The following is a 54,863-nucleotide window of genomic DNA, read 5'->3' as shown; positions in this document are numbered from 1 at the left end:
ACGCTGTAGTTCTCGAAGTCGGTGAGCAGCGAGAGCGCGACCTGGGTGCGCACATCCGCGATCTGGAGAGCTCCGGCTGGTCGAAGGTGCCGGATGGCTGACCGGCGGTATGACCGAGATCGCTCCGGAGGCGTACGTTGCCCCACGGCGCGGGCTCTGTCGTGTGTGCCGGTTTATGCCTCGGTGGCCCATGCGGCGTCGGGTACCGGGTCGGTCTCTTGGTCCTTGTTCGTGGTGTCGTCATTGCTGCCGCGCGAGTTGTGCACGGGCCTGAACGCCCGGATGGCGAGTACGGCCAGGCCGGCGTAGAGGATGGCGCTGACGATGCCCACCACGTGCATGCCGGAGGTGAACGCGTCGCGGGCCGCGGCCAGCAGGTCGCCGCTCTGCGCGGCGGGCAGCTGACCGGCCGCGGCGACCGCGCGGTCGATACTTTCCCGGGCGGCGTCCGCCGCGTCGGGTGGTATCGCGCCGAGCGCGCCCTCCACGTTGCTCCGGTACACCGCAGTGCCGAGTGTGGCGAGCGTGGCGATGCCGAGCCCGAGCCCGAATTCGGCGGTCGTCTGGACGATCGACGCCCCGGAGCCGGCCTTGTCCGGCGACACCTCCCCCATGGCGAGGTGGTTGCACAGCGCGGCCAACGGCGCGGTGCCGAGCATGACGACACACATCGCGATGAAGATCACCATAGGGCCGGACGTCGAGCCGGCCAGCGTGAAGATCAAGTAGCCGGCACCCGCGACCAGCAGTCCGCCCGCGATCAGGTACGCCGGACGGATGCGGTTGGCCAGCGGTGGGGTGCTCAGATTGCCGATGATCATCAGCACGTTGGGGACCGTCAAGAGCAGGCCGGCCGCCAGCGGGGTGAGGCCGGTGACGTTCTGCAGGTACAGCGTGACGAGCAGGAGGGTGCCGGTGCCTACCACGGCGGTCACGAACATCAGGGTCAGCGCGGAGCGGAACGTGCGGTTGGCGACCATCCGCAGGTCGAGCAGCGGGTGCTCCAGGTGCCGCTGCCGGTGGACGAACACCACCCCTACCGCGATACCGGAGACCAGCGCCACGGCGGGTAGCCACTCCCAGCCGTTGCGAACCAGCTCCTTGAGCCCGTAGACGAACGGCAAGATCGCCGCGAGGGACAGCACGACGCTGACCGGGTCGAGCCTGCCGGCCCGCGGTGCACGCTGGTCAGGGAGCAGAAAGGGGCCAAACACCAGCAACAGCACGATCCCCGGCACGGCCACCAGGAACACCGAACCCCACCAGAAATACTCCAGCAGCACCCCACCGACGAGCGGGCCGAGCGTCGCCCCGCCCATGAAACAGGTCAGATAGATGGCCAGGGCGCGGCTGCGCTGCTTCTGGTCGGTGAACATACCGGTGACCAGGGCCAGCACCGACGGCATCACCGCCGCACCCGCCACACCGAGCAGTGCACGGCTGGCGATGAGCATCTGCGGGCTGGTGGAAAACGCCGCGGCCACCGAGGCGATGCCGAACACGGCGCCGCCGATGAGCAAGAGATTCTTCCGGCCGATCCGGTCACCGATGGTGCCCATGGTCACCAGAAAGCCCGCGATCAGCAAGCCGTAGATGTCCACGATCCACAGCTGCTGGATGCCGCTCGGCGCGAGATCGGCGCTCAGATGCGGAACGCCCAGGTACAGCACGGAGAAATCCATCGAGACGAGAAACGTGGGCAAGCCGAGCACAGCCAGCCCCACCCATTCCCGCCGCCCGGCCCCGGGCCTCGTGTTCGCAGTGGTCACAACCTGATCCTTCGGTAGGGCGACCGGCGCGTCGCCGGCCTCTCACCCTGGCTACGAACGGGCTCGACGCCACTCGACACCGCCACAGAAAATCTTGAAGACGTCCTCCCTGAGCCTGCCGACCAGGCCGAGCGGTGCGAAAGCCGGTCACGAAACCGGAGTGCACTGATGTCATCAGGAGAAGCGGGCGGGTCGGCCAGGAAGCACCCCAGGTAGCGAACGGTCACGAGCTGAAGGGCGAAGCCGCAACGGATGTGCCGGCCGCGATGTCGAGAAAGAAGATCTTCTCCATCTCGGCCCGGGTGGGCGGACCGTCGTAACGGCCGTACTTCGCCGCTTCTGAGTCGCTCAGGAAGTCGACGGGCATGCACGCAACGTATGACCCATCAGACACAGCGTTATCAGAGCAATACAACCGTTACCAAGAGCTACCTATCGTGACAGTAGGTAGATCAAGGTCGCACTGTGAAACCGAACGGAATCCGGCGCGGGCCACGTTCGGAGGCGGGGAAAGGCTCGGCTCGCTGACCAGCGGGAACCCCGTTAACGCCGGATTCCGTTCCAAATCTCTCTGACCCCCGACTCCCATGACCGCCACTCCCGCCAGCCCGGACCCGACCATGGAAGCCATCGGCCAAGCCGTCACCGAAGGCCGAGCCGGTGACGTCACTTCCGCCCGTCGGAAGCTCCTGGGCCTGCTTCTACCCGTCCCTGCGCCTCAACCTTGCTGACGACTACCGCCGCCTGGGGTCCTTCGAAGCCGCGGCCGAGGCCCAGCACGGCGGACGGAGTCAGCCGTGGCGGGTCTGTGCGCTGGTGGCGTCGGTCCGCGGGGCGGTCCGTGACGCGTCGGGGAGGTCCGGCTGTCCGCTCGACGAGCGTGGCCGGGAGGGCCACCAGTTCGCGCGGCCGAGCAGTTGCATCGTGGCGGGCACGACGATCGAGCGGACCAGGGTGGCGTCGATCACCACGGAGAGCGTGAGCCCGACCCCGATGGTTATCAGGAACAGCGAGGTCGCGGTGAAGCCCATCGTGGCCAGGACGATGACCATCAGCAGCCCGGCCCGGGTGATGAGGGAACCGGTGCTGCGCATGCCCACGATGATCGCGCGCCGGTTGTCGCCGGCGGCCATGTACTCCTCGTTGACGCGACTCACCAGGAACATCTCGTAGTCGGTCACCAGGCCGAAGGCGATCGTGATGATGAGCCCCAGGGCCCATACGTCGGTGGTGCCCACCACATAGAAGTCCATCAGGCCGGCCAGGCCGCCCTCCTGGAATCCCCAGACGATGATGCCGCAGGAGGCCGCCAGGGAGAGGAAGGCGACGGCGACGGCCTTGATCGGTACGAGCACGGACCGGAACGCGAGGAAGAGCAGGACCAGGGTCGACAGGCCGATGAAGGTCAGCGCCCACGGCAACGCCCCCATCGTCGCGTCGCTGTTGTCGAGGCTGACCGCCGGTGTGCCGGGACCGCCGACGAGGACCTCGGTGGCACCGGCCGGGGGTTCGAGTGCCCTGATGTCCCGGACCAGTTTCAGGTTCTCCGCGTCGTCGACCTCGCCATGGAAGGCGACGGTCGCCCAGGTCAGCTCGGCGTCGGCGAGATGGATGTCGGCCGTCCCCGCGCCTTGGATGCCTTCGATGGACCGCAGGTAGTCGTCGAGGGCGGCCCGCTCCACGGGGCCGGCGATGGCGATGTCCATCCGCGTGCGGCCCGGGCCGTCCTGTGGGAAGTCCTCCGCCATCATCCTGGGGACCACCTGGCCCTCGTTGTCGGCCGGCAGGTACCGGTGGTTGGTGAGGCCCTGCTCCAGCGAGAGCAGCGGGGCGGCGGCGACCAGCAGCGCCAGCAGGCCACTGGCCAGCCATGGCAGCGGCCGGCGGGTGACGGACGTGGCCAGCCACTTCCACGCCTGGTTCTCCCGGGCCGGGCCGGCGGCGTGGCCAGGGGAGGCGCAGCGCGTTGATCCGGGGGCCGAGCGCCGCCAGTACGGCGGGCAGCACGACGAGCGCGGCGAGGAGGTCGAAGAGGACGACCGCGATGCCGCCGAAGCCGAACGAATGGGAGATCGGCTGCGGGAAGAACATCAGCCCGCAGAGTCCGATGACGACGGTCAGCCCAAAGAAGGCGACCGTGTGCCCGGCCGTGTTCATCGTCGCCACCAGCGACTGCCTCACGTCGCCGTCTCTGCGCGCGAGTTCCTCGCGGAACCGGCTGACCATGAAGAGCCCGTAGTCGATGGCGAGGCCCAGACCGAGCAGCGTGGCGATCTCCATGGCGAAGATCGAGATGTCCGTGACGTATGTCAGGCCGCGCAGCACCACCAGCGAGCCGAGGATGGCCACGATCCCCAGGGCGAGGGGGATGGCGGCGGCCGCCACGCCCCGGAAGATGAACAGCAGCAGGATCAGCAGGATCGGCAGCGAGATCATGTTGGCGGTGGCCAGGTTCTCGGTGGCGAGCCGCTGGAGGTGGAACACACTGGTGGAGCCGCCGGCGATGTGGGTCTCCAGGCCCTCAGCGCGTACCTGCTGCTCGATCTCGCCGTACGACTCGAGGCGCTCTTGGGTGTCCGCGCCGCCCAGGATGATCGTCGCCAAGGTCGCATGGCCGTCCTTCGAGACGTACCCTGAGCGCTGTTCCTCGGTGAGCCCCGGGCTCCAGTAGCTGGTCCAGGAGACGACCTCGGACTCCGGCAGGCTGCTGAGCGCCGCCGCCACCGCCTCCTTGAAGGCCGGGTCGTCCACCGACAGCCTGCCGGTGGGGTCACTGTAGATCGCCACCGCGTCCGCCTGCGCCGGCCGGTGCCCGAAGTGGCCCTCCAGGAGTTCGTTGGCCCGCTTCGATTCCGCATGGGGAGGCTCTAACCCACCGGTGTCCAAGGCACCGAAGACCCCGCTGCCCCAGACGCCGGCGAGCACCACGAACAGGGCGGCCGCGATCAACAATGCGCGCCTGCGCGCATAGGCGAAATGCCCCAACCACGAGAACATGGCGATGCCTCCCGAGTAGTCACATGTGAACGAAGCGGATCCGAGGCGGTTCTGATCAACGGCTCGACGGACAACGTCGCTCCGGCCCCAGGGCCAGCTAAGGTTGACGGCGTCAACCTAAGCGCCGGAGGTGGACAATGTCAACCTCCGCCGTTCCGCGCGGTATAGTCGGAACGTGCCTCCGCATACACGCGAACTGCTCATTGCCGCGGCGGCCGACCTCCTCGACGCGGGTGGGCCGGAGTCCGTCACTCTGCGAGAGGTCAGCCACCGCGCCGGCGTATCCCACAACGCCCCGTACAAGCACTTCGCCAACAAGGAGGCCCTGCTCGCCGGCGTCGCCGCGGAGGAGCTGACGAAGCTGAGCGATGCGGTGGCCGCCCTGCGGAAAGGCGACCTGCCCGATCAGGAGGTGCTCCGCGCGGCCCTGCTGGCGTACGTCGCCTGGGCGCTGGCCTATCCGGCCCGCTTCCAGTTGGTCTTCGGCGTCTGGTCCGTCCCCTTCGAGGACCTGGTCGCCGCCGCGGAGTCCAGCCGGAGCACGCTGCTGGCCATCGTCGGGGCCGCGCAGCGGGCCGGGGAGCTCCCGCGGGGCGACACCGAACGGATGACGTCGCTGCTGCAGGCCGTGATCCACGGCGCCATCAACCTGACGGTGACCGGGCACCTCGCGATCGGCGGCAAGGGAAACGCCGACGCTGACTGCCTCGTCGACGACCTCCTGCGCTACCTGCACGCCTCGGCGGCGATCGTCCCCTCCGACTGACCCCCCTCTGCCCCGCCCGGCTAGCGATCTTTGGTGATGAGCTCGTCGGTGACCCACCGTGCGACGTTGGCGGGGCAGGGCGCCGGCAGTCCGAAGACGATGTGCCGGAAGCCGGCCAGGGGATGGCTGGGGCGTGAGCCGACGCCGATGCCGAACTCGAGCCGTCCGCCGGAGACGATGTCGACGGTCGTGGCGATCTTGGCCAGCATCGCGGGCGGTCGGAACCGGTTACTGCTCACCAGCACGCCGAGCCGCAGTCGCCGGGTCTGGGCGGCGAGGGCGGAGAGCAGCGTCCACCCTTCGTACGCGGGTCCGCCCGGATCGCCGCCGATCGGCATGAGGTGATCGAACAGCCATGCGTGCTCGGCCCGCGTCCGGAGGCATCCCGGGGGGCCGCTTGTCTGTGTCGCGCACCGGCCCCGCCCGCGCCCTGCGCTGCGGGAACCGGTGTCTGCGGCGGGACTGGCCTACTTGCTCTGCAGCTTCCCCAGCGGCTGGGGGTCTTCCTCCAGTGCGGAGCGCGCCGCCCGCCAGCTGGTGTCCTCGGGGTAGAGGGCGCTGCGCAGGTAGGCCCAGGTCAGCTGCTGGACCAGAGCGACGCGTTCGGGGCTCTCGTCCGTCGTTTCCGCGACCTCGTATCCGGGGACGCCGCCCAGCGCGTGCTCTGCCCCGAACAGCGTGAGCAGGCTCTTGCTCCCCGGACTGAGGAAGTAGGGGTCGGTGAACCAGTCCGGCCCCCGAGTGGACAGCGCGGACCGGTCATGGTCCCCGGCGACGATGAGAGCCGGCGTGGCCATGTCGTCGAAGGACGGGTTCATGAAGGGCAGGCTCTCGGCCGCGAGTGGTGTCAGGTCGTCGCCCCGGCCGGGCAGGGCGAGCAGCACACCCGCCTTGACACGGGGGTCGGACATGTCCTCCCCGGGAACGCCGCCGGAGTCGAGGACTCGCGCGCCCAGCAGCGTGCTCGCCGTCTGGGCTCCCCAGGAGTGGCCGGCCACAGCGACGCGGCCGCGGTCGAGGCGTCCCCTGAGTCCAGGCACGGAAGCTTCCAGGACGTCGAGCTCGTCGAGGACGCGCTTGAGGTCCTCGACGCGGAAGCGCCAGATCCGCGGTGTACGGGGGTCGTCGGCGGGGAGGCCGAGTGTCCTCGAGTCGAGGTGGGTGGGCTGCAGGACGACGAAGCCGTGGGCGGCCCAGAAGTCCGCCAGCGGGGCGTAGCCGTTCATCGACCAGCCGAAGCCGTGCGAGAAGACGATGATGGGCAGGTCGCCGCCGGTGGCGGGCGCGGACACGCGGACTTGGAGGTCCTCGCCGCGATCCGGGGCGGACAGGACGACCGGCTTCGCGGACACGACCGTGGTGGGCGCAGTCACGAACCTCTGCGTGTTCGCGACGTTCGAGTTGGGCATAGAAGTGCCTTCGTTCAGTTCATCGTGTGGTGGCCCGGCGGGTCAGCCGGGCCGTGGCTTGGTTGGCGGACCCCTGCTCTGGCATCATGAGGAAACGGGACACCGTCCCGTTTGACGATACGGAACCTTGTCCCGTTTAGCAAGCCCGGTACCGGAGGGAACGGCGTGATGAACGACAGCGACCGGGGCGCAGGGCAGGCAGCCCGGCCCAAGAGGGCCGACGCCCGGCGCAACGAGAAGACCCTGCTCGACGCGGCCGCCGCGATCTTCGTCACGTCAGGCGTGGAAGCGCCGATACGCGACATCGCGGCCAAGGCCGGCGTCGGGACGGCCACGATCTACCGCCACTTCCCGACGCGAGCGGATCTCATCATCGCCGTCTACCGGCACCAGGTCGAGGCCTGCGCCGAGGCGGGTCCGGCCCTGCTGGCGACCAGCGAGACTCCCCACGCCGCACTAAGGCGATGGATCAACCTCTTCGTCGACTTCCTGGTCACCAAGCACGGTCTCGCCGCCGCGCTGCAGTCCGACGACGCCGGCTTCGACGCGCTGCACGCCTACTTCCTCGACCGGCTCGTGCCCGTGTGCGCACAGTTGCTCGACGCCGCAGCCCGTTCCGGCGAGATCCGCTCCGACGTGGAGGCGCTCGAGCTCATGCACGGCGTCGGGAACCTCTGCATAGGCGCGGAGAACAATCCCCACTACGACGCACGCCGGCTCGTCGAACTCCTCATCGCAGGACTGCGCCTACCGCACCAGGAATGAGCAGAGGTCGGATGGCTCAGGAAGCGGGGTCGCCGGCGCGGTGACCCCACGCTCGCGGTTGGTCGCCGGGGGTCTTCACAGCAGGTCGTAAGAAATCACTACTCCCCGCGATGTAGGAGGACCGATCGTACTTCCCAGGTGCCAGGCGCAGGAGTCTCCCTGGGCCTGATGACCGCTGACCGGCCCGGATACCACGATGTCGGGCATGCACACGATCCGAGTCAAGGGCGGGTTCCGCAACGTGAGCCCGGAGATGGTCACTCTCGCCGCGGTGGCCGTCGTGCAGTTCATGGTGTCGCTTGACCTGTCGGTCGTGAACGTCGGACTCCCGCAGATCGCTGCCGGCCTCGGCTTCAGCGCGGTGGGCCTGACCTGGGTGATCCACGCCTACGCCCTCACCTTCGGCGGGCTGCTCCTGCTGGGTGGCAAGGCCGCCGACCGGTACGGTCGCAAGCGGGTCCTGCTGCTCGGGCTCGGCCTGTTCGGCCTCGCCTCACTCCTCGGCGGCTTCGCCCAGGAACCCGGCCATCTGGTAGCCGCCCGTGCCGCACAGGGCATCGGGGCGGCCGCGCTGGCGCTGCTGGCCGTGACGTTCCCCACGGGCAGGGCCCGCGTCCGGGCCTCGGAGTATGGAGCGCGATGAACGCCGCCGGGGGCGCCCTCGGTGTCCTGATCGGCGGCCTGCTCACCGAGTACGCGAGCTGGCGCTGGGTGATGTTCGTGAACGTGCCGATGGCCGCCTGCGCGCTGGCCCTGACCTGGCGGATTGCCGCCGGCCCGCCCCCGGTTCGCGGTGGCCGCCCGGACGTCCTCGGCGCCGTCCTGGCCACGGCGGGCATGACGCTGCTGGTGTTCGGCATCGTCCGCACCGACCAGTATGCGTGGACCTCGCCGATCACCGTGACGACCCTGGCGGTCGCCGCCGTGCTGCTGACCGCGTTCATCCACGTCGAGCGGACCACCGCCCGCGAACCGCTGATCCGGCTCGGCCTGTTCGCCAACCGTTCGGTCGCCGGCGCGAACGCCTACACCCTCCTGGTCGGGGCAGCCATCGCCACGGCCTTCTACTTCGTGTCCCTCTACCTGCAACAGGTGCTCGGGATCGGGCCGGCCCTGACCGGGATCATGTTCCTGCCGCTCGCCCTCGGCGTGGTCGCCGGCTCCGTCCTCATCGCCCTCACCGTCCTGCGCCGGGCCAGCCCGCCATCACGGGCTGAGCAGCGCCATGACCGGCAATCCACCACCAGTTGAAAGATCACCACAGGAAGGTCGTGCCGGCATGACCGCTACCCCGATCGATCTCTTCGCGTCCTTTCTCCACCTCCACCAAGGCGGCGAGATCCACGCAGGGAAGAGACCGATGGACTCCGACCAGGACGGCTGGCAGCTGACGGCCTTCCATGCGAAGACCGGCGCCGACGTCCACGCCGACCACTGGGAAGTCCACCCCGAGGCAGAGGAGATCGTGTCCTGCCTCATCGGGAAGATACGCCTCTACCTCCGTCCGGAGCGGCCGGGACAACAGGAGGAAGAGATCAGGCTGATCGCCGGAACCGCCGCCATCGTCCCGCGCGGGCGATGGCACCGCATCGAGCTGGACATCCCCAGCAACATCATGGCCGTCACCCTGCCGCGTGGCAGCCGGCTGGAGAAGCGAACAGAAGCCTAGGCCCTGTGCCTGCCCACGACGAGATCGACGAAGACGGGAGAGCGATGACGACGACCGACCTCGCGCAGGCGGGGGAGCAGTCCACCCCACCACCGGATGCCGATCCCGCGGCGGGACAGAGCATGGCAGAGCTGCTGCGCCCGCACGGATGGAGTTTCGCCGCCGTTGTCATCCTGCAGCTGATCGGCGCCGTCGCGGGTCTGGCGCCGCTGCTGGCGGTCGTCGAACTGGGCCGCGTTCTGTTGTCGCCCGGCCCCATTGATCAGGGTCATGTCTGGTTCGTGGTGATCGCGGGTGCGGCCGGCTTGTTCGTACGACTGCTGTTCACGGCCGCGTCGTCCGGACTCGGGCACATTCTCGACGGTCAGGTGCAACTGTCGTTCCGCCGGCAACTGGCCGCACGGCTGGGGCGCGTACCGATTGGCTGGTTCTCCCGGCGCCGGACCGGCGAGCTGGCGAAGGTGGTGGGGGAGGACGTGAGCGCCGTCCACCCGTTCATCGCCCACACCCCCGGCGAGCTCGTCTCCGCATTCGTGGTGCCGCTGGTGTCGCTGGTCTACCTGTTCACCATCGACTGGCGGCTCACGCTGATCACGCTGATCCCGGTGGTGCTGGCAGTGGCGCTGGTCCCCCTGATGATGGCCCCGACCCGGCTGCTCGAGCAGGAGGAGTTCGATGCGGCCATGGGACGGATCGCGAGTTCCGTCGTCGAGTTCGTCCAGGGCATCTCGGTGGTCAAGGCGTTCGGCGGGTCCGAGCGCGCCCACCGCAGGTTCCGCACGGCCGCGGACGATTTCGTCGGCATCTTCTCCCGGTGGGTACGTGGCATGTCCCCGATCGCCGCCGGGATGCAGCTGGCGCTGTCGCCGCCGTTCGTGCTGCTGGTCGTGCTGATCGGCGGTGCGGCTCTGATCACGACCGGTGGCATGGCGCCGGCCGGCCTGCTGCCCTTCCTGCTGCTCGGCCTGGGCCTGACCGCACCGGTGGCGGCCCTCGGCCACGGCTTCGACGATATCCAGGCCGCCGGTCGCGCGGTCGGACGGATCAGGGACGTGCTCGGGGTGCGGTCGCTACCGGAGCCCGCGCACCCGGTCACACCGCAGGGTCATCGGGTGGAGCTGCGTGACGTCCGATTCGGTTACGAAGCCGATCACGAAGTGCTGCGCGGGATCGACCTGGTGCTCGAGCCGGGGACGATCACCGCGATCGTCGGGCCGTCGGGCAGCGGCAAGTCCACGCTGGTTCAGCTGTTGCCGCGGTTCTTCGACCCGACCCACGGTTCGGTCGTCCTGGGCGGTGTCGATCTGCGCGAGATCGACAGCCGGGAGCTCTACCGGATGGTCTCCTTCGTCTTCCAGGACGTTCGCCTGCTGCGCGCGTCGGTCGCGGACAACATCGCGCTGGCGGTACCGCACGCCGATCCCGATGACGTGGTTCGCGCCGCCCGGCTGGCGAATGTTCACGATCGAATCCTGGAGCTGCCGCGCGGATACGAAACGGTGATCGGTGAAGACGCCGGACTGTCGGGTGGCGAGGCACAGCGGATCTCGCTCGCCCGCGCACTGCTCGCCAACACACCCATCCTGGTGCTCGACGAGGCGACCTCCTTCGCCGACCCGCAGACCGAACAGGCGGTCCGGCGGGCCCTGGCGACGCTGGAGGGCGATCGGACGATCCTGGTCATCGCCCATCGCCTGGAGACGGTCGCCGACGCCGACACCGTCGCGGTGCTGGAGAACGGGTCGATCGTCGAACGTGGCAGGCCCGCCGAGCTGCTGGAACAGAACGGAAAGTTCGCCGAGTTCTGGCAGTCCCACCGATCGGCGATCGATGGCGTACCGCAAGGAGAGGAGCTCCGATGATTCGAATGCTGCTGCGCGTGCTCGGACACGAGTACGCCGTGCCGATGCGTCGCACCATGGTCCTGATGACGATAACGGCGATAGCCGAGGGTTCGTCCTACGCGCTGCTGGTTCCGGTGCTGCGGGCACTGTTCGGGAGCGCGCCCGGAGATGCCGTGCCCTGGCTGATCGCGTTCGGGGCCGCGGTCGCGGTCTACGCGGTGCTGCGCTACACCAGCGACCTGTCCGGTATGCGCGTGGGCACGACGATGTTGCGTGGCATGTATCACCGGCTCGGCGATCATCTGGCCCGGCTGCCCATCGGCTGGTACAGCTCAGGCCGGGTCGGGGAGGTGTCCGTCATGGCCAGCCGCGGCCTCCTGCAGGCGATGGGCGTGGTGGCGCATCTGCTGGCACCGTTCATCTCCGCCTGTGTGACTCCCCTGACGATCATTGCCGTGATGCTCGCCTTCAATGGGCGCATGGGGTTGGCCGCGTTGGCCGCCGTCCCGATCGTCGCCGCCATCCAGATCTGGACGGGACGTTCGACGGCCGCCGGCGACGCGGAGAGCGCCGAACGCGGCCATGAGGCCACCGGGCGGGTCGTCGAGTATCTCCAGGCCCAGCCGGTGCTGCGCGCCGGCGGCCGGACCGCCGAACGCTTCCGGTTGCTCGACGACTCCTTGCGGGAGGTCCAGCACGCGTCCCGCCGTTCCACGCTGTCGGCGCTGCCCGGCGTAGTGGGCCTGACGCTCACGGTGCAGGCGATGTTCACCGTTCTGCTGGTCCTGGGCGCCTATCTCGCGCTCGGCGGGGATATCGGTGCGGCGGAGGTTCTGACGATCCTGGTGCTGGCCGCCCGCTGCGCGGATCCGCTGCTGTCGCTGGCGGAAATCGGTGGCGGACTCCGCGGCGCACGTTCCGAGCTGGCGAGGCTCGACACGGTGTTGCGCACCGAGCCGCTGCGGGAACCTCGCGAACCGATCCGGCCGGAACGCCATGACCTGGAGTTCGAGTCCGTAGCCTTCCAGTATGGCGACCGCACGGTGATCGACGACGTGTCGTTGTCCGTGCCGGAGGGTCAGCGGCTTGCCGTTGTCGGGCCGTCGGGTGCGGGAAAGAGCACCTTGCTGCAGTTGCTCGCGCGGTTCTACGACGTGGACGCGGGTGTGGTGCGCGTGGGAGGTGTGGACGTACGCGCGATCAGCACTGAGGTGTTGATGGCGCGGATCGCCATCGTCTTCCAGGATGTCTATCTCTTCGACGGCACGATCGAGGAGAACGTGCGTCTCGGCCGTCCCGACGCCGGCGAAGCAGAGGTGCGGGCGGCGGCGACCGCGGCGCGGTTGGACGAGGTGATCGAGCGACTGCCCGGCGGATGGGCGGCGAATGTCGGCGAGGGCGGCGCGCTGCTGTCGGGTGGCGAGCGCCAGCGGGTCTCGATCGCGCGAGCGCTGCTGAAGAACGCGCCCATCGTGCTGCTGGACGAGGTGACCTCCGCACTGGACCCGGTGAACGAGGCGGCCGTCCACGACGGCATCGAGCGCCTGATGGCGGGCCGGACGGTGGTGATGGTGGCGCATCGGCTGCGGACCGTCCGGCGCGCCGATCGCATCGTCTTCCTGGACGGCGGCCGGATCGTGGAGGAAGGCAGCCACGACGAGCTGCTGCGCCGCGGCGGCCGCTACGCCGATTTCTGGAACGTATGGTCGCCCTCGGGTGAGAAAGATATGCAGAAAGAGGGACGCGCGGCCGGTACGGCCCCCGGGATCCTTCCGGCATGAACATCGTTGCCTCGTTCGTCATCGGCGCTGTCACCGCCGTCGCCCCGGTCACGACGACCACCTCGCTGTCGTGGCAGGACTGCGGAGACGGTCTGCGATGCGCGCAACTCCGGGTGCCGGCCGACTGGAGCCGCGGATCAGGACCGAAGGCGGCGATCGGGCTCGCCATGCTGCCCGCCCAGGATCAGGCCCGCAAGAAGGGCGTGTTGCTGGTCAACACCGGTGGGCCGGGCGAGCAGATCACGCTGCTCCGGCAGGCGAAGCAATCCTTCGCCGACCTGACCGAATGGTTCGACGTGGTGATTTTCGACCCGCGGGGATTCGGCAGGTCCACCGCGATCAACTGCCCCATCCCCGCGCCCTTCGCCACCGAGTGGGTGTTTCCGAATAAGTCGGCCTACGACGCGTACGCCGCGAAGAATCGCACGTTCGGAAAGGCATGCGCCAGGGAGGCAGGCACGCTGTCGGGAAACCTCAACTCCTGGCAGATCGCGCACGACATGGAGGCGATCAGAAAGACCCTCGGCCAGGACAGGCTCACCTACTTGGGCAACTCGCACGGCACCGTGCTCGGGCAGGCCTACGCCGAGCTGTTCCCCCGCAAGGTCGGCCGCATGTATCTCGACAGCGTCTTCGACCACACCACTCCCGACCTGCGCACATGGCTCCAGCCACGCGCCAGGGCCCTGGAGGGCAACTTCAACCGCTTCGCCGCCTGGTGCCAGAGCACCGCGACCTGCGCACTGCACGGCCAGGATCCGGCGGCCGTGTGGGACGAGGTGATGGCCAAGGCCCGCCGCGAGCCCATTCCCGCCCCCGAGGCCGGTCCCCAGGTGCGCATCAGCGACACCCAGATCGCCTCCCGTGCCGGCTTCACCTTCGAGGCCACCTGGGAGCGCCTGGCCGACGGGCTCGCACGGGCGCAGGCCGGTGACGCCTCGTTCTTCGCCAAGGTGGAGGGGGCCCCTGATCCCGACCTGTCGCGCGTCATCCTCTGCGCGGACCTGCCCTACCCCGGCTACGACAAGCTCAAGAAACTGGAGACCGCCCTGCGCCGTGACACGCCCCACATCGGATGGCGCGCGGTGTGGCCGATGGCCAACCACTGCGCGGGCCTCCCGCCGACCCGGACCTACCCGCCCCACCCCATCGCGGCGCCGGGCCTGCCACCCGTGCTCATCGCAGGCGGCGAACACGACGACAACACCCCGCCGGCCGACGGCCGCCGGCTGGCAGGCCAGCTTCCCGGCGCCCGCTACTTGAAGGCCGTCGGAGGACACGCCCTCTACCTGTCCGGCCACCCGTGCGTACGCGAGCACGTACACCGGTATCTGACCAGCGGCCGGCTGCCACCTGCCGGAGCGACCTGCGGGGAGGCCTCCTCGCGGTGAATCCGGCACGCCTGGTAGACATCGCGTGGAAGCGCATATGCAAGTCTGGACTGACCAGAATGGGAGGGAGAATGGCGGGACGCGGGCGGCGGACCGCGGCCGGGGCACGCCGCAGGAAATGGGTGCTGCTGCTGGCCGGATTCGCCGTGCTGGTCGTCGCGGCGGTGGCCGGTGTCGTGACGGCCTTCCCCTCCGTGGCGGCCACCACCTGCCCCGGCTGTTACGGCTTGGAGCGGCTCCGGCCCGGTGTGTACGCCGAACCAGGCCTGTCGGAGGACCAGCGGCGGCACGTCGTCGAAGTCGTCGAGCAGGCGCATCAGCGCGTCCGAGACTTCTACGGCGGCCAGAAGAGCTCACCAAGCGTTCTGGTGTGCCTGACAGACACCTGTTACCGGCGGATCGGCGGCGGCAGGGAGCGGGGGATCGCGGTTCTGAACCGCGCGGTGATGCTGTCGCCGCACGGGGCCGACCCTGTGATCGCTTCGCACGAGCTGTCTCATGTGGAGCTGCATGCCCGGCTCGCGGGTGGCGCGGAGCAGGTGCCGCAATGGTTCGACGAAGGGCTGGCCGTGCTGGTCTCCGATGACCGTCGGTATCTCGCACGCGAGACGGCGGGGGATCGGTGCCTGGTCGACTCGCGTGAGGCGCTTCCTGTGACCCTGGAGGACTGGCTTCGCATGGCCGGCACCGACCATCAGACGTACGCCAAGGCCGCCTGCCAGGTGAACCGCTGGGTCCAGGCGAACGGCGGACGTGACGCGGTGCTGGAACTGATCGAGCAGCTCTCGGCCGGGGGCGACTTCGGGCAGATCATGGCATCGGCAAGGTCAGGAGGCGACGCTGCGGGCGCTTCGTGACAGGGCACGCTCCGGGGGGCGGGCGCTGACCGGCAACATGCGGAAAGACGGCCTGGTTGTGGTCATCGTCCCTGTGGCCCTGGTCGCGGTCACCCTGTTGGAGAAGCGGTATCCGCCTCCGGGGCTGGCGGTCGTGGCGGGATTGAGCCTGGCCGTCTGCCTGCCGGTTCTGTTCTGGCGCAGGCTGCCCCTCAGCGCCGCCGTCATGTCGGCCGGGGTGGCCGTGATCGGCATGACCGTATCCGGCTGGCCCGGACGGCTGGTCGCGACCTGCCTGTTCTGCGCGGCCGCCATCCATCCATCGCGGCGGCCGTGGCTGGTCCTGGCCGCCTCCGTGACGTGGGTGGTCTGCTACGGGATGCTTCTCCCTCAGTCGATCGGGATCGCCACGTTCACCGACCTGATCGTCCTGGGGGTCGCCCCAGTGGCGATCGGTACTGCCTTGCGGCTGCACGGCGAGCGGGCCGCGCAGGCGGCGCGGCTCGACCACGCCGAGGCCAGACGCGCGATGGCCGAGGAACGCGCCGGGCTCGCCCGGGACGTGCACGACAGCGTCGGTCACCACCTCACCGCGATCCGCATGCAGGCCACGGCTACCCGCCGGGCCCTGCGCGGTCAGACGCCGGCCGCCGACAAGGCGCTGGGCACGATCGCCGACCTGTCGTCCTCCGCGCTGAACGAGGTACGCGCCCTCCTCGACACCCTGTGCGAGACACCCCCGGAACCGGACCAGGAAGACATCCAGCACCTGGCCAGGCGGCTCTCCACTCCGCGCCTGCGGATCTCGGTCCACCGCGCGGGCCCCGGCACCCCACTGCCGCCCGGTGTAGGCCGTACGGTCTACCGCATCGTGCAGGAGGCGCTCACCAACGCCGCCCGCCACTCGGGAGCCACCGAGGTGGAGGTCCGAGTACGACGCGGCCGGGCCGCGGTGGCGATCTCGATCACCGACAACGGCCACGCCCGCGCCGGGGCGGAGGGACGGGGCATCAGAGGCATGCGCGAACGTGCGCACCGGCATGGCGGCACGCTCACCGCGGGCCCCGGCCCGCGACAGGGCTGGCTGGTCGAGGCCGTCGTGCCGATCGCGGAGGGCTCGGTATCACCAGAGGTGGGGCACGCGCGACCGGAGATCTGACGTGCGAGGGATGAGTCCGAGACGGACGGTCTGGGATCACGGCATGCGGGCCAGGCCGGCCCGGGAGGAGAGGGTGGCGTGACCATTCGCGTGTTGATCGCCGATGACCAGCAGGCCGTACGCGAGGCATTGCGCCTGACGCTGGACGGTGAGCCCGACGTCGAGGTGATCGGTGAGGCGGCCGATGGAGCCGAGGCCGTGCACCAGGCGCTGTGGCGGCGCCCCGACGTGGTGGTGATGGACCTGCGCATGCCCTACGTCGACGGAATCGCCGCGATCCGGCAGCTCGCCGACGTGGAGGCGCCGCCGAGGGTGCTCGCGCTGACGACGTTCGACACCGACGAGTACCTCTTCGGCGCGTTCCAGTCGGGGGCCTCGGGGTTCCTGCTCAAGGACAGCGACCCCGAGCTGCTCCTGGAGGCGGTGCGGGCGCTGCACCGCGGACACGGGCTGGTGGACCCGAAGGTCACCACCCGGCTGATCCACCGCTTCGCGAGGCTGTCGCCCGCGTCTCCCACCGATGCGCGACAGCGGCTCACCGCTCGTGAGCTCGAGGTGCTCCGGCAACTGGCCCGAGGACTGAGCAACGCGGAGATAGCGGAAGCTCTGACCATCGAGGAAGGGACGGTCAAGACCCACGTCGCCAGCGTCCTGCGCAAGCTCGGGCTGCCCACTCGGGTGCGTGCCGTCATCTACGCCTACGAGCACGGCCTGGCCCCACGCGACTGAGACACCTGCCGGTGGCGACTGTCAGCGCTTGAAGGCGGAGAAGAGCCGGGTGATCGGCTTCTGGCGGCGGGCCAGCCAGTCGGCGATGTCGGCGACCCCGGCGGCGTCGACGTGCTGGGGCGCCTCGTAGTCCGCGGGCGTGGACGGGCCCGAGCCGGGGAAGAACAGGTGGTCGTCGGCGTCGTAGACGCGAATGGTGACGTCCGGCCGGTGAGCGAGGCCCGTCCGCCGGCCCGCGAGGTCGTCGGCGACGGTCACCTGATAGTCGCGGCCACCCTGCAGGATGAGCATCGGCCGGCCGCGGTCGCCACCGGGTCGTAGCCGCGCAGATCCAGCCAGTACGCTCCCGAATAGCCGAACGGCAGTTCCGCGGCGGGAGTGGCGGCCGGCAGCCGAGGACTGTCGACGAGTGCGGCCTGCCGAGTGATCGCCTCGGCGGCAGCCTGGGCCGCCGGGCCGGGATCGGACCTCGACGACCGTCTCGACCGGGACGACGGCCGGGCCGTCAGGTGTGGGCACTTGGCCGACACCGCCACGCGGCCCGAGCGGGAGAAAGATCATGGGGTGCGGGGAGGGCCGGACCGCTGCCGACGGGCTCCGGGGGATCTCCGGGGTAAGGTGCGTCGGTGGAGGAGCTTAGTCATCTGTTCCGGTTGGCCGCTGATCACGCGGCCGGTTACCGGCGGTCGTTGCCTGACCGGCTGGTGGGAGTGTCGATCGACCAGGATGCGCTGGCCGACGCGTTCGCCGGCCCGTTGCCTTCCGCCCCCTCACCACCGGAGCAGGTGCTGGCGGACCTTCTCGCCGCCGCCGAGCCCGGCCTGGTTGCCAGCGCGGGACCGCGATACTTCGGGTTCGTGGTCGGCGGCGCTTTGCCGGCGGCGACCGCGGCCGACATCCTCGCCGCCGGTTGGGACCAGGTCGCGACCAACGCGGTTGTGATGCCGGCTCATCGGTGGATGCGTCGCGATCGCCCTCAGCGCGTGAGGCCGGAGCACCTCGCCGTCAGGCGGGGTCGGGCGCGCTGTCGGGCAGCACGACGAACATCAGGCGGGCCGGGTGCTGGACGACGCGGGTGATGTGGCCCCCTTTGACGTCCCCGGCGAAGGCGACGCCTCCGGGACCGAGCCGCCGCTTTTCCCCGGCCGTTTCCTCGGCCTCGACGATTCCGCGGAGTACGACGACGAACTGGCGTGCCGGAGCCGGGTGCGCGGGGAGCGTGATGTCGCTGAGAAGGTCGATGAACTGTATCGACACCACCTCGGACGGGGTCGTGGACAACATGGGAGGCACGCCGGGTCCCAGGTCCGTCTCATGTTGTTCGAGCACCACGGTGCTCATCCTGCTGCCACCGTCGCCGTCGTTCTCCATCGCGGGAACGTGCAAGGTCATTTCTTGTGTTCCTGTTCTCTCATGGTGTCCTTCGAGGCGGCGGGCACCGACCGGGAGAAGCGCATGGCGCCGTCCTCCAGGGGGCCGTGGCGCATCAGCAGTACGTCCCGCAGGTAGTTCTGATGAAGCCGCCACGGTGCCGACGGCCCCTGCTTGGGCAACACCTCGATACTGCGCATGACATATCCGGACTTGAGGTCGATGAGCGGTCCAGCCGGCGGCACGGACCCGGCCGGCGCGCAGAACCGATAGCCCCTCTTGTCCATGTGATTGAGCAGTCGGCAGACGTATCCGGAAACGAGATCCGCCTTCAGCGTCCAGGACGCGTTCGTGTAGCCGATGGTGAGCGCGAAGTTCGGCACGCCGGAGAGCATCATGCCCTTGTAGGCCGTGGTTTCGCCGATCTCGACGGTCGTTCCGTCGACGCTCAGCGTCATCCCGCCGACGGGCATCACGTTCAGGCCGGTGGCGGTGACGATGGCGTCGGCCGCCAGTTCCCTTCCTGACGCGAGCCGGATCCCGTTCTCGGTGAACGTGTCGATGCCGTCGGTCACGATCGACGCTTTTCCATCGCGTACGGCATGGAAGAGATCACCGTCGGGCACGATGCACAGCCGCTGGTCCCAGGGGTCGTAGCGCGGCCTGAAGTGGACGTCGACGTCGTAGTCCGGCGGCAGTGCGCCGCGCACGCCGTTGCGCAGGAATCGCTTCACCCATCGGGGCCGTCGCCGGCTCAACTGGTAGAACAGCAGGCCCATCAGGACGTTCTTCCACCGTACGACCGGATAGGCGGCCTTCCTTGGCAGCACGCGAAGCAGCACGCCGGCGACGGGGTCGGTGGACGGCAGCGACAGGACGTAACTCGGCGAGCGCTGCACCATCGTGACGTGCTCGGCCGTCCGCGCCATCGCGGGAACGAGCGTCACGGCCGTGGCGCCGCTGCCGATGACCACGACACGCTTGCCGGCGTAGTCGAGATCCCGCGGCCAGTGCTGGGGGTGCACGATCGGGCCGGTGAAGCGGTCGGCGCCGGGGAACTCGGGCGCGAAGCCCTGGTCGTAGCGGTAGTAGCCGGTGTTGACGAAGAGGAAGCCGCAGGTGAGCAGCACGGTCTCGCCGGTGTCGAGGCGCTCAGCCCGGACGGTCCAGCGTGCGTCGGCCGTCGACCATTCCGCCCCGGTGACGCGGTGGTGGAACCGGATCTCGCCGGCGATGCCGTGCTCGCGCGCGGTGCGCCGCACGTACTCGCGGATCGACCTGCCGTCGGCGATCGCCTTCGCCCGCGGCCAGGGGCTGAACCTGTAGCCCAGGGTGAACATGTCGGAGTCGGAGCGGACGCCGGGGTAGCGGAACAGGTCCCACGTGCCGCCGATCGCTCCACGGGCTTCGAGGATGGCGTACGACTTGCCCGCGCATTCCCGGCGCAGATGGCAGGCGGCGCCGATGCCGGACAAACCCGCACCCACGATCAGGACGTCAACGTGTTCGAGCGTCATGGCCGTCCCTTCGTTCCTCAGCCGCCATGGCCCCTGCGTACGACTCCGAACGTATCGACACAGTGTCGAGTAAGTCAACACTGTGTCGATTGAGTCGACGTGGCGTTGATTCTGTTGGTCATACCCCGGTAGGTTGGGCCGCATGACCCTTGACAGCGCCGCGACACCGCGTACGAGCCGTGGCCGCCGTGCTTCCCGGCCCACGGGCGACGATCGTGAGCTGGACATCCTCACCACCGCGGCGAAGCTGCTCCAGGAGCACGCGCTGAGCGAAATCTCGATCGACGACCTCGCACGCGGCGCGGGAATCTCGCGCCCCACCTTCTACTTCTATTTCCGGTCCAAGGACGCGGTGCTGCTCACTCTGCTCGACCGCGTGACCGACGAAATCGCCGAGGCCGTGGCGGGCACGTTCGACCGGCTCCGCGAGGACCCGGTGCGCTACTGGCGCGAGTGCCTCGTCGCGACCTACACGACCTTCGGCACGCACCGCTCGGTCCTGGCCGCCGCCGTCGAGGCCGGGCCCACCAGCGAGGAGGTGCGGCGCTGGCGGGCCGGCATGAAGGAGATCTGGATCACCAGGACCACGCAGGCGATCGAGGCCGAGCGGGGCCGCGGCGCCGCACCGCCAGGACCGCGAGCCCGCGACCTCGCCATCGCGCTGAACGCCATGAACGACTCGGTGTTCTACTCGACGTTGACCGGCGACGAGCCCGCGGTGCCGGCATCCGACGTCGTGGAGGTCCTGCTCAACATCTGGCTCACCACCATCTACCAGACCGCCCGGCCCGCCCTCGGCTGACCCGGCTCATCCGAGGGCGGGCGGTCATTGATCAGGTGCGGTCGGCGGGCATGGGCAGTCGCGCGGCCCAGTCCGTGAGGCGGCTCAGGAAGGTGGTGGCGGTGGGCAGGTGCGCGTCCTCGGCGAAGAGCACGGCCGCATGGAAGGCGTGCGGCATGCCCTCGTAGACGTCGAGATCCACCGGCGCTCCCGCGGCGCAGGCGGCGTCGGCGAAGCGGTGCACGTCGTCCAGGAGGACCTCGTCCCCGCCGACCGCGAGCAGAAGGGCGGGCAGCCCGCGGAGGTCGCCGTAGATCGGCGACTGGGGCGCCTGGTCCGGCCGGGCTCCGGCGAGGTACTGGGTGGCGACCGGCCCCATGATGGACGGGTCGATCGAGTCGCGCCCGCCGCCTGCCGCAACAGCCGTCTTGGGAGCCAGATCGGTGACCGGGGAGACCGGGACGGCCCCGGCGGGCATGGGGTCCCCCGCTTCGGCGAGCATCAGGAGCGCCGAAAGGATCAAGGTCCCGCCGGCGGACTCGCCGACGAGCAGGATCCGCTCGGCCGGCACCCCTTGGCCGAGCAGACTCCGGTAGACGGCCAGCACGTCCTCGACCGCCGCCGGGTACGGGTGCGCGGGCGCGAGCCGGTAGTCCACGGCGAAGGCCGGGCGGCCGGTCGCCCTGGACAGGCGGTAGGCCATGATCCGCTCCATCGGCGGGTTGCTGAAGGAGAAGCCACCACCGTGGACATACAAGGTCACGCCCGCCTCTACCGGGGCCCCGCCGGCGGCGACCCAGGTTCCGGGGACGCCGCCGGCCTCCGGCAGAACCGGGTCCAGGAGCGCGTCGCCGTCGAGGACGGGCGGGTCGGAGAAGACCTGCCCCATCTGTGCGCGTACGGCGTCCGGCTCCTCCGGGGAGGCGGGAATGCGGGTGACGTTCAACAAGGGAAAAGTCCTTTCTGCCCGGGACATGGCCGGGCATGCGGAAGAACCGCGCTCGGGTGCGCGGTGACAGGGTTACGGGCAGTGGGGATCGGCGCGCGTCAACGTCCGGGCTGCGGCCCCTGGGGAAGAGCGAGAACGGCGTAAGAGGCCGTCGTGACCGGCAGGATGACGCGCGGGCGCGATGAGATCAGGCGCGACCTGTGACGTGTGAGTCCACGGCGATCATCTCCCTGCATACGGTGCCGCCCACCCGCCGGCGTCCTCCCGGCCGACGTCACGCGACACGCCGCTCATTACAAGGGCATGCCAATCCGTTTGTCAACAGCCGGGCGCAACGAGGTGGACGCTGATGTAACCGCGCAGCCCTGTGAACACAACGCCGAAGGGCGCGGAACCCGGGTGCACTTCAGCACTGACGCGCGACCGTGGCGGCGCTGTACTGATCGTGGCCACCGATCATGGAGGCCGATCATCCACCCAGAGGGGGATCGATGAGTACACGGGGCAACGACAGACGCTCGAGGGCAGCCGTTGCGCGCAGGCACGGGCTGCGTGCGCTGACGGCGGGAGCGGCGCTGACCGGCACGCTGCTGGTCATCGCCGGGCCGGCACACGCCGCCACCAACGTGGGGGTGACCGCCGTCGGCGCGCTGGCGATCAACGCGGGCAACCTGGACGACGACATCACCGTATCCGTCGACGTCGACGGCTCGCTGCTCGTCACGAACCCCGTCGACGTGGTCATGCCGGTCGCTCCATGCGTGGCGGTGACCGCCAACCAGGTGGACTGCCCGAGCGCGGGGGTCGTCGGGATCAGTGCGAGCACGGGCAACGGGGACGACGTGCTGCGTAACCAGACCGCCCTGCGGTCGAGGGCGGACATGGGGGCGGGCGACGACAGGTTCAAGGGCGGGCCGGCCAGGGACACCGTCTTCGGCAACGACGGCGACGACACACTCGTCGGAGACGGAGGCAACAACGACGTCGCCGACGGCGGTCCCAACACCGACACGTGCGACGCAGAAAACGAGGTGAACTGCGAGCTCTAGCAGATCGGCCCGGGTAGGGACCGGCCCCTGCCCGGGCCCCCGCCGTTGGCGAGGGGCTCGCTGATGAAGTCGATCGCGTCTTGACCGCGGCCGCTATCCGCGGCCGGCTGCGACGTGACCGGTCAGCCGCTCCCAGTTGCCGGACCCGATGGCGGCCTTCTCCTCCTCGGTGAACGGCGCCTGCTCCAGGAACGACCGCGCGACCCCGCCGCTGGTGTCCAGGAAGGGGAAGCCGCCGGGCCGCGTCCCGAAGGTGTAGGGGTAGTCGGTCGAGTACAACATGCGGTCGGTCCCGACGACCTCCGCCGTCCACCGCAGGTAGCGCTCGCTCACCGTGCCGCTGCCGGCCACCCAGAAGTTCTGGCGGAAGTAGTCGGCCAGGGGCCGCTCCAGCTTCGCCGTGTCCCGCAGGATCCCGATGTGGTCCAGGTAGAACAGAACGACCTCACCCCAGTGCCCCGCGATCACCTGCAGATCGGGATGACGGTCGAACACGCCGGAGAAGATCATCCGCAGGTATTGCACGCCGAGGTCGTAGTACCAGCCCAGCCCGGCGCCCGCGAGCATGGGGCCCACCCCGTTGGGGAGCCCTGAGTAATACGCCTCCAGGACCGGCTGCACCGGGGTCTGCGGGTGGAAGTGCAGCGGCACCCGGAGCCGTTCGGCCGTGCCGTAGAGGTCGTCGAACTCCGGCGCGTCGGCCAGTTTGGCGCCGGTGCGCCCGTACAGCATCGCGCCGCGGAAGCCGAGCCGCGTGACCGCGCGCTCCAGCTCCGCCGCAGCCGCTTCGGGTGACGGCGTCGGGATGGCCGCAAGCGCCTGGAACCGCTGCGGGTGGGCGTCGACGATCTCGGCGAGCGCGTCGTTGGCCTCACGCGCGACGCTCACGGCGTCCGCCGGCGCGAGGTTCTGCACGCCCGGTGTGGACAGGGACAGCACCGCGACGTCCACGCCCTGATCGTCCATGTCGGCCAGGCGCCGGTCGCCGGTGTCTCGCAGCCGCCGAGCGAACGGCTCGTCACCGAAGCCGAGGTGCGGAAGCTGCGGCACCCCCGCCTTCGCCCATGCATCGAGCAGGAGGGGCAGAACCACGTGTTCCTCAAGGCCCACGATGCGCAGTCTCTCTGTCATGTCGCGCTTCTCTCATCCAGCTGTTTCCGTTGATTGCTCGATGACGATAACACAGATATCATCAACGGAATCAATAAAGCGGTATCGTTGATTCATGCCTGATTGGGTCGTGAGTCACGTTCCTCGCGGCCGTGCACGTGGGAGCCCACGCTGTGGACCCGGTGGAGGACATGCGAACTGCTGCTGCGCGGAGGCCTGTGGGGCGACCGGCGGCTCGTCCCGCGCGAATGGGTGGAGCTCGCGACCAGACGGCACATCGAGACCATGCAAATCGAGGACGGATCGCGGGACGCCGACTCGCTTTGCGGGTACGGCTACCAGTTCTGGGTGTCGCGTCACGGTTACTACGGTGACGGCGCCTTCGGGTCGTCCCGTCGCACGATCTCGTGGTCGCCGTGACCGGCGCCATAACGCAGGCACCGTGCCCCTGACCAGCCCCAATCTGGCGTTGCATCTGCGGTCGCCGCTGATGACACGGCCCGACGTCGCGTAGGTGATGTTGGCTAGGCCGCAGCTCAGCAGGTCGAGGTTGAAGTGCTCGTGAGGGCTGGGGCGCCGGTCCGGAGTCGACACCGGCGAGATCGACGTGGAACGCGAGAGCGAGCGGCGCTTCGAGTTCGCCCTGCGATGCCTGCTGGACGGGCTGGCCGCGCGCCACGGCATCCGCTGAGCCCACCGCCCCAGGCCATCAGCGGGTGGTGAACGCTCCGCCGTTCACGTGGATGGTCTGGCCGGTGATGTGCCGGGCGCCGGGAGACGCGAGGAAGAAGATGGTCTGGGCGATGTCGTCGGGTGCGCCCGGCCGCTTGAGCAGCGTTTCCTCCACGAGTGTCCGGTGGCGCTCCTCGGTCATTCCGTCACGGAAGAAGTTGGTGCCGGCGACGTAGCCGGAGGAGATGACGTTGCTGGTGACGTCCCGGGGGCCCAGAGCGGCGGCGAGAGAGGTGTTCCAGGCGGCGAGCGCGGCCTTGGCGGCGCCGTAGGAGCCGCCGCGGCGTTCGGCGCCGATCGAGCCGATGCTGACGATCGCGCCTCCCGGGGCGAACCTGTCGCGGACCGCGGCCGTGGTGAGGACTGCGGTGAGCACGTTGGCGGAAACGCTGGACAGCCACTCCTGGGCGAGCGCCTCCAGCGGCGACGTTCCGGCGGGCAGGCCACCGGGCAGGCCACCGGCGGCGTTGACGAGCACGTCGAGTGAGCCGTCCAACTCCCCGGCCATGGCGGCGACCTGGTCGGGGCAGGTGGCGTCGCAGGCCAGCCCGCGCACCCCCAGTTCCTTGGCGGCGGGCTCCACGGTGTTCATGTGGCGGCCGGTGATGACCACGTCAGCGCCGTCGGTGGCGAAACGAGCGGCGACCGCGCGGCCGATGCCGCTGGTTCCCCCGGTGACAAGCACGGTCCTGCCCATGATTCCTCCAGACCACTGATATGTTTAGACCTAAATATAGCGGAGGGCTCCCAGATGGCCGACACCCCTACCAGTCCTGCGGAGATCGCGGCCGCCTGGCAGCGCGAGCGCCCAGGTACGCCGACCGACTCCATCGAGATCGTGACGCCGATCTGGCGGCTGGCCAAAATGCTCGCCGACGACCGGGCCCGCGTCCTGCGCGCCGCCGGGATCGACGCGGCCACGCTCGACCTGCTCTCCGTGCTCCGCCGTTCCGGCCCGCCGTACAGGCTGAGCACCCGCGAACTGGCCCGTCGCACGCTGGTGACGGCAGGCGCGATCTCTCAGCGCGTGGCCAGGGCCGAGCGCGCGGGTCTGATACGGCGGAGCCCTGGCGACACCGGACGCAAGAGCGTCGCAGTGTCGCTGGCGGACGAGGGTCACGCGCTCATCGAACGATCGGTCGACTCGGTCCTCGGCCGCGAAGCATCCCTGGTCGCGGGGCTGACCACGGCAGAACGGGCCACGCTCGCGGGACTGCTGGAGAAGCTGACCTCCGAGGTCCAGCACAGGATTTCGCGGCGGGGTGTCACGCCTTGAGCAGTTGCAGGCTCAGCTCCCAGAGCCGCTGTGCCGACTTCGGATCGATGGCGTGCGGCACGACGTCGGACGACGGGATGTCGTGTCCGGCGCCGAAGGTGACGGGCGACGGGTCGTCATTCAGCGGTGAGATGTCGTTGTCCTTCAAATAGACACCACCGATCTCGGCGAGCAGCGGGCTGGTCGCCGCGAACACGGTGGTGCCGGCCCCCTGTTGCGGTGTCTTCTTCTCGTTGTCGGGGTCGATGATCGGCCGGCCGGACTCGTCGATCAGGCCCATGGCCAGGTTCATGGCGCGCGCCTGGTCCTCGGGCATCCAGGCTCCCAGGTTCGTGCCGGCGATGATGCCGGGGTGCACGGCGTAACCGCGGATCCCCTCCTCGGCCCATCGGCGGTCCAGCTCGACGGCGAACAGTACGTTGGCGGCCTTGGACTGGCCGTAGGCGAGGATGGGGTCGTAGCCGGTGGTGAAGTGCGGGTCGTCCCAGCGGATGCCGGAGAGCCGCTGGGCGCCGGATGACACGTTGACGACGCGGGCGCCGTGAGCCGCGCGCAGTGCGGGCAGCAGGCCCAGGGTCAGTTGGAAGTGGCCGAGATGGTTGGTCGCGAAGTGCGACTCGTAGCCGCGCGCGTCTCGAGTCAGGGGGATGCCCATGATGCCGGCGCCGTTGACCAAGATGTGGAGCGGACGGCCGGAATCGAGGTAGCGGACGGCGAAGGCGTCGATCGACGCCGGGTCGAGGAGGTCCAGCTGAGCGATCTCGACGCGCTCGATCCCGGCCAGGGCAGGCGCGGCGCGGTCCGGGTCGCGCGAGCCCACGGTGACGGACGCGCCGGCCTTGCTGAGCGCACGGGTGGTCTCCAGGCCCAGCCCGACGTGGCCGCCGGTGACGACGACGTTCTTGCCGGCCAGGTCGATGCCCTTGAGAACCTCGTCAGCCGTCGATGCCGCGGTGAAACCCGATCCAATGGGGTGCTGCTTATGTGTCATGCCACCAGCCTGCACCCGGCCCCTCATACTCTGAATAGTTGTCGATCCGCATTTCTTGCGCGATAGTACGGAGATGGCCACTGATCACCTGTCGGAAGTGTTCGACGTCGTCGAGGTCCGCGGACTGGTGTCAGGCGGTTTCGCGGGGCGGGGCCCTTGGGTGGTGCGCACCCCCATCGAGGACCCGCTGAAGCTCATCGCGATGGTGTACGGCAGGGCTCGGCTGACCACCGACGGCGTCGACGGGCCGATCGAGCTCGAACCGGGCGACGTCGCCATCCTGAACAACCGGTCGTGGCTGGAGCAGGAGGGCGGCACCGGCGACGGACCGCGCCGCGAGATCGCGCCTGAGGAAAACTTCACTCGGCTCGTCGGTGCCGACTGCGGCACCGACGACGTCGTCATCGGTACCGCGGTCGACATCAACCCGGCCGGCCGGGCGCTGCTGTTGCAGGCGCTTCCACCGGTGGGACATGTCCAGGCGTCGGCTGCCGCCGCGACCAACCTGCGCGGCACGCTCGACCGGCTGTTCGACGAGGTGACAGGGAACCGGGTGGGCTCCGCGTTCGCGATCAGGCAGTATGGCCAGCTCCTGCTGCTCGAGGTGCTGCGCGCCTACGTCGACCAGGCCGACCTGCCCCCGGGATGGCTACGGGTGCTTACCGACGAACGGCTGCGTCCGGCGCTCGGCCTCATGCATGCCGAACCAGGAAGGCATTGGGGCCTGGAGGAACTGGCGCGGGCCGCGGCGATGTCGCGGACGTCGTTCGCCGAACGCTTCAGGACCGTGGCGGGCGTACCGCCGCTGACCTATCTCAACCGCTGGCGGATGATGCTGGCGCAGCGTGCTCTTCGTGACGGCGACGTCCGCGTCGGGTCGCTGGCGGTCGAACTGGGCTACGCGTCGGAGAGTGCGTTCAGCACCGCGTTCAAACGGGAGGTGGGGGAGTCACCGCTGCGCTACCGATACCGGGTGCGCGATGAGCGGTCGGTCCGCGCCGAGCCGGTACAGGTATGAAGCCGAGCCACGCGCGCCTGATATGATGCCTATCAACACTTAAGCCTTCTTGGCATGGACTTCGTCCGCCGAGGAGGCTTTTTTCATGCCTGGGGCCGCTGTGCCTTCGGTGCGGGTGGCCGCTGCGGTCCTGGCCAGTGACCTGGACGCGCGCTCCCCACCATCCGCTGTTCTCGCCAAGGAGACTCATGCCTGACATATGCGTACGCCTCGCGCAGGCCGCCGACCGCCCCGTCGTGGAGCGTCTGTGGCTGATGTTCCGCCACGACATGTCGGAATTCGCCGGTGGTCTGCCCAACGCGGACGGAACCTTCCGCGGCGAAAGGCTCGAAGCGGCGTTCGCCGACACCGACTGGGCTCCCTACCTGGTGTCCAGCCGCGACCAGCCGGTCGGTTTCGCCATCGTCCGCAGCCTGACCGGCCCGGCCCGCGTACTGAACAGCTTCTTCATCGCACGCGGGGCGCGCAGGACAGGCATCGGGCTGCGGGCCGTCAGGGAAGTCCTCGCCAGGCACCCGGGCCCGTGGGAGATCGCCTTCCAGGATGAGAACGCGGCCGCCGTACGTTTCTGGCGCCGGGTCGCGACCGAGGTCGCCGGCCATGCCTGGACGGAGGAACGCAGGCCCGTACCGAACCGGCCCGAGTTGCAGCCCGACGTCTGGATCTCGTTCACCGTCCCGGACTCCTCGGGCACCAGCCCCGCCGCGGCCGCCGGCACCTGGAAGCTCGGTGACCTGACGGTCAACCGCGTCGGGTTCGGGGCGATGCGCCTCACGGGCAGTGCCGCCTTCGACCTGGGTACGCCGAGCGACCGCGAACGGTCGATCAGCGTGCTCCGGCGCGCGGTCGAGCTGGGCGTCAATCACATCGACACCGCCGCGTTCTACTTCTCCTCGCGGCGCTCGGCCAACGAGCTGATCAACCGGGCGCTGGCGCCGTACCCGGACGACCTGGTCATCGCCACCAAGGTCTGGCCGGGGCGGGACCCGTCGGGTGAGTGGTGGTGGGCCACGCCGCGGCAGTTGCGCGGTCAGGTCGAGGAGAACCTGCGCCAACTGGGCCGTGACCACCTGGACGTCGTGAACCTGCGCATCCCCCCGAGCCAGAAGAGCGGCTCGATCGCCGAGCATTTCGGGGCGCTGGCCGACCTGCGCGAGGCCGGGCTCGTACGCCACCTGGGGATCTCCAACGCCACGCCCGGGCAGCTGGCCGAGGCCCAGGCCATCGCGCCGGTGGTCTGCGTGCAGAACCCCTACGGTGTCGGCGCGCCGGCCGAGGAGCAGGAGTTTCTGCGAGCCTGCGGCGAGCAGGGCGTCGCCTTCGTGCCGTTCTTCGCGATCGCGGGCGCCGGGCGCGAGGCGGGGGCGAACGAAACCGACGGCGAAGCGGTGCTCGCCGTCGCCCGCGCACACGACGTGACGCCCGCGCAGGTCCGGCTGGCGTGGACCCTCCACCAGGGCGCACACGTGCTGGCCATCCCGGGAACCGGCAATCCGGACCACCTGGCCGCGAACGTGGCCGCAGGCGCACTGCGGCTCTCGGATGACGAAATAGCCCGCCTTTCGTCTCTCGAGTAGGAGCACACCTGGCTATGGCGCCCCGACCACCTTGTCCAGGAAGGAGCGCAGGTTGGCCTGGGTGCGGGCGACCTTCTCCTCCAGGGTGAGGGACTCATCGACGACTCCGCCCCCTGCTGCTGCCTTCTTCCCGCGGGTGTAGAGGGAGCAGGCGAGGTCGGTGCACAGGTATTGCCCGACCGAGTTGCCCTGACGGCCGGCTTCGCCGGTCCGGCGCGCGGCCATCAGGGCCACGCCGCCGCTGGTGTGCGTGGTCAGGCACAGGGAGCACATGCTGCGTGAGGTGAAGCCGCGCGACGCGCCGGAGGTCGCCCGGAGCGCGATCCCCACGAGGGTGCCGTCGCGTTCGGCGACCAGGTACACACGTTCTGGCGCGCCCGGATCTCGCCATCCGAGGAAGTCGAGGCTCTCCCAAGGAAGGTCCGTCAGGTCTTTGGGAACTCCGAGACGCTTGGCCTCCCCTTTGGAACAGTTGACGAACGATGTGCGGATATCGCGCTCACTGACTGGTCTCATGGCGGGGAGGCTAGCCTTCCTTAAGGGTAGTATGCAAATACTTAAAGACTGTAAGGAAAGGGTGGTCCATGGCACGTGCGCGACTGACCACGGAACGCGTGACCCAGGCGGCGGCGGACCTGGCCGACGAGATCGGCTTTCAGAACGTGACCGTCTCGGCGCTCGCGCGCAGCTTCGGCGTCCAGCCCGCGGCCCTGTATTCACACGTCAAGGATGTCCAGGACCTGCGGGAGAGGATGGCGATGCTGGCTCTGACGGAGCTCGCCGACAGGGCCGCCGCCGCGCTGGCCGGCCGGGCGGGCAAGGACGCGCTGGTGGCCTTCGCCAACGTCTACCGGGACTACGCGAAGGCGCATCCCGGCAGGTACGCCGCGGCGCAGATCGAGCTCGACCCGGGCATGACGGCCGCCGTCGCGGCGCGCCGGCATTCGGATATGACACGCGCGATACTGCGTGGCTACGACCTGCCGGAGCCCGCCCAGACGGATGCGATACGCATGCTGAGCAGCACGTTCCACGGCTACGTGAGCCTGGAGAAGGCGGGCGGGTTCCGCCACCACCCGCGCGAGGTGGACGCCTCGTGGTCCAGAACCCTGGACGTCCTCGACTCCGTACTCAGAAACTGGCCGCCGGGCTGATCCGGCTCACGTGGGGCCGCTCACGCGGATGGCGGCCGTACCGGCGGTGGATGGCGCGTTGCAGGGGCCCGCGGGGTCCGTGAAGCCGACGCGCGTCGCGATGGATCCACGCTGAGTGTGGTCTCCCATAGCAGGCGGTCCACCCGCCGCCGGCGGGGCTTCTTCATGGGGACGCCGTGCAGGGGCCTGCCCTCTCGTTCCGCGTCAGCGCCTGCTCCGCGCTGCCGCCACCTCCCGGTTCACCCCATTTTTCGTACCTTCACCACCGGCGACCCGGCGTGCACCGTGCCGCGGGCCGTCGTGCCCCGTTACCAAGGGAAGGGGCCCGAGGCGTCGAAGTAGCCGCCTGTCGGGCCGTCGGGGCCCACCTGTGCCATGCGGACGATGATCTCGGCGCCCTCCTCGACGGTCTGCGTGCCCGTACGCCCGTTCAGGTCCGTCGCGGTGTAACCGGGCTCGACCGCGTTGATCCGCATACCGGGGAACGCCTTCGCGTACTGCACGGTGATCATGTTGACCGCGGCCTTCGACGCCGGATAGGCGACCCCCGGGTACGCGTACGCCGGTGTGCCCACAGCGGTGACCCCGGTCAGCGAGGCCAGGCCGCTGCTGAGGTTGACCACGACCGGGGCGGCCGAGCGGTGCAGTAGGGGCAGGAAGGCGTGCGTGACGCGTACCAGGCCGAAGACGTTCGTCTCGAACATCGTCCGCATCTCCTCGGCGGTGGTGTCCGCGGCGCCGACCACGACGTTCCCTGCGCCGCGGCCTTCGATGCCGGCGTTGTTGACCAGCACGTCCAGTCCGCCGTCGGCCTCGATGGTCTTCGCCGCGGCGGCGACGGACGCGTCGTCGGTGACGTCGATGAGGACCATCCGCGCGCCCAGTCGTTCGGCGGCCAGGCGCCCGCGTTCGCTGTCCCGGCTGCCGACGTAGACGGTGTGGCCGGCCGCGATGAGCCGGCGGGCGGTCTCGTAGCCGAGTCCCTTGTTGGCTCCGGTGATCAGTGTTGTCGTCATGCCTCCATGCTCCGGCCCGGCGACGCGGTCAGCCATTCGTCCCGTCTTCCTGGGACCACCGGTACCAGGCAGATCGGCGGCCGGTCCGGCACACTGGTGGCATGGGGGCAGGGGAGTTCGGACAGGCGGTGCGCCGCTGGCGCGACCGGGTCGCACCGGAGGACGCCGGGCTGCCCACCGGAGGGCGCCGGCGCGCGGCCGGGCTGCGCCGTGAGGAGCTGGCGCTGCTGGCCGGGATCTCCGTCGACTACGTCACCCGCCTCGAACAGGGCCGCGCCTCCAACCCGTCGGCGCAGGTCGTCGAGGCCCTGGCCAGGGCCCTGCGGCTGTCGGCGACCGAACGGGCCCACCTGTTCGGGCTGGCCGGGCTGGCGCCGCCGGGGCCGGAGACGGTGCCGGAGCACATCACCCCGAGCGTCCAGCGACTGCTGGACAGACTGACCGGAGCAGCCGTCGCGGTCTACGACGCGGGCTGGACGCTGCTCATGGCCAACCCGCCGTACGCGGCGTTGATGGGTGATCCGTCCGGGTGGCGGGGCAACGAGCGCAACGCCGTGTGGCGTCTTTTCCACGGTCTGCGGAGCCGGGCCAGGTTCTCGCCGGAGTCCCTGCCCGAGTTCGAGTCCGCGCTGGTCGCCGACCTGCGCACGGCCGCCGGGCGCTACCCGGCCGACCAGCGGCTACGGCGGCTGGTCGCGGAGCTGCGTGCGGGCAGTGACCGGTTCGCCGAGCTGTGGGACACCGGCGCCGTCGGCCGCCACGAGGCCGCGCGCAAGACCATCGACCATCCGCAGGTGGGCCCGGTGGCGCTGGACTGCGACATCCTCACGGTGTCGGGCAGCGACCTGCACATCATGATCTACACGGCCGAGCCGGGCACCGAGGACGCCGAACGCCTCGCCCTGCTCACCGTGCTCGGCACCCAGGCCCTCACCGCGCACTCGTCATAGCAGGGTGCCGCCTGAGGCGTCGAGCCAGTGGCCGGTCACCCACCGGCTGTCGTCGGAGGCGAGGAAGGCCACCGCGCCGGCGACGTCCTCGGGCGTGCCCACGCGGCCCATGGGCGACAGTGACGACACCCAGGCCAGCGCGTCCCCGACGAGCCTGCCCTGGTGCATGTCGGTGTCGATCACGCCGGGCGCCACGGTGTTGACGGTGATCGCGCGTGGTCCGAGCTGCTTGGCCAGCGTCGAGGTGAGCACGTCGAGCGCGCCCTTGGACATGGCGTAGCTGATGGACGCGGGCATGGCCGAGCCGCGGGTCAGCATGGTGGAGATGTTGATGATCCGGCCACCGTCGCGCAGGCGCGGCAGCGCGAGCTTGGTGACGAAGAACGGGGCGGTGGCGTTGACGGCGAAGATCCGCTCGAACTGTTGCCTGGTCACGGCCTCGATGCCGGGCTCGTCGTTGAGTATGCCGGCGTTGTTGACCAGGATGTCCAGTCCGTCGGCTCGCGCGTCGAAGGCGGTCCACAGGCGTTCGGCGTCCCCGGGCGTTCCCAGTTCGGCCTGCAGGACGAAGGCCTGCCCGCCTGCCGCCTCGATCGCGGCGGCCGTTTCCTTGGCCGCCCGCTCGTGGCCGCCGTAGTGAACAGCGACGCGGGCGCCCTCCTGCGCCAGGCGGCGGGCGATGGCCTGGCCGATGCCCCTGCTCGCGCCGGTGACGAGTGCGGTCTTGCCGTTGAGTGGGTTCATGGTGTCTTTCCGGTGGTCACTGGGAGAGGAGGCGGACGGGGGTGACGTGCCGGTGGTGTGCGACGACGTCGAACCAGCCGCCGAACGTGCCGCCGGACAGGTGTTCCGCCGGGTCCTGGGCGGGGCCGATCAGCCGGGTCCTGGCCGGGGCGTCCAGCCAGGCGCGTACCGCGTCGGGGCGTTCGGCGCGCAGGTTCAGCAGGAACGCGTCGAGGCCCGCGGCGCTCAGCGGCGTCTCGGCGAAGTCCGCCGGCGGGGCGGGGACCGGCACAGGCAGCGTGCCGTCCTCGAAGGTCAGTCCGATCGACAGGTACGCGGGCCCGAAACGCTCGCGCAGGTGACCGCCCAGGCTGCCGGGGGAGTCCCTCGTGTGCGCGATCCCGCCCCAATAGACGATCTTGTCTCCGGAACGTTCGTGCCACCCGATCGTGTCGTCGGCCAGGCGTCTCTCCAGGTCCTCGCGGGCCGGCGCGGCCTGTCCTCGCACGTCGGCGAAGCGGACCTGGTCGTGCGGGTGCCGCTCGTTGTGGGCGCGCATCCATGACACGACGCCGAGGATCTCCTCCGTCCGCCAGAACGGCCGCGCCTCGGCCAGCGCCGCCCGCGGATCCCCGCGACCGGTGCTCACATACGCGTCGAGCCCGACCCGTACGGGATCGTCGCCTTCGAGGGCGAGGGAGCGGAATCCCCGTTCTTCGACCAGGAAGCGCAGGATCCGGTGGGCGATCGCCGACAGCTCGTGCGCCTGGCGGGTCGAGGCGCCCACGGTCACGACGGCGGCATCGGCGGCCAGGTCCCGCAGCGGCAGCAGGTCGCCGAGCGGCGCCTGGGGATCCAGCGTGGTCAGTGGCCAGGCGTGACGCCTGATCCACTGGGATACGGTCTCGTTCACCGGGGTCTCCCTCGTTCTTCGTACGGCCGGTTCGCGAACCAGGCTCGTTGTTGAACAAAGGTTCAAGTCAAGTCCGGGCAGCCTGTGAAGGTCTTGCCTTCTGTCTGGGATCGATCAGCGACCATGAAGAAGACATTGGCACTCGCCGCCGTAGTCGCCGTGGCCTTGGCCTCATGCGCGACCTGCGCGTGCGCCACATGGTGGAGGCGTGCGAGCAGGTCGGTGTCGAGCTGGGCGCTCTCGACCGAGCTCTTCTCGACGGGCTGGCCAACTGGGAGTCCTACCAGGCGCAGGTACTCACCGGCCTGATCCACCGCGCGTACGAGGCCGGCCGCGCCGCCCGCACGGGGTCCCAGCGATTACGTACCTGTCACCGGCCGCCGCAGCCGAGATGGTGACCATCGATCCCACCGACATCGCCTTACTGACGTGCGTCCTGGCCGACCACCAGCGCGTCGAATAGACGCTGCCGCCGGCATTGGCGACGGCTCTCGGACACGACGGACCAGTCCGCGTGCAAGCCCGCCAGCTGTGGGCCCTTCTCGACCAGGCGGACCCCGAGCTGGTCTACGACCTGGACCGCACCGAGGACGCCACGCCCGAGCGGATGGACACGCAGGCCCATCACCGCCTCGAGGCCACCTTCTACCGGCAGGCACCCCTGACCGCAGCGGCGATGAACGCCCTGATGGACGCAGAGTCCGTCCTCCGGCAGGCCGAGGACGGCGCCTGATGACCATCGCTGATCACATGGTCGTCGAGTAGGGGTGCCCGTAAGAAACGTGTCAGTGACTGAGCCCCAAACGAGCGTGATCGCGGGGCCAACGACTTGAGGCCGGTGTCGTCAAGAAGGGCGAGCCCGGTTGCACCGGTTATGTCGGGGGTCGAGGAACGACCGGACAGCCACTAGCGGTACGGGCTGTCGAGCAGGTCAGGGCGGTGCACGACCAAACGGTGTTGAGTCAGCTTTCGACTCGAACAGGCGTCACAGCCCGGCGCGACAACGCGATCTTGAGTGTTTCCGCAGGTCGCGGTGACCATATGTGCCATGATCCATCTCACCGCTAGTGGCTGCCCCCTCGTTCCTCGCCCCCGGTATCGGCGCTAACCCGATGGACGAGGCGGCTCAGGCGATGCGATAGTCCCGCCGTGAGCACAACAGCCTTCCCCGCACCCGTCTCGCTGGCCGACGGCCTCGTCCTGCGGCAGGCGCAGCCGGCAGACCTCGACCAGATCGGCGCGCTGCTGGCCGAACGCGGTGAACCGGCCGACGCCCTCGACCACCGGTTGGTCGTCACAGATCGCGACGCCGGATGGCCTGCCTGCGCCGTGGTCGTCGACGGCGACCGGGTCGTCTCCACCGCGACGCTCCTGGACGAGGACGTACGCATTGGCAGCATCCACCTGCCTGCGGGCCAGGTCGAACTGGTGGCCACCGACCGCGCATACGAAGGGCGCGGACTCGTACGGGCGCTCATGCGGTGGGCACACGAGCGCTCCGCCGCCCGCGGCCACGTCATTCAGACGATGATCGGGATCCCGTACTTCTACCGGCTGTTCGGCTACGAGTACGCCATCGACATACCGCCGGCGCTGACCGTGCACACCCGACCGCCCGGCGAGGCAACTTCCGGGCTCCGCGCCGCCCGGCCCGCCGATATCCCCGCCATGACATCCCTGCAGGAGGCGGCCCAGAACCGGTTCGACGTGGCCATGCCGCACTCGCCGGCACGCTGGCGATGGTTGCTGGCCCACGAGGCGAGCACCCTGTGGGTCCTCGAGCGCGCCGACACCGTCATCGCCACCGGACGCACCACGCCCCCCGGCCACGAGGTGCTCCTGGCCGAGGCCACCGCACTGGATGAGGCGGCGGCACGGGATCTGCTCCGCGGCGTCGCCGCCCTGGAATCCAACGGCCAGGTGCGGGTCGTCCACCGGTCCGGCACGGTGACCGCCACCGCCTGGCAGGAGTTTCTCCACCACGAACCGCGCAAGCAGGCGGAGCAGTACTACGTCCGCGTCCCGGACGTCGCGGCACTACTCGACCGGCTGCGGCCGCTGCTCTGGCACCGCCTCACCACAGCCGGGATCGATCGCACCGACCGCGACATCGTCATCTCCACCTTCGGCGCCCACCACCGGATCCCGGTGCACGCCGACGGCCTCGGCGAGGTCGTCACCGGCGGCGTCATGCAGGGGCCCGGAGCCGTGGGAGGCGCCGCAGCGGCGCCCGACCACTTACCAGCCCTGCTGTTCGGCCCGCACGGAATCGAGGGGCTGACCCGCGTCCGGCCCGACGTCTACGCCGGGGATGAGGAACTGTTCCAGACACTCTTCCCGCCGCTCACCGCCGATGTACTCAGCTACTACCTGCCGTACTGACGGGAACGCGTACCGACGGGCTCCAAACGGCTGATCACCCTCATTGAGGGAGGCTGCGGAAATCGACCGAGTCGCGGCCCCCGCCTACTGCGCGGCCCCCGCCTGCTGCGCGGCCCCCGCCTGCTGCGCGGCCCCCGCCTGCTGCGCGGCTGCCGCCGGCGCGGCCTGACCGACTCCGGCCCTGGCCGTCGGGGACGGCGCGAAGGGCCTGTGAAAGGCTGAACGCGGACGCCTGGCCTGGCCCGCCACCGGCGGGACCTTGGCGAATACACCGTGACGCTGAGCACCGCAGGACACGCTCGAGCTGCTGGTGGCCGGCCGCCACAGGGATGGCGTCGTGGCGGCGCTGGATCTCGCCGACGACGGCCGGATCGACCGCTGCCAGCCGATCCGCTCAGCGATCACCGTCGCCGGCATCCACGGATCGAGCTTGAGCTGAGCACGGATCTGCGGCTCCACCGCGTCCGCGATCGAGCCCGTGCCCGGCCGCTCGTACTTCGGCACCTCCACCGCACGCACCGCCCGCCGGACAGTGTTCTTGGAGATACCCATCAACCGCGCGATGGCCTTGATAGGCATCTTCTCGGCCCGGTGCAGACGGCGGATCTCCGCCCAGTCATCCACTGTGATCACATCCCTTTCTGTCACTCCTGGTGACGAAGGGGGTCAGTTTTCACGCGCTGTCTGGGGGTCAGTTTTGCAAGCTCGCCGACACTTGCCCGTCCTGCCTGTGACCGGATCCCCATCTGGGCCATTCGGCACGGCTCTTGTTCATGTTCGGCACCAGTCCTTTCGCCCGCCGACCGACGACGGCCTGACCGAGAGGGCACCGCAGTGTCCGCCGATGAGCTGCCCGAGACCCGATGCCGGCCATGGGCGGGGTGTCTTGAGGCCGGCATGATCCGGGGGATCGTTACGCGCCGGGCCGGGGGCGGTCACTCCACCCACTCTTTGCCCGAATCGAGGGTGCCGCCTGTCGTGATGTAGCGGCCGGTGAGGGGATCCAAGCGGCGGAACTGTGCTGTCACCTTTGCCCGATACCAGGCTGGTTTACCATCCTCTCCCGGGGAGTATCTGGCGGCGACGCTGGGTCCGGTGGGGCCCCAGGCGCTCGTGCCCGTCGTGCCCTCGCTGATGCCTTGCCTGCGCCAAATCCACGCGTTTCGGGATGCGTCCCATCGCTCCACGTTCACGACGACCTGGGCCCGTGTGACCTTTACGGTGGCGCAGTCCCCCTCGAACACGAGGGCCGTGCCCCACCCCTCGTCCAACGAGAAGAGGCCGGGTCGGCGGTGGTCGATGCCCGCCTCGGCTTTGACGCAGTACGAGGGGCCCCTGGGCCACGACGTTGGTAAATATCGTGTACGCCTGCGCCGGTTGTGGCACCGCGGTTGTCAGCAGCAGCGCGAAGAGTGCGGATAGCGGGCTAAGGAGCAGGGCTTTTCGTCTGGACATGGTGTCTCCGTCAGGTCGTCATGGTTACGGGGTGATGGAACCCAGGGGTGGTCGTCCCGGCGGCGCGGGACCGTTCACACCTGTGCGCGGGAAGGACTAATCCCGTGTCTGGAATCGGAAGAAGGGCCTCCGATTTCCGTAGTGCTGCTGGACTGCCGCCAGATCACGACCGGGTACTCGGGCGGTCGAGCAGTTCCATCCGCCATCCAGCCCTCTGCTGTCGTCCGCCTCGTGGATTCGGCTGAGAGCGTGTCGGCCATGATGGCCTGGACGCTTGCCTGCACGGCCGGACCGCTGTCCCATGACCAGCAAGCGTGAAGGACCACGACGTCAGCTGCAGCGCCCAAACATCTGCACGTAGGTCAGGGCCGGGATGGTGGACCCGGCGTCCGGATCCGCGCTTCCCCAGGCCACCTTGGTGTACATCTCCTCGAAGGTCGGGTTGAGGATGGTGTCGCGGTGCAGCTTGCTGTTCATCCACCACGTGACGGCCGCCCGGGGTGTGACAGAGGCGCTTCCCCATCCCACGTAGGCGTTCTCCGCGATGGAGAACGAGGCGCAGCGGCGACCGTAGCCGAGGGCTTGGGCACGGCTGAGCGGGGTGGATCCAGTCTGCGGATTGATGTGCGGGTCGCACTTGGTGGGGTCGTTCTTCATGGGGCGGCAGTTCTTACCCGGCTCCACGTCTCCCCACCAGCGCAGCTTGACGGCTTCTGCGGCGTGCCTGGCTGAGGCGCTGGAGAGTGCGGGGGTTCCCTTCAGCCGGAGAAACCTCTGCAGCGGCCGTAGGTTGGCCGCGGCTCGTTCGGCGTTGACGAGACACATAACTGCCGGTTCGACTTTGATGGCCTGAATCAGGAAGGCGCCGCGTCCCTGCTTGGTGTCGGGGAATGCGGATTTAGGCCGGTAGACGATATCGATGTTCTTGCACGTTCCAGCGCCTTTCAGCGGTGGAGCCGCGGCGGCTGCCGGCTGTACCAGCGAAACAGCGCCGGTCAGGCCCAACAGGAGGGCACCGGTCACGGCGACGGCAGCCTGCCGACGGCGTGACACAGCGCTCTTGGGCACGAGCCGCTGCTGGTTGCGGGAGAACGGTAAGAGGCTGCTCAGGGCCTCGGCTTCGGTGACTGCGAACCGAGTGAGGATGGTGCAGTTCATCGCGATGCGTTTCATGATTTTCTCCTTGGTGTCGTATCCCGGTCGACCCCGCGCTCGCCGGACCCACATGGTTTGACGGAGCGTGCAGAACGAGTTAGGCCCGCAGGCCTTACGCGTTATTGATAGGGCTCCGGGGTCGGGCATCACCTGATCACCCCTTGCACCGGCATCGTTAAGGCAATGTGCAAGCGCGCGCTCTTCGCCAGGTGTCCCCTTCCAGAAGTCGGTCCGGTGCCGTCGAATGAGGCCTGCCATGGTCAGGGTGCCGACGGCCGGCTGAATCGTTCGGTTCGTGGTGCCACTCACGCGGTGTACGTGACGAGCGCCGTGGAGTCTCCCGGCGGGAAGGCAGGGTCAGCGTGGGGAGAGGTAGATGGTCTTCCAGGCGGGGTTGCCGGCGGTGCATTGGATGGACGGCTCGCCGGCCCGGCGCTCTGCGCATACCTTCAGCTCGACCTGGTACACCCGGTGGTTGGTGAAGGAGAACTTCTTCGGTGTGCGATGGGCGCGGGTGCGTGCGTGATGCCGCTTCCAGGTCACCTTGTTGCCGGCCGGGTTGACCGTGGCGATGTTGAACACCGCCCATCCGCAGGTGGACGACGCGCGGGTGAGGTCGGAGATGGTGCCGGACACGGTCAGTGTGGCGGCGGACGGGATCACTTCGTGGTCCTCGCCGGTCGCGGTGATGGTGCCGAGTGTCTTGGCGCGCTTGGCGCCGGGCGAGTAGTAGGGTCCCCAGGCCGGCGGCGCGGCGGCGGCTTGGCCTGCACGCCCGGAACCGGCATCGAGCTCATCGGAGGCGGCGACTGGTTAGGCCGCGCCGGTTCGGCGCGGATGTGGATGCGTACGAGACGATCTTGTTGACGGTTCTCATGAGGCAGGTCCCTTCAACGAGCGTGATCGGATCGCTTCGGCGAGCAGCCCGGCGCCGAGCGGGACGGCGCCGAGGAGATAGGGAGCGCCCGGGTCACCGGTGAGCGTGCCGAGCAGCGCGGCCACTGCGGCGATCACGCCGGCCGCCGCCGGTATCAGCCCGGCGCGGCCTGCCGCGTACGCCAGCCCCGCCACGCCGGCGGCGGCGGCCCAGAGCAGGGCGAGCAGCGTGACGGCATGCGGCGCCAGGTCGCCGGCCGCTCTGAGTGTCGCCTCCACCGTCCCGGCCGACGCGACGACGCCCAGCAGCGCCATGGCGACGGCGGCGGGCGCGCGGGCGCTGCCGGCCGCCGGGCCGGCCAGGTCCCGGTACACCAGCGCCGTCGCCGCCACGGCGAGCCAGGCGCCGGCGGCCCAGAGGAGGTCACAGGATGCCGGGTGTGTCATGGACCCGGCGAGACAGATCGGCCCTGAGGCCATCAGGCCGAGTCCGCTGACCATCCGTGTCCGCATGGCGGCCAGGATGGGTGGGCCCGCGTCCCGCCGTCACGGGACATCCGTCCCGGCCGGTCCGGGAAACCATCCGGCTTCGTGCGGGCCGCGAGCCCGGCCTTGAGCCCGATGGCGGCCGGAGCCGGGCCCAGCCCATCGTGGAGGTCGCGGCGCAGCCGGCGGCGCTCGTCCTCCCGGGAGGCCACCACCTCGGCACGCGACCTGATCAGGTCGTCGTGCAGCCGTACCGCCTGCAGCCGGGTGCCGAGCCGGGTGAGCGCGCTCGCGGGGTCGTGGCGGTCGCCGTACATCACCCGGTTGACCGTACTCTGCGCGAGGTTGCGCAGCGGCGCCAGCGCGAGGGCCGCGCCCGCCGCGGTGAGCGCGGCGGCCATCGTCTGCGACAACCTCAGCCCGCCGGCCAGCAGCGCCACGACGGCCACGTAGCCGACGACCAGGATCGCGACGACACTGGCGTACACCAGTGACCGGTTCGCGTCTCGATAACGTTCGTTTCTCGACAAGATCACCCGAGGTGTTCCGGGGTCGGGGAACCCAGGAGCGGCCGTTGGCGGTGAGAATGATCTTGCGCGAAGCGTGACGACCGGTTCCGGTATGTGATCGCTTAAGGGTTCTACCCGGAGGTTTCTGGCCCGTGGATGATGCGGTGGATGGTGGAGCGTCCGACGCTGTACTCGGTGGCCAGGTCGGCCAGGGACACCTCGCCCGCGGCGTATCGTCGGCGGATGGAGCGTCGGGCGGGTTCGGGCAGTTTGGGTTGCTTGCCCTTGAGCTTGCCGTTCTTCTTGGCCAGGGTCATACCCTCACGGGTCCGCAAGTGCCCGAGGTTGGCCTCGAACTCGGCCACCATGGCGAGGGTCTGCAGGAACAGCCGCCCGAACGGGTCGGTCCAGTCGTAGACGTTGGCGTTCAGGCCGAACAGGACGCCGCGTCCGGACAGGCCGGTGAGGATCTCGTTGGCCTCGGCCATGTTGCGGGCGAACCGGTCGAACTTCGTCACGGTGAAGATACTTCCGTCCCATACGGCGGCGAGGGCCTGGTCGAGGCCGGCGCGGTTGCGGCGGGTGGTGCCGGAGAAGCCGCGGTCGATGTAGATCCGGTCTTCGGGGACGCCGAGGGTCAGGAGTTGCTCGGTCTGGATGATCACGTCTTGCTCGTCGGTTGAGCAGCGGGCGTAGCCGACGCGGGTTCCGTTCAGGCCCTCAAGTGTTCTGGATAGCCCCTTCACCGGAACAGTACGCGGAACACCTATACGGAACACCCTGACTGGGGAGCTCTCCCGCCCGGGCGGTGTTCCGGTGGTTGGTTGGTGAGGCTGGCAGGCCATCCGCGTTCGAGGAGGCCGATGACCACGTCCAGGGTGCGGCGGGCGTCGGCGGTGGCGGCGGCGAGGTCGGGTATCTGCAGGACGTAGCGGGCCAGGAGCCGGGCGGTGAGGTCGTCGGCGCGCAGCGCGGCCTCTTGAGCGATGGCGGTGGTGAGCGGTTCCTGGGCCACGATCCAGGAACGCAGCGCGTAGTCGCGCAGTTCCGGGGTGGCGCGGATGAGGTCGAGCACGCATTGCTCATCGGGCGTGGGGTTCGCCTCGAACGGGCCGCGCCCGGCCATGTGGTCGTGCAGTGCTGCGAGCACGCTCTGCCCGGGCCGGCGGAAATGGACGGTACGGACGAGAGCGGCGATGTGGTCGCTGCGGTCGCCGGGGAAGACCAGGCCGGCCTTGCCGTCGGGGAAGTAGGTGAACAAGGTCGCGATCGAGGTGCCGGCCGCCTCGGCGATCTCGCGGACCCCGACGTTGTCGTAGCCACGCACGGTGAACAGCTCCACTGCGGTCTCGGTGATGGCCTGCCGGGTGGCGGCCTTCTTGCGTTCGCGTAGCCCCGGCGGGCGGGCCGGTGACGGCGGCGCCGAGGAGGAGGATGGGGCCGTGCAGGGCGGGGGATGCGGCGTGGCGTGCAGTTCGGGTGCCGGCCAGCCGTGGGTGAGCAGGGTGAAAGCGGCATCGAGCTCGGCGTGCAAATCACCGGGCTGCCAGGGCTGGGCGCGATCCAGGACGAACCGGGCCACCGCGCGGGCGGCGATGTCGGCGCGCGGGGTGTCCGGCCCGGCCTGGCGGATCGCTTGGGCCAGTTCTTCTTCGTGTCGCCGCCACATGCGGCGGGCGTAGTCGCTCAGCGCCGGGGTGCGGGCGATGAGGTCGAGGAACGCGGCCGTGCGCGGATCGGCGGAACCCTCGCAGGCGCGGGTCAGCAGCCAGGCCCGCAGGGCCTGCAGGACCGATGTTCCCTGCGGGCGGTCACCGACCGCGGAGACAAGGCTGGCCTGGACGTCGTCCTCCTCGTCGAAGACCAGGGCCTCCTTGGTCGGGAAGTGCTTGAACAGCCCGCTCATCGACACATCCGCCGCCTCGGCCACGTCCTTGATCGCGACCTGATCGAAGCCGCGCTCCAGGAACAGCTGCAGCGCGGCGTCGGCGATCGCCTGCCGGGTGCGGGCCTTCTTGCGCTCTCTGCGCCCCATGGTGGCCTCGGTCATGCCCCCCAGTCTAACGGCACCTGCCGGAACAACTCTTTCAGTGGAGCTGTTATGGTTTCGAAGTGACAGCACGAGTGTGCTGGTTCTTGTTTTTTTGGGGGTGATCGGTCATGGCCGACACGGCCGACACGGCGGACACGCCCGTCCCGCAGGCGCCCGCGCCGGCCGGGGCGCTCGATCGGGATGATCCTGTTCGGGGTCATGCTGGCGATGCTGCTCGGAATGCTCGACAACCGCGCTGCTGGGCCTGGGCGTGGGCGGCCTGATGGTGGGGGGCGTTCTCGATCATCGGCGCGCTGGTGCCGCCCCGGGAGCGGGGCCGCTACCAGGGGATGACCGCGGTGGTCATGGCGATCGGCACCATCGGCGGACCGCTGCTGGGCGGAGTGATCTCCGATTCCCTCAGCTGGCGGTGGGCGTTCTACATCAACATCCCGCTGGGCCTGCCGGCCTTCGCCTGGTGCGCGGCGCTGCTGCACCTGCCCGCCACCCGCCGCAACGTCACGATCGACTACGCCGGGATCGCCTCACTGGCGGTGGCCATCGGGGCTGTGGTGCTGGCGGCGACCTGGGCCGGCGTCCACTACGCCTGGCTCTCCGCGCCGATCCTCGGCCTGACCGCGCTGGCCGCGGCCGCGCTGGCGGTGTTCGTGGCGGCCGGGCGGCGGGCCGCCGACCCAGTGATCCCGCTGCACATGTTCCGCCGCGGCAACTTCATCCTCGCCTCGGTGCTGTCGCTGGTCACCGGCGTGGTCTTCGGCGCCCGGTTCACCCGGGCCCTGAACGGCCGGACCCCCGCGACGGGCCCCGCGTACCTGGATGCGGTCGCCCATGGCACCGGCCGGATCTTCCTGGCCGTCGCCGTCACCACCGCCGCCTGGTTCGCCCTGTCCTGGCTGATCAACGAAGTCCCGCTGCGCAGCCGACCGCCCAAGCCCGCACCCGCCCCGTCCGAGCCGCGATGACGCCGTGACCACCACCCGTCCGTAGGTGCGTCCACCGCCGAGTACGGCCCACATGCCCAGGTCAACGGGCCGGGCCGGACGACCGAGTTCTTCGCCGTCGGCCGGTGACTTCAACGGCGCCGCGCAGCCCCGTCCACTCCTCGACCCGGAGAAACGCCATGACCACGCCGCTTCGGCGCACCGTCCAGCCCCGGCCCGGCCTCGACCTCGTCCTGCGCGAGGCCGGCCGCGGCACCCCGATCCTCCTCCTGCACGGCGCCCACGGCCCCGGCAGCATCACCCCCGTCATCGACCATTTCTCCCCTCGCCACCGGGTGCTGGCGCCCGTCCACCCGGGCTGGGACGACACCGCACGGCCCGGCGACCTCGACTCCGTGGCCGCCCTCGCCGCGCTCTACCTGGACCTGCTCGGCCACCTCGACCTGAGCGACGTCACGGTCCTCGGCACGTCCTTCGGAGGCTGGGTCGCCGCCCAGATGGCCGTGGACGACCGCCACCACCAGATCTCCCGGCTCGTCCTCATGGACGCCATCGGACCGGTGGTGCCCGGCCAGTCGCTCACCCTGCCCAGCGGGCCTCTCCCCGCCGGCCCCACACCCGCACCCGCAGCCGCCACACCGGCACCGCGCAACGGGCCGCCCCCGCAGACCATGACTGCCCTGCGCGCCTACGCCGGACCTCACCTGCAAGACCCCGGCCTGCTGCCCCGCCTGGCCGCCTTCACCCGCCCCGTGCTGGTGGCCTGGGGCGAGAACGACCAGGTGGTGACCCCTGCCTACGGGCGGGCGTACGCGGCCGCGCTCCCGCACGCGCAGTTCGAACTCATCCCCGGCGCTGGACACCTGCCCATCCGCGAGGAACCCGAGGCCACCTTCGCCGCCATCGACCGCTTCCTGGCATAACCGGCCCAGCCACCAGCGGCCGGACCCGACCAATCCGGCCGCAATCCGGCCGCCCAGTCTGAACCGCACCGCCGCTTCGGCCCGAGATGGCTGCCACCGCCCGCACGTTCTGCACCCGCACGTCCAGCAAGGAGCACCGTCATGACCACTGCACACCGCCCCATCGCGATCATCGGCGCCGGCCTCGGCGGCCTGACCCTGGCGCGCGTCCTGCACACCTGCGGCCTCCAGGCGGCGGTGTTCGACCTGGAAGCCGGCCGGCACGTCCGCACCCAGGGCGGCATGCTCGACATCCACGAGAACAACGGGCAGATCGCACTGCACGCCGCCGGCCTGTACGAGCCATTCCGCACGATCATTCATGAGGGCGGAGAGGAGATGCGGCTGCTGGACCACCACGCCGACGTCGTCCTGCAGCAGCCTGACGACGGCACGGGCGGGCGCCCGGAGGTCGATCGCGGCCGGCTGCGCGACCTGCTGCTGGACTCCCTGCCCGACGGCATGATCCGCTGGGGCGTCAAGGCCACCGGCGCCCGCCCGCTGGGCGACGGGCGTCACGACGTGACCTTCGCCGACGGCTCCACCATCACCGCCGATCTGCTGGTCGGCGCCGACGGCGCCTGGTCGAAGATCCGGCCGCTGGTCTCCGCGGCGCACCCGGCCTACACCGGCATCTCCTTCGTCGAACTCGACCTGCTCGAGGCCGACACCCGCCACCCCGACAGCGCCGACCTCATTGGTGGCGGCTTCTTCATCGCCCTGGACGGGACGCGCGGCATCCTCGCCCACCGAGAAAGCGATGGCAGCCTGCACGTCTACACCGCCCTGCGGACCGAACAGGACCACCTGGACGGCATCGACTTCACCGACACCCCCGCCGCCAAAGCCGCGCTGCTGGCCTGCTTCACCGACTGGGACGCCCGCTTCCAGACCCTCATCACCAACGCCGACGGCCCCCTGACCGCGCGCCGCATCCACGCCCTGCCCGTCGCACACCGCTGGGAGCGCGTCCCCGGCGTGACCCTGCTCGGCGACGCCGCGCACGTCATGTCGCCCTTCGCCGGCGAGGGCGCCAACCTCGCCATGCTGGACGGCGCCGAACTCGGCCAGGCCATCGCCGAGCACCCCGGCGACATCGAGAACGCCCTGGCCGCCTACGAAAAAGCGCTGTTCGCACGCAGTGAGACCTCCGCCGCCGAATCGGCCGCATCCCTGGAGCTGATGTTCGGCCCCAACGCCGTCACCCGGCTGGCCGAGATGTTCACCGGCCAGCCGGGCTGACCACCACCCCGGCCCGCTGCCGGGCCCACCCACGCCCCGGGCCGCCCGGCCCGGCGGCCACCATCCCCGCAATCCGATCTGAAAGGCGCCACACCATGATCAAGATCGCTGTCGTTCTGGCCAGCACCCGCCCCGGCCGTCGCGGCGAGCCCGTCGCGAACTGGGTGCTCAAGCACGCCGGCCAGCGCGAGGACGCCCGATTCGACCTGGTCGACCTTGCCGCGTTCGACCTGCCCGATCTGGACGAGCCGCTGCCGCCGGCCACCGGCCGCTACACCCACGACCACACCAACTCCTGGGCCCGCACCATCGCCGGCTACGACGGCTTCCTCTTCGTCACCCCCGAGTACAACCACTCCGCCCCCGGCAAGCTCAAGAACGCCCTCGACCGCGTCCACGCCGAATGGCACAACAAGGCGGCCGCCTTCGTCTCCTACGGCTTCGATGGCGGTGTCCGCGCCGTCGAAGCACTCCGCCCCGTGCTGGGCGCCCTGCAGGTCGCCGACGTCACCGCCCAGGTCGCGCTCAGCCTGCACCAGGACTTCACCGGCTTCACCGAGTTCACCCCCGCCGACCACCACACGACCGCGCTGGCCACCACACTCGACCAGCTCATCGCCTGGTCCACCGCGCTGGCCACGCTGCGCACCCCCGCCTGAACCACCCTCTCGCCGCCCCAGTCGCGGCGGGCGGCGGGAACCGACACCAACCACCCCGAGACGGGACCGCCTCGCCCGAACCAGCATGACACCACGGCGGACAGGAGCAGCCAGGCCGGGCACGGCGGACGATTCGCCGTGCCCCTGAGGGCCTACACTTCCTCCTCGGTCACGCCGCCGCCGTCGGGGAGGGCGGGGGTGTCAGGGATGTCGCCGAGCCGCCGCAGGCCCTCGGCCGGCGTGGAGGAGGCGATGGCGCGGGGTGGGCCGCCCGCCTCGGGCGAACGTTCACGGCCGTCAGGAAGGCCGATCTCGACCGGCCTCACGCGGTCTCGAGTTTCCTGTGGGCGGCCCTGATCCTCCTGCTCGGACGCGAGGTCGGCGCGTGGACCGTGATCTCGCCGGTGCTCTGCGCGTGGGCGTGGGCATCCTGGCGGCGGGGGCGGTGGTCACGGCCGTCCGCTGGCCCACCCTGCCGTCGGAGAGGAAACGCTGGGCGGGCGCGGTCGTCCCCGCCGTGCTGTTCGTCGCGTACGCCCTCGCGTGATCACCTTGTGTCCAGGCAGCAACGGACGAAGTCCTGGACGACGGGGTTGGCGTCGTCGGCGGGACTCCAGGCCACGCCGACCTGGGTGGGGCTGACTCCGGTGACGGGCCGGTAGATCACCCCGGGACGGGCGTAGAAGCGGGCGGCCGATTCGGGGGCGAGGGCGATGCCGTAACCGTTGGCGATGGCGCTGAGCCATTCGTCCGGTTGGTCGGTGACGGCGCCGACGCGGGCCGGGTGGCCGTCGCGTTCGTCGACGGCCAGCCAGTAGTCCCGCCACCGGCCCGTTTCCGCCGGGGCCGCCACGAACGGCTCGTCCCACAGGTCCATGAAGGCGATCTGCTCGCGTACGGCCAACGGGTGGGCCGTGGGCAGCGCGACGCAGCGCGGCTCGGTGAACAGCACCTCCACGCGCAGGCTGTCCTGGCCGGGGAAGGGCAGCCGCAGCAGGGCGGCGTCGACGTCGCCGTGGGTGAGCCCGGCCGTCGGGTTGGCCCAGGACGCCTGCCGCATGTCGGCCCGCCAGCCGGGCCTCAGGCGGGCGAACTCGGCGATGATGTGCTGGGTGGCCTCGTTGGCGGCGCTGGCCAGGAAGCCGACCCGTAGCACGCGGGCCGCCCGGCGGGCCGCGCTCCTGGTCTCCCGCAGCGTCCGGTCCCATCCAGCCAGCAGGGCGGGCACCTGTGCTGCCAGGGCCCTGCCCGGTTCCGTGAGGACCATGCCGGCCCGGGACCGGGTGAACAGCGTCACTCCGACCTGGGCTTCCAGCTGTTTGATCTGCTTGGTCAGGGCCGGCTGCGACACGTACAGCCATTCCGCGGCGCGGGTGAGGCTTCCTTCCTCCGCCACAGCGGCGAAGTAACGCAGCAGCCGGGTGTCGACATCCATGCCAACAGGTTATAGACGCAGGTATTGGACGCCGAGAACGGGCCTCCACGAGGCTGGAGGTGGTCGAGCGACCGATCGATGAGAGGAGACGTCATGCCCGTTCTGATGATCCGTTACAAGGTGGCCGGGGAAGGCGTCGCGGAGGTCACCGACGCGATCGAGAAGGCTTTCGCGGCCTTCCGCCTGCTCGGCTGAGCGGGGGGCCTGCTCCATGTTCACCGCGTACGCGATCGTCACCGTCGTCACGATCGCGGTCAACGCCTGGGCCGCGATCGCCGACTTCCTCAGGGCCGGGTTCGTCCTCGGCAACATGGCCGAACTGGGGATCCCGCGGTCCTGGCTGCCGCTGCTCGGCGGGCTCAAGGCCGCCGGAGCGGTCGGGCTGCTCCTGGGGTTGCTGGGCGTCGACTGGATCGGCGTCGCCGCCGCGGCCGGGCTCATCCTGTTCTTCCTCGGTGCCATCGCCACGCACGTACGGGCCCGCGTGTACGTGAAGACGGCGATTCCCGGCTGCTTCCTGATCCTGGCCGTCGCGTCCCTCTCCCTCGCCGTCGCCGTCGCGCGCTGAACGCCCTGCGGAATGACCAGGCAGGGGGTGGGTAGCTGCGACTGATGGAGATGAAACACGATCGTGCCGAGACCAACGGCGTGCGGCTTCATTACGTCACCGCCGGGTCGGGGCCGATCGTGCTGTGTCTGCATGGCTGGCCGGAAACACACCGCGAGTATCTGGTCATCATGGAGAGGCTGGGCCACAAGTATCGCTTCATCGCCCCGGACCTGAGGGGGTTCGCCGACAGCGAGAAGCCGTTCAGTGGCTACGAGCCGAAAACGATCGCGGCCGACATGCTGGGCCTGCTCGACGCGGAAAAAGCTGAGCGTTTTCACGTGCTCAGCCACGATCTCGGCGGGCCGTCCGCTGTCGCGCTCGCCTATATGGCGACGGGTCGCGCCCTGTCGCTCGCGACGATCGAAACGCCGTTCTTCGGCCTCGACTACCCGGGTTACGTGGATCCCCGAGTTTCCTATTGGCACCTCGGGATGCACATGAACATGGACATCACGCGTTTTCTCGTCGAGGGGCGCGAAGAGGAGTACTTGCGGCACTTCTTCCGGGATTTCGCCTACGATCCGACTGCGGTGCCGGAATCTGAAATCCAGGCCTATGCCACGCAGATGCGCCAGCCGGGTAACCTGCGCGCCAGTCTCAACCTTTATGGGTTCATTCCGCAGATGGCCGAGCAGACCAAGGAACTGGCCGCAGAGAAGCTGACGGTGCCGATGATGGCGTGGGGCGGCCGATCGTCCTTCGGATCCCACTGCATCGACAGCGCGAAGGCCATCGCGACGACGGCGCAAGGCGGTGTCATCGAGCGGTGCGGCCACTGGGTGTTCCAGGAGCGGACCGACTTCATCTGCGACGAACTGGATCGATTCTGGACCGCGAACGCTCCTACAGGAGCAGGTTGACGACGACCGTGAGCACGATGGACAGCAGGATCGACAGGACGATCATCGCCAGGCAGCCCATCCAGCCGCCCAGGATCCGCACGTCCCAGCTTCCGAACCTCATGCGGACCGCGCCTACCCGAGCGCGCGGCCACCAGATCTCCCGCGGGCAAGTCTTGACCGAAACGTACCGGTGGGAAAGAGCAGCGCGCAAAATCAGTTGCCGGTGCCCCGGACCGGCCAACACGACCCGGCTGCCCGGGGTGACGGCGCGGCAGGGTGACGCCCGGCACCTGCCGTTGCCTGACGCGAGCGTGGACGCGGTCCTGCTGCTGGGCCCGCTCTACCATCTGGCCGAGCGGGCGGATCGGGTGCGGGCCCTGACGGAGGCGGCACGCGCCGTACGGCCCGGCGGCGTGGTTGCGGCCGCCACCATCAACCGCTACGCGGCCGTGCACGACTCGGTCTACCTGGGCCATTACGTGGATGAACGGCAACGGCAGGCCGCGCACAAGGCCATGACGAACGGGATCATGCTTTCCCCGATGCGCGGCTTCACCGCCTACCTCCATGAGCCCGACGAGGTCCCCGGCGAATTCGCCGACGCCGGTCTGCCCGAAGCCCGGCGATACGGGCTGGAGGGCGCCTTCCACCTCTACGGCGATGTCAACGACTGGCTCGACGACCCGGAACGCAGGGCGCTCATGCTCGACGCCCAACGCTCGATGGAGTGCGTGCCGTCACTTCTCGGCGTCAGCGGGCACATGCTCACCATCGCCCGGCGGGGGTAGTCACTTTCCGCTGGAGCTACGCCGGCCCGCGCTTGGCATGATCGTTTGACTCCATGGCGGCCGCCAGGAAGGATGACGCGAATGGCCGACCTCAGCGAACGCGCGAAGAACGCCCTGAAACTGGCGACGCGGGCGGGGCGGCGGCTCGGGCTGGCCGCGCGGGAGCCGCGTGTCCTCTACGACGTGTTCAACGTGCAGGTCCACCTCGCGCCCGACCCGGTCGTGGTGCGCGTCCCTTCCTTGACGTTCTCCTCCGCCGACGAGCAGGCGGCCAGGCAGCGGCGCGAACTGGCCGTGGTGGGCTGGCTGGCCGACCGCGGCGCGCCGGTCGTGCCGCCCAGCCCGCTGGTGCCGCGCGAGCCGGTCGAGTGCGACGACAGGTCGCTGACGTTCTGGGAATACGTGGACGAGCGCGACTCCATCCGCGACGCGCGCCCGGAGGAGCTGGAGGGCCGCTTCGCGGAGCAGACCGGCTGGGTTGCCGAGCTGCACCGCCTGATGGCGGATTGCCCCGTCGAGCTGCCGGTGCTGACCCCGCTGGTGCCGGGGGTCGAGCAGCTGCTGTCCCGGCTGCGCGCGCACCGGCCGGAGCCGCTGACGGCGGCCGATCTGGACCGGGCCGAGCGGGAATACGCCGTGGCCGAGACGCTCGCCGGTGACCTGACCCGCTACTTTCCCGGAGCCCGGCCGCAGACGCTGCATGGGGACTCGCCGCCGTACAACGTGCTGCTGACGGCGCACGGGCACCTTTTCGGCGACTTCGAGGACGTCACGCGGGGGCCCGTCGAGTGGGACCTGGCCGGGGCGGGACCGCGCGCCGTCGAGGAGTACGAGCGGGCGGGCGGCAGGCGGGTGGACCCCGAGCTGCTGGCGTGGATGGAGCGGGCCAGGCTGCTCCAGGCAGTGGCGGCCCTGGCGCTCGCCACCCAGATGCCGGAGCTGGGCCCGATGCTCGAACCCCTGCTCGCGCAGTGGCGCGAGCACCCGCCGCTCACGCTGGAGAAGACCGGCTGACGTCCTCGCGGCGACCAGCGGGACGCGCGGGCGGGCCGGGGCCGGGCTACGGTGAGGGGCACGGACAGGGAGGAGGAGGCGGTGCGGAGCAGACTGCCTGCCGCGCTGGTCTTCCTGCTGTCCTGGTTCCTGCCGGCGACGATCCTGCCCGCGACCTCCCCGCACACCGCCGCGGCGACCCAGTCCGCCGTCGTACGCATGGCGGCCGCGTGGGCGCACGACCCGCAGGGGGTACGCCAGGAGCCGCCGCGCGACACCACCATGCGGGCCGGAAACGGCCTGCTCGGCCTGGCCGCCCCGGCCGGGCCCGCCGTGCTCCCCTCCGGGCACCGGCAACCCCGGCCGACGTGGGCCGTCGTCGCAGCCCCCGTGGCCGCCGACGCGCCCGCGGATCGCCGCCCCACGACGGCCCCGGCGCGCGGGCCACCCTCCACAGGGTTCTGAAGTCCCCTTTTCCGCACGTCCGAGCCTGTGGAGGCTTCCATGTCCCGTGCGCCGTTCTGGCGTGCGGTGACGGCGCTCGCCGTCATCGCGATCTCATCAGCCCTGGCCCTCACCATCGCGCCGCGCCTGGGCCTCGACTTACGCGGCGGTACCCAGCTCGTCTTCGAGACGAAGGACTCGCCCACCGTCAAGGCGGACGCCGCCGCCACCGACCGCGCGCTCGACGTGCTCCGCCAGCGGGCGGACGCGCTCGGCGTGGTCGATCCCACCCTGGTCCGCTCCGGCGAGCGGCGGATCATCGTCGAGCTGCCCGGCGTGCTCGACCCGCGCCAGGCCGCCGAGGTCATCGGTAAGACCGCGCAGCTCGCGTTCCATCCCGTCCTGGGCGATCAGGAAGGCGTACGCGACGAGAACGGCGGGCTGCTGACGCTCGGCCCCGCGGCCATCAGCGGCGAGGGCGTGCGCGACGCCGCCGAGCAGAGCGACCCCCAGCGCGGGCCCGGCTGGTGGGTGAGCCTCGACTTCCGCGACGCGGGCGCCTGGCAGCGGCTGACCGGCACCGCCGCCTGCGAGCCGCCCGGCGATCCCAAGCGCAGGATCGCGATCGTGCTGGACGAGGAGATCATCTCCTCGCCGCCGCTCGACCCGTCGGTGCCGTGCCGTACCGGGATCGCGGGCGGGAGCGCCGACATCGCCAGCTCGTTCACCCACGAGGAGGCGCGCGACCTGGCCGTGCTCATCAAGGGCGGCGCGCTGCCCGTCCCGCTCGACCTGGTCGAACAGCGTACGGTCGGTCCGACGCTCGGGACGGCGGCCATCGAGGCCAGCGCCAAGGCGGCGGTCGTGGGCCTGCTCCTGACGGCCGTTTTCATCGTCGCCGTCTACCGCGTGACCGGCCTGCTGGCGGCACTCGCGCTGGCCTGCTACGGCCTGATCTCGTACGCGGCGCTGGTGGCCATGGGCGCGACGTTCACGCTGCCGGGGCTGGCCGGGTTCGTGCTGGCGATCGGCATGGCCATCGACGCCAACGTGCTGGTGTTCGAGCGGGCCAGGGAAGAGTACGCCCAGGCGCCAGGCCGGGGGCTGCGGGCGGCGCTGGAACGCGGGTTCCAGAACGCCTGGAGCGCGATCGCGGACTCCAACGTCACCACGCTGATCTCCGCCGGCCTGCTGTTCTGGCTGGCTTCCGGGCCGGTCAGGGGGTTCGGGGTGACGCTGGCGATCGGCGTGCTGGCCTCGCTCATCTCCGCCATGCTGATCACCCGTGTGCTCACCGGATCCGCCATCGGCAGGATCGGGCCGCGTGCGTCAGGTCTGGGCTCGCCCGGAGCCGTCAGGACCTGGCTGACCCGCAGGAACCTCCGGCTTATGGCGGCCAGGCGGTGGTGGCTGGCGATCGCGGGCGGGCTCGTCGCGGTGGCCGCCGCCGGGCTGGCCGCCCGTGGGCTGAACTTCGGCGTCGAGTTCACCGGCGGGCGGCTCGTGGAGTTCGCCACCGCCCGGCCGATCCCTGCCGACGTGGCCGGCGAGGCCGTGGCGCGCGCCGGGGTCCCGTCGGCGGTGGTGCAGTCGGGCGGCGACGGCGTCTCCGTACGGGCCGCGCGGCTCGGCCTCGACGAGGTGGCCGCGATCGAGCAGGCCCTGGAGCGGCACGGGGGCGAGGTGACCAAGCGGCGCGAGGAGTTCATCGGCCCGAGCCTGGGCGCGGAGCTGCGCCGCAACGCCCTGGTCGCGCTCGCCGTGGCCGTGGCCATGCAGCTGCTCTATCTGGCGGCCAGGTTCAGGTGGACGTTCGGCGCGGCGGCCGTGCTGGCGCTGCTCGCGGACGTGGCCGTGGTGCTGGGGATGTTCGCGTGGCTGGGCAAGCCGGTCGACGGGGTGTTCCTCGCCGCGATGCTGACCATCATCGGGTACTCGGTCAACGACAAGGTCGTGGTGTTCGACCGGGTACGCGAGCTGTGGACGGCCCACCCGGGCAAACCGTTCGGCGACGCGGTGAACGGGGCGATCCTGCAGACGCTCCCGCGTACCGTGAACACCGGCCTCGGCGCGCTGTTCATCCTGGTCGCGCTGATGGCGTTCGGCGGTGACTCACTGCGGGACTTCGCCATGGCACTGGTCGCGGGCATCGTGACGGGCACCCTGTCGTCGGCGTTCGTGGCCGGTCCCGTGGCCATCGCGCTGGCCAGGTTCGACAGGAAGCCGCCGCCCCGGCCCGCCGACCGGCGCGGGCCGCGCCGGCGTGAGGGCTCGGGAGCGGTGGTGTGACATTCCGGCGATGAGTTCCGCCTCCGGACCCGGTCTCACCTTCGGCGCCGCACCGGGACGGCATGGGGGCGGCCTTCGGCAAGTTCCTGGCCAGTAGCGGATTCGGCGACGACGATCAGGCTGCTCCGGCGGGGCCGCCCGGGGGTGGGGTGGCACTCGCCGCCCCACCTGAAGAACCACACCAGATCCCGGACGAGACGTGCGCCCGATCAGGAAGACGTGACCTTCGGCGTGACGCGCATGCCGAAGTAGACGCAGCCGGTGCCGTCCGCGAGGGTCGAGAACACCACGGGCATCCACTCCCCGCTCAACGGCCCGTCGCCGCGGGCGGCGAACACCGTCTTCGACACCGGTACGAGGTCCGCCTCGATGGGCGGGGACATGTCCTTCATGTCGCCGAGGAGCTCGTACACGAGGTGGGGGGTGCCGGCCCGCTCGCTGACGTGGACGGCGACGCCCTCGCGCCGGTAGGTGCCGGTGAGCGGGGCGAAGTCGACGGC

General features: G+C 70.1%; 60 protein-coding genes and 3 pseudogenes (1 of these 63 running past the window's edge). 34 read left to right on the top strand and 29 right to left on the bottom strand.

Annotated features, from left to right (window positions below):
- The 5 genes from ITP53_RS11935 to ITP53_RS57290 all read right to left on the bottom strand — a co-directional run.
- On the bottom strand, positions 1-53 hold the start of the coding sequence (locus ITP53_RS11935) for a hypothetical protein (protein ID WP_195895417.1). It extends 112 nt beyond the left edge of the window; 53 of the gene's 165 nt are visible here — the first part of the coding sequence; the start codon lies at positions 51-53; the stop codon falls past the left edge of the window.
- A gap of 120 nt (positions 54-173) precedes the next feature.
- Positions 174-1,769, bottom strand: coding sequence for an MFS transporter (locus ITP53_RS11930; protein WP_207755865.1), 1,596 nt, complete (start codon positions 1,767-1,769; stop codon positions 174-176).
- On the bottom strand, positions 1,766-2,023 hold the full coding sequence (locus tag ITP53_RS61020; protein ID WP_407941225.1) for a hypothetical protein: 258 nt from the start codon (positions 2,021-2,023) through the stop codon (positions 1,766-1,768). The genes ITP53_RS11930 and ITP53_RS61020 overlap by 4 nt, the downstream gene beginning before the upstream one ends.
- Positions 1,993-2,136 (bottom strand): hypothetical protein, encoded by a 144-nt coding sequence (locus ITP53_RS57295; protein ID WP_236050726.1) that lies wholly within the window; start codon positions 2,134-2,136, stop codon positions 1,993-1,995. The genes ITP53_RS61020 and ITP53_RS57295 overlap by 31 nt, the downstream gene beginning before the upstream one ends.
- A gap of 424 nt (positions 2,137-2,560) precedes the next feature.
- The gene (locus ITP53_RS57290) at positions 2,561-3,532 is read right to left on the bottom strand and encodes an MMPL family transporter (RefSeq protein WP_195895415.1); all 972 of its coding nucleotides are present in this window, start codon (positions 3,530-3,532) and stop codon (positions 2,561-2,563) included.
- A gap of 124 nt (positions 3,533-3,656) precedes the next feature.
- Here ITP53_RS57290 and ITP53_RS57285 point away from each other — a divergent pair, with 124 nt between their 5' ends.
- Entirely contained in the window at positions 3,657-4,406 is a 750-nt protein-coding gene (locus tag ITP53_RS57285) for a hypothetical protein (RefSeq protein ID WP_236050725.1), read from the top strand.
- On the opposite strand, the pseudogene ITP53_RS57280 reads toward ITP53_RS57285, so the two are convergent.
- Positions 4,398-4,766 (bottom strand): annotated as a pseudogene (locus ITP53_RS57280) (MMPL family transporter); the annotation flags it as partial. The gene ITP53_RS57285 and the pseudogene ITP53_RS57280 sit on opposite strands and share 9 nt — an antisense overlap.
- A gap of 175 nt (positions 4,767-4,941) precedes the next feature.
- On the opposite strand from ITP53_RS57280, the gene ITP53_RS11910 reads away from it, so the two are divergent.
- Entirely contained in the window at positions 4,942-5,532 is a 591-nt protein-coding gene (locus ITP53_RS11910) for a TetR/AcrR family transcriptional regulator (RefSeq protein ID WP_195895414.1), read from the top strand.
- 20 nt (positions 5,533-5,552) lie between these two features.
- Here ITP53_RS11910 and ITP53_RS11905 read toward each other — a convergent pair whose 3' ends face one another.
- Positions 5,553-5,885, bottom strand: a complete 333-nt coding sequence (locus ITP53_RS11905; RefSeq protein ID WP_268961014.1) for an LLM class flavin-dependent oxidoreductase — start codon at positions 5,883-5,885, stop codon at positions 5,553-5,555.
- Positions 5,886-5,999: 114 nt separating this feature from the next.
- Positions 6,000-6,941: an alpha/beta hydrolase family protein gene (locus tag ITP53_RS11900; protein WP_195895413.1), complete on the bottom strand. Its 942-nt coding sequence runs from the start codon at positions 6,939-6,941 to the stop codon at positions 6,000-6,002.
- Positions 6,942-7,109: 168 nt separating this feature from the next.
- On the opposite strand from ITP53_RS11900, the gene ITP53_RS11895 reads away from it, so the two are divergent.
- From ITP53_RS11895 to ITP53_RS11855, 10 genes are all read left to right on the top strand, one after another.
- Positions 7,110-7,706, top strand: a complete 597-nt coding sequence (locus tag ITP53_RS11895) for a TetR/AcrR family transcriptional regulator (RefSeq protein WP_195895412.1) — start codon at positions 7,110-7,112, stop codon at positions 7,704-7,706.
- Positions 7,707-7,911: 205 nt separating this feature from the next.
- Positions 7,912-8,349, top strand: coding sequence for an MFS transporter (locus ITP53_RS59165; RefSeq protein WP_268961013.1), 438 nt, complete (start codon positions 7,912-7,914; stop codon positions 8,347-8,349).
- The gene (locus tag ITP53_RS59160; RefSeq protein WP_268961012.1) at positions 8,346-8,957 is read left to right on the top strand and encodes an MFS transporter; all 612 of its coding nucleotides are present in this window, start codon (positions 8,346-8,348) and stop codon (positions 8,955-8,957) included. Before ITP53_RS59165 ends, ITP53_RS59160 begins: the two co-directional genes overlap by 4 nt.
- 109 nt (positions 8,958-9,066) lie before the next feature.
- Positions 9,067-9,375 (top strand): cupin, encoded by a 309-nt coding sequence (locus tag ITP53_RS11885; RefSeq protein ID WP_236050723.1) that lies wholly within the window; start codon positions 9,067-9,069, stop codon positions 9,373-9,375.
- A gap of 44 nt (positions 9,376-9,419) precedes the next feature.
- Positions 9,420-11,237, top strand: coding sequence for an ABC transporter ATP-binding protein (locus ITP53_RS11880; RefSeq protein WP_195895410.1), 1,818 nt, complete (start codon positions 9,420-9,422; stop codon positions 11,235-11,237).
- Positions 11,238-11,242: 5 nt separating this feature from the next.
- Complete coding sequence (locus ITP53_RS11875) at positions 11,243-13,000, top strand: ABC transporter ATP-binding protein (protein WP_236050722.1); 1,758 nt, start codon at positions 11,243-11,245, stop codon at positions 12,998-13,000.
- Positions 12,997-14,391 carry an alpha/beta hydrolase gene (locus tag ITP53_RS11870; protein ID WP_195895408.1) on the top strand — a complete coding sequence of 465 codons (1,395 nt, stop codon included), beginning with the start codon at positions 12,997-12,999 and terminating at the stop codon, positions 14,389-14,391. The genes ITP53_RS11875 and ITP53_RS11870 overlap by 4 nt, the downstream gene beginning before the upstream one ends.
- A 71-nt stretch (positions 14,392-14,462) precedes the next feature.
- Positions 14,463-15,248 carry a hypothetical protein gene (locus tag ITP53_RS11865; protein ID WP_195895407.1) on the top strand — a complete coding sequence of 262 codons (786 nt, stop codon included), beginning with the start codon at positions 14,463-14,465 and terminating at the stop codon, positions 15,246-15,248.
- A gap of 37 nt (positions 15,249-15,285) precedes the next feature.
- Positions 15,286-16,386, top strand: a complete 1,101-nt coding sequence (locus ITP53_RS11860) for a sensor histidine kinase (RefSeq protein WP_195895406.1) — start codon at positions 15,286-15,288, stop codon at positions 16,384-16,386.
- Between the two features lie 78 nt (positions 16,387-16,464).
- The gene (locus tag ITP53_RS11855; RefSeq protein WP_195895405.1) at positions 16,465-17,115 is read left to right on the top strand and encodes a response regulator; all 651 of its coding nucleotides are present in this window, start codon (positions 16,465-16,467) and stop codon (positions 17,113-17,115) included.
- A gap of 21 nt (positions 17,116-17,136) precedes the next feature.
- Here the strand turns inward: ITP53_RS11855 and ITP53_RS55965 are convergent, their stop codons facing one another.
- From ITP53_RS55965 to ITP53_RS11840, 3 genes are all read right to left on the bottom strand, one after another.
- Entirely contained in the window at positions 17,137-17,406 is a 270-nt protein-coding gene (locus ITP53_RS55965; RefSeq protein ID WP_207755864.1) for a hypothetical protein, read from the bottom strand.
- A gap of 714 nt (positions 17,407-18,120) precedes the next feature.
- Complete coding sequence (locus ITP53_RS11845) at positions 18,121-18,507, bottom strand: cupin domain-containing protein (RefSeq protein WP_195895404.1); 387 nt, start codon at positions 18,505-18,507, stop codon at positions 18,121-18,123.
- Positions 18,504-20,003, bottom strand: coding sequence for a flavin-containing monooxygenase (locus ITP53_RS11840; protein WP_195895403.1), 1,500 nt, complete (start codon positions 20,001-20,003; stop codon positions 18,504-18,506). The genes ITP53_RS11845 and ITP53_RS11840 overlap by 4 nt, the downstream gene beginning before the upstream one ends.
- 142 nt (positions 20,004-20,145) lie before the next feature.
- On the opposite strand from ITP53_RS11840, the gene ITP53_RS11835 reads away from it, so the two are divergent.
- A complete protein-coding gene (locus ITP53_RS11835; RefSeq protein WP_195895402.1) occupies positions 20,146-20,805 on the top strand; it encodes a TetR/AcrR family transcriptional regulator in 660 nt (219 codons plus the stop codon).
- A 31-nt stretch (positions 20,806-20,836) separates the two neighbouring features.
- On the opposite strand, the gene ITP53_RS11830 is transcribed toward ITP53_RS11835, so the two are convergent.
- Entirely contained in the window at positions 20,837-21,733 is an 897-nt protein-coding gene (locus tag ITP53_RS11830; RefSeq protein ID WP_236050721.1) for an alpha/beta hydrolase, read from the bottom strand.
- Positions 21,734-22,224: 491 nt separating this feature from the next.
- On the opposite strand from ITP53_RS11830, the gene ITP53_RS11825 reads away from it, so the two are divergent.
- Entirely contained in the window at positions 22,225-22,782 is a 558-nt protein-coding gene (locus ITP53_RS11825; RefSeq protein WP_195895400.1) for a hypothetical protein, read from the top strand.
- A 93-nt stretch (positions 22,783-22,875) separates the two neighbouring features.
- Here the strand turns inward: ITP53_RS11825 and ITP53_RS11820 are convergent, their stop codons facing one another.
- Positions 22,876-23,913: an amidohydrolase family protein gene (locus tag ITP53_RS11820; protein WP_195895399.1), complete on the bottom strand. Its 1,038-nt coding sequence runs from the start codon at positions 23,911-23,913 to the stop codon at positions 22,876-22,878.
- Positions 23,914-24,015: 102 nt separating this feature from the next.
- Between ITP53_RS11820 and ITP53_RS11815 the strand changes: the two genes are divergently transcribed.
- Positions 24,016-24,312: a hypothetical protein gene (locus ITP53_RS11815; protein WP_207755863.1), complete on the top strand. Its 297-nt coding sequence runs from the start codon at positions 24,016-24,018 to the stop codon at positions 24,310-24,312.
- Between the two features lie 289 nt (positions 24,313-24,601).
- Here ITP53_RS11815 and ITP53_RS11810 read toward each other — a convergent pair whose 3' ends face one another.
- A complete protein-coding gene (locus tag ITP53_RS11810; protein ID WP_195895398.1) occupies positions 24,602-25,321 on the bottom strand; it encodes an SDR family NAD(P)-dependent oxidoreductase in 720 nt (239 codons plus the stop codon).
- A 54-nt stretch (positions 25,322-25,375) separates the two neighbouring features.
- On the opposite strand from ITP53_RS11810, the gene ITP53_RS11805 reads away from it, so the two are divergent.
- Positions 25,376-25,900: a MarR family winged helix-turn-helix transcriptional regulator gene (locus ITP53_RS11805; protein WP_195895397.1), complete on the top strand. Its 525-nt coding sequence runs from the start codon at positions 25,376-25,378 to the stop codon at positions 25,898-25,900.
- Here the strand turns inward: ITP53_RS11805 and ITP53_RS11800 are convergent.
- Complete coding sequence (locus ITP53_RS11800) at positions 25,890-26,891, bottom strand: SDR family NAD(P)-dependent oxidoreductase (RefSeq protein WP_195895396.1); 1,002 nt, start codon at positions 26,889-26,891, stop codon at positions 25,890-25,892. The two genes, ITP53_RS11805 and ITP53_RS11800, sit on opposite strands and share 11 nt — an antisense overlap.
- A gap of 73 nt (positions 26,892-26,964) precedes the next feature.
- On the opposite strand from ITP53_RS11800, the gene ITP53_RS11795 reads away from it, so the two are divergent.
- Together ITP53_RS11795 and ITP53_RS57275 are read left to right on the top strand one after the other, a co-directional pair.
- Entirely contained in the window at positions 26,965-27,909 is a 945-nt protein-coding gene (locus tag ITP53_RS11795; RefSeq protein WP_195895395.1) for an AraC family transcriptional regulator, read from the top strand.
- A 188-nt stretch (positions 27,910-28,097) separates the two neighbouring features.
- On the top strand, positions 28,098-29,486 hold the full coding sequence (locus ITP53_RS57275) for an aldo/keto reductase (protein WP_195895394.1): 1,389 nt from the start codon (positions 28,098-28,100) through the stop codon (positions 29,484-29,486).
- Between the two features lie 12 nt (positions 29,487-29,498).
- Here ITP53_RS57275 and ITP53_RS11785 read toward each other — a convergent pair whose 3' ends face one another.
- Positions 29,499-30,002, bottom strand: coding sequence for an FBP domain-containing protein (locus ITP53_RS11785; protein ID WP_195895393.1), 504 nt, complete (start codon positions 30,000-30,002; stop codon positions 29,499-29,501).
- 68 nt (positions 30,003-30,070) lie between these two features.
- Between ITP53_RS11785 and ITP53_RS11780 the strand changes: the two genes are divergently transcribed.
- Positions 30,071-30,640 carry a TetR/AcrR family transcriptional regulator gene (locus tag ITP53_RS11780; protein ID WP_195895392.1) on the top strand — a complete coding sequence of 190 codons (570 nt, stop codon included), beginning with the start codon at positions 30,071-30,073 and terminating at the stop codon, positions 30,638-30,640.
- A 308-nt stretch (positions 30,641-30,948) separates the two neighbouring features.
- Here the strand turns inward: ITP53_RS11780 and ITP53_RS11775 are convergent, their stop codons facing one another.
- Positions 30,949-31,656: an SDR family NAD(P)-dependent oxidoreductase gene (locus ITP53_RS11775; protein ID WP_195895391.1), complete on the bottom strand. Its 708-nt coding sequence runs from the start codon at positions 31,654-31,656 to the stop codon at positions 30,949-30,951.
- A 101-nt stretch (positions 31,657-31,757) separates the two neighbouring features.
- Here ITP53_RS11775 and ITP53_RS11770 point away from each other — a divergent pair, with 101 nt between their 5' ends.
- Complete coding sequence (locus ITP53_RS11770; RefSeq protein WP_195895390.1) at positions 31,758-32,606, top strand: helix-turn-helix transcriptional regulator; 849 nt, start codon at positions 31,758-31,760, stop codon at positions 32,604-32,606.
- On the opposite strand, the gene ITP53_RS11765 is transcribed toward ITP53_RS11770, so the two are convergent.
- Positions 32,601-33,350, bottom strand: a complete 750-nt coding sequence (locus ITP53_RS11765; RefSeq protein WP_195895389.1) for an SDR family NAD(P)-dependent oxidoreductase — start codon at positions 33,348-33,350, stop codon at positions 32,601-32,603. The two genes, ITP53_RS11770 and ITP53_RS11765, sit on opposite strands and share 6 nt — an antisense overlap.
- A 16-nt stretch (positions 33,351-33,366) precedes the next feature.
- A complete protein-coding gene (locus ITP53_RS11760; RefSeq protein WP_195895388.1) occupies positions 33,367-34,242 on the bottom strand; it encodes an erythromycin esterase family protein in 876 nt (291 codons plus the stop codon).
- Positions 34,243-34,415: 173 nt separating this feature from the next.
- Here ITP53_RS11760 and ITP53_RS11755 point away from each other — a divergent pair, with 173 nt between their 5' ends.
- The 3 genes from ITP53_RS11755 to ITP53_RS11745 all read left to right on the top strand — a co-directional run bounded on the left by ITP53_RS11755 (position 34,416) and on the right by ITP53_RS11745 (position 36,624).
- Complete coding sequence (locus tag ITP53_RS11755; protein WP_195895387.1) at positions 34,416-34,640, top strand: hypothetical protein; 225 nt, start codon at positions 34,416-34,418, stop codon at positions 34,638-34,640.
- 116 nt (positions 34,641-34,756) lie between these two features.
- A complete protein-coding gene (locus ITP53_RS11750) occupies positions 34,757-34,975 on the top strand; it encodes a hypothetical protein (protein WP_195895386.1) in 219 nt (72 codons plus the stop codon).
- A 416-nt stretch (positions 34,976-35,391) separates the two neighbouring features.
- Entirely contained in the window at positions 35,392-36,624 is a 1,233-nt protein-coding gene (locus tag ITP53_RS11745; protein WP_195895385.1) for a GNAT family N-acetyltransferase, read from the top strand.
- A gap of 351 nt (positions 36,625-36,975) precedes the next feature.
- Here the strand turns inward: ITP53_RS11745 and ITP53_RS57270 are convergent.
- The 7 genes and pseudogenes from ITP53_RS57270 to ITP53_RS11710 form a co-directional block, all read right to left on the bottom strand.
- Positions 36,976-37,257: pseudogene (locus tag ITP53_RS57270) on the bottom strand (helix-turn-helix domain-containing protein); the annotation flags it as partial.
- Between the two features lie 1,152 nt (positions 37,258-38,409).
- On the bottom strand, positions 38,410-39,252 hold the full coding sequence (locus tag ITP53_RS11735) for a CAP domain-containing protein (protein WP_195895383.1): 843 nt from the start codon (positions 39,250-39,252) through the stop codon (positions 38,410-38,412).
- Between the two features lie 339 nt (positions 39,253-39,591).
- Positions 39,592-39,897, bottom strand: a complete 306-nt coding sequence (locus ITP53_RS11730; RefSeq protein WP_195895382.1) for a hypothetical protein — start codon at positions 39,895-39,897, stop codon at positions 39,592-39,594.
- 210 nt (positions 39,898-40,107) lie between these two features.
- The gene (locus ITP53_RS11725; RefSeq protein WP_195895381.1) at positions 40,108-40,623 is read right to left on the bottom strand and encodes a hypothetical protein; all 516 of its coding nucleotides are present in this window, start codon (positions 40,621-40,623) and stop codon (positions 40,108-40,110) included.
- Complete coding sequence (locus ITP53_RS11720; protein WP_195895380.1) at positions 40,590-41,084, bottom strand: histidine kinase; 495 nt, start codon at positions 41,082-41,084, stop codon at positions 40,590-40,592. Before ITP53_RS11720 ends, ITP53_RS11725 begins: the two co-directional genes overlap by 34 nt.
- A 152-nt stretch (positions 41,085-41,236) precedes the next feature.
- The gene (locus ITP53_RS11715; protein ID WP_328814371.1) at positions 41,237-41,851 is read right to left on the bottom strand and encodes a recombinase family protein; all 615 of its coding nucleotides are present in this window, start codon (positions 41,849-41,851) and stop codon (positions 41,237-41,239) included.
- 20 nt (positions 41,852-41,871) lie between these two features.
- Positions 41,872-43,155, bottom strand: a complete 1,284-nt coding sequence (locus ITP53_RS11710) for a TetR/AcrR family transcriptional regulator (protein WP_195895379.1) — start codon at positions 43,153-43,155, stop codon at positions 41,872-41,874.
- Between the two features lie 284 nt (positions 43,156-43,439).
- Between ITP53_RS11710 and ITP53_RS11705 the strand changes: the two genes are divergently transcribed.
- From ITP53_RS11705 to ITP53_RS11690, 4 genes are all read left to right on the top strand, one after another.
- Positions 43,440-44,120: an MFS transporter gene (locus ITP53_RS11705; RefSeq protein WP_328814374.1), complete on the top strand. Its 681-nt coding sequence runs from the start codon at positions 43,440-43,442 to the stop codon at positions 44,118-44,120.
- A 158-nt stretch (positions 44,121-44,278) separates the two neighbouring features.
- Positions 44,279-45,022, top strand: coding sequence for an alpha/beta fold hydrolase (locus tag ITP53_RS11700; RefSeq protein WP_195895377.1), 744 nt, complete (start codon positions 44,279-44,281; stop codon positions 45,020-45,022).
- A 141-nt stretch (positions 45,023-45,163) separates the two neighbouring features.
- Positions 45,164-46,303, top strand: a complete 1,140-nt coding sequence (locus ITP53_RS11695; RefSeq protein WP_195895376.1) for an FAD-dependent oxidoreductase — start codon at positions 45,164-45,166, stop codon at positions 46,301-46,303.
- A 95-nt stretch (positions 46,304-46,398) separates the two neighbouring features.
- On the top strand, positions 46,399-46,962 hold the full coding sequence (locus ITP53_RS11690) for an NADPH-dependent FMN reductase (RefSeq protein WP_195895375.1): 564 nt from the start codon (positions 46,399-46,401) through the stop codon (positions 46,960-46,962).
- 152 nt (positions 46,963-47,114) lie between these two features.
- Here ITP53_RS11690 and ITP53_RS11685 read toward each other — a convergent pair whose 3' ends face one another.
- On the bottom strand, positions 47,115-47,288 hold the full coding sequence (locus tag ITP53_RS11685; protein ID WP_195895374.1) for a hypothetical protein: 174 nt from the start codon (positions 47,286-47,288) through the stop codon (positions 47,115-47,117).
- Positions 47,289-47,347: 59 nt separating this feature from the next.
- On the opposite strand from ITP53_RS11685, the gene ITP53_RS11680 reads away from it, so the two are divergent.
- Positions 47,348-47,509, top strand: a complete 162-nt coding sequence (locus ITP53_RS11680; RefSeq protein ID WP_195895373.1) for a hypothetical protein — start codon at positions 47,348-47,350, stop codon at positions 47,507-47,509.
- Here ITP53_RS11680 and ITP53_RS11675 read toward each other — a convergent pair whose 3' ends face one another.
- Entirely contained in the window at positions 47,510-48,397 is an 888-nt protein-coding gene (locus ITP53_RS11675) for a LysR family transcriptional regulator (protein WP_195895372.1), read from the bottom strand.
- Positions 48,398-48,608: 211 nt separating this feature from the next.
- On the opposite strand from ITP53_RS11675, the gene ITP53_RS11670 reads away from it, so the two are divergent.
- The 6 genes from ITP53_RS11670 to secD all read left to right on the top strand — a co-directional run bounded on the left by ITP53_RS11670 (position 48,609) and on the right by secD (position 54,363).
- Positions 48,609-48,965 carry a DoxX family protein gene (locus tag ITP53_RS11670; RefSeq protein WP_195895371.1) on the top strand — a complete coding sequence of 119 codons (357 nt, stop codon included), beginning with the start codon at positions 48,609-48,611 and terminating at the stop codon, positions 48,963-48,965.
- Positions 48,966-49,015: 50 nt separating this feature from the next.
- Positions 49,016-49,867: an alpha/beta fold hydrolase gene (locus ITP53_RS11665; protein WP_207755862.1), complete on the top strand. Its 852-nt coding sequence runs from the start codon at positions 49,016-49,018 to the stop codon at positions 49,865-49,867.
- Positions 49,868-50,109: 242 nt separating this feature from the next.
- Positions 50,110-50,637: a methyltransferase domain-containing protein gene (locus tag ITP53_RS11660; RefSeq protein WP_207755861.1), complete on the top strand. Its 528-nt coding sequence runs from the start codon at positions 50,110-50,112 to the stop codon at positions 50,635-50,637.
- An 81-nt stretch (positions 50,638-50,718) separates the two neighbouring features.
- Complete coding sequence (locus ITP53_RS11655; RefSeq protein WP_195895368.1) at positions 50,719-51,651, top strand: aminoglycoside phosphotransferase family protein; 933 nt, start codon at positions 50,719-50,721, stop codon at positions 51,649-51,651.
- 81 nt (positions 51,652-51,732) lie between these two features.
- Positions 51,733-52,095: a hypothetical protein gene (locus ITP53_RS11650; protein WP_195895367.1), complete on the top strand. Its 363-nt coding sequence runs from the start codon at positions 51,733-51,735 to the stop codon at positions 52,093-52,095.
- Between the two features lie 39 nt (positions 52,096-52,134).
- Positions 52,135-54,363, top strand: a complete 2,229-nt coding sequence (secD, locus tag ITP53_RS11645; RefSeq protein WP_195895366.1) for a protein translocase subunit SecD — start codon at positions 52,135-52,137, stop codon at positions 54,361-54,363.
- 209 nt (positions 54,364-54,572) lie between these two features.
- Here secD and ITP53_RS11640 read toward each other — a convergent pair.
- A pseudogene (locus tag ITP53_RS11640) lies at positions 54,573-54,863 on the bottom strand (serine hydrolase domain-containing protein); the annotation flags it as partial.

The sequence above is a fragment of the Nonomuraea cypriaca genome (assembly GCF_015645445.1).
GTDB lineage: Bacteria > Actinomycetota > Actinomycetes > Streptosporangiales > Streptosporangiaceae > Nonomuraea > Nonomuraea cypriaca.
The sequence above is the reverse complement of the archived record's forward strand: the minus strand, read 5'-3'. Positions and strand labels throughout refer to the sequence as shown.

What these genes read in the sequence shown, in the direction of transcription:
- ITP53_RS11735 (WP_195895383.1), bottom strand. Translation starts at nt 39,252, where the DNA reads ATGAAACGCATCGCGATGAACTGCACCATCCTCACTCGGTTCGCAGTC.
- ITP53_RS11895 (WP_195895412.1), top strand. Translation starts at nt 7,110, where the DNA reads ATGAACGACAGCGACCGGGGCGCAGGGCAGGCAGCCCGGCCCAAGAGG.
- ITP53_RS11665 (WP_207755862.1), top strand. Translation starts at nt 49,016, where the DNA reads ATGAAACACGATCGTGCCGAGACCAACGGCGTGCGGCTTCATTACGTC.
- ITP53_RS11770 (WP_195895390.1), top strand. Translation starts at nt 31,758, where the DNA reads ATGGGGGCAGGGGAGTTCGGACAGGCGGTGCGCCGCTGGCGCGACCGG.
- ITP53_RS11840 (WP_195895403.1), bottom strand. Translation starts at nt 20,003, where the DNA reads ATGACGCTCGAACACGTTGACGTCCTGATCGTGGGTGCGGGTTTGTCC.
- ITP53_RS11675 (WP_195895372.1), bottom strand. Translation starts at nt 48,397, where the DNA reads ATGGATGTCGACACCCGGCTGCTGCGTTACTTCGCCGCTGTGGCGGAG.
- ITP53_RS11810 (WP_195895398.1), bottom strand. Translation starts at nt 25,321, where the DNA reads ATGGGCAGGACCGTGCTTGTCACCGGGGGAACCAGCGGCATCGGCCGC.
- ITP53_RS11880 (WP_195895410.1), top strand. Translation starts at nt 9,420, where the DNA reads ATGACGACGACCGACCTCGCGCAGGCGGGGGAGCAGTCCACCCCACCA.
- ITP53_RS11870 (WP_195895408.1), top strand. Translation starts at nt 12,997, where the DNA reads ATGAACATCGTTGCCTCGTTCGTCATCGGCGCTGTCACCGCCGTCGCC.
- ITP53_RS11695 (WP_195895376.1), top strand. Translation starts at nt 45,164, where the DNA reads ATGACCACTGCACACCGCCCCATCGCGATCATCGGCGCCGGCCTCGGC.
- ITP53_RS57295 (WP_236050726.1), bottom strand. Translation starts at nt 2,136, where the DNA reads ATGCCCGTCGACTTCCTGAGCGACTCAGAAGCGGCGAAGTACGGCCGT.
- ITP53_RS11700 (WP_195895377.1), top strand. Translation starts at nt 44,279, where the DNA reads ATGACCACGCCGCTTCGGCGCACCGTCCAGCCCCGGCCCGGCCTCGAC.
- ITP53_RS11775 (WP_195895391.1), bottom strand. Translation starts at nt 31,656, where the DNA reads ATGACGACAACACTGATCACCGGAGCCAACAAGGGACTCGGCTACGAG.
- ITP53_RS59165 (WP_268961013.1), top strand. Translation starts at nt 7,912, where the DNA reads ATGCACACGATCCGAGTCAAGGGCGGGTTCCGCAACGTGAGCCCGGAG.
- ITP53_RS11755 (WP_195895387.1), top strand. Translation starts at nt 34,416, where the DNA reads ATGCGCGACCTGCGCGTGCGCCACATGGTGGAGGCGTGCGAGCAGGTC.
- ITP53_RS11900 (WP_195895413.1), bottom strand. Translation starts at nt 6,941, where the DNA reads ATGCCCAACTCGAACGTCGCGAACACGCAGAGGTTCGTGACTGCGCCC.
- ITP53_RS11825 (WP_195895400.1), top strand. Translation starts at nt 22,225, where the DNA reads ATGAGTACACGGGGCAACGACAGACGCTCGAGGGCAGCCGTTGCGCGC.
- ITP53_RS11690 (WP_195895375.1), top strand. Translation starts at nt 46,399, where the DNA reads ATGATCAAGATCGCTGTCGTTCTGGCCAGCACCCGCCCCGGCCGTCGC.
- ITP53_RS11780 (WP_195895392.1), top strand. Translation starts at nt 30,071, where the DNA reads ATGGCACGTGCGCGACTGACCACGGAACGCGTGACCCAGGCGGCGGCG.
- ITP53_RS11875 (WP_236050722.1), top strand. Translation starts at nt 11,243, where the DNA reads ATGCTGCTGCGCGTGCTCGGACACGAGTACGCCGTGCCGATGCGTCGC.
- ITP53_RS11865 (WP_195895407.1), top strand. Translation starts at nt 14,463, where the DNA reads ATGGCGGGACGCGGGCGGCGGACCGCGGCCGGGGCACGCCGCAGGAAA.
- ITP53_RS11860 (WP_195895406.1), top strand. Translation starts at nt 15,286, where the DNA reads ATGCGGAAAGACGGCCTGGTTGTGGTCATCGTCCCTGTGGCCCTGGTC.
- ITP53_RS11805 (WP_195895397.1), top strand. Translation starts at nt 25,376, where the DNA reads ATGGCCGACACCCCTACCAGTCCTGCGGAGATCGCGGCCGCCTGGCAG.
- ITP53_RS11835 (WP_195895402.1), top strand. Translation starts at nt 20,146, where the DNA reads ATGACCCTTGACAGCGCCGCGACACCGCGTACGAGCCGTGGCCGCCGT.
- ITP53_RS59160 (WP_268961012.1), top strand. Translation starts at nt 8,346, where the DNA reads ATGAACGCCGCCGGGGGCGCCCTCGGTGTCCTGATCGGCGGCCTGCTC.
- ITP53_RS11710 (WP_195895379.1), bottom strand. Translation starts at nt 43,155, where the DNA reads ATGACCGAGGCCACCATGGGGCGCAGAGAGCGCAAGAAGGCCCGCACC.
- ITP53_RS11795 (WP_195895395.1), top strand. Translation starts at nt 26,965, where the DNA reads ATGGCCACTGATCACCTGTCGGAAGTGTTCGACGTCGTCGAGGTCCGC.
- ITP53_RS55965 (WP_207755864.1), bottom strand. Translation starts at nt 17,406, where the DNA reads ATGCTCATCCTGCAGGGTGGCCGCGACTATCAGGTGACCGTCGCCGAC.
- ITP53_RS11845 (WP_195895404.1), bottom strand. Translation starts at nt 18,507, where the DNA reads ATGACCTTGCACGTTCCCGCGATGGAGAACGACGGCGACGGTGGCAGC.
- ITP53_RS11885 (WP_236050723.1), top strand. Translation starts at nt 9,067, where the DNA reads ATGGACTCCGACCAGGACGGCTGGCAGCTGACGGCCTTCCATGCGAAG.
- ITP53_RS11670 (WP_195895371.1), top strand. Translation starts at nt 48,609, where the DNA reads ATGTTCACCGCGTACGCGATCGTCACCGTCGTCACGATCGCGGTCAAC.
- ITP53_RS11785 (WP_195895393.1), bottom strand. Translation starts at nt 30,002, where the DNA reads ATGAGACCAGTCAGTGAGCGCGATATCCGCACATCGTTCGTCAACTGT.
- ITP53_RS11800 (WP_195895396.1), bottom strand. Translation starts at nt 26,891, where the DNA reads ATGACACATAAGCAGCACCCCATTGGATCGGGTTTCACCGCGGCATCG.
- ITP53_RS11725 (WP_195895381.1), bottom strand. Translation starts at nt 40,623, where the DNA reads ATGCGGACACGGATGGTCAGCGGACTCGGCCTGATGGCCTCAGGGCCG.
- secD (WP_195895366.1), top strand. Translation starts at nt 52,135, where the DNA reads ATGTCCCGTGCGCCGTTCTGGCGTGCGGTGACGGCGCTCGCCGTCATC.
- ITP53_RS11765 (WP_195895389.1), bottom strand. Translation starts at nt 33,350, where the DNA reads ATGAACCCACTCAACGGCAAGACCGCACTCGTCACCGGCGCGAGCAGG.
- ITP53_RS11655 (WP_195895368.1), top strand. Translation starts at nt 50,719, where the DNA reads ATGGCCGACCTCAGCGAACGCGCGAAGAACGCCCTGAAACTGGCGACG.
- ITP53_RS57275 (WP_195895394.1), top strand. Translation starts at nt 28,098, where the DNA reads ATGCCTGACATATGCGTACGCCTCGCGCAGGCCGCCGACCGCCCCGTC.
- ITP53_RS11820 (WP_195895399.1), bottom strand. Translation starts at nt 23,913, where the DNA reads ATGACAGAGAGACTGCGCATCGTGGGCCTTGAGGAACACGTGGTTCTG.